Here is a 57671-nt window from a genome sequence, read left to right on the forward strand (position 1 = left end):
CCAGATTATACGTTATTGGCAGCCGCAGGTGTGACAGGCGCAACGGGAGATACAGGAGCGACCGGAGTAACCGGAGCCACGGGTGCAACGGGAGATACAGGAGCGACCGGAGTAACCGGAGCCACAGGTGCAACGGGAGATACGGGAGCAACCGGAGTAGGGTTAGCTGGTATTTTGGCATTTGACCCAGCAACAGCTCCAACCTATCCAGTAGGTCAAGTGGTGACATATGAAGGTGGAACTTATGTCGTAAATACAGCACCACCAACCGGCACACCAGATACGTCTCCAGATTATACGTTATTGGCAGCCGCAGGTGTGACAGGCGCCACGGGAGATACAGGAGCGACCGGAGTAACCGGAGCCACGGGTGCAACGGGAGAGACGGGAGCGACCGGAGTAACCGGAGCCACAGGAGCCACTGGAGTAACCGGAGCTACAGGTGTAACGGGAGAGACGGGAGCGACCGGAGTAACCGGAGCCACAGGTGTAACAGGAGATACGGGTGCAACAGGGGCTACAGGAACAGGTGCCACGGGAGCAACCGGTGCAACAGGGGCTACAGGTGCGACAGGATCAAGTGCGATTATTCCATTTGCATCTGGTACGCCAGCTGTTTTAACCACAATCGCAGGCGGTCTAGTTGGAACATCTAGCTTGGTCGGATTCGGTAACTCGGCGACAGGTGTCAGTATTGTAGGAGGAATCATTGATTTAACCGGAGCAGCAGGAACATTGTTAAACATGGCATTCTCCGTTCCAAGAGCAGGAACCATTACTTCATTTGCCGGCTATTTTAGCACGACAGCAGCCCTTTCTTTAGTTGGCACGAGTATTACTGTAACTGCTAGTCTGTTTGCTTCACCGACACCAAATAACAGCTTCACTCAAGTAGCGAGCGTCACATTGGCTCCAGCGTTAACCGGGATTTTAACGCTAGGGGCTATTACAAACGGCATCGCTACTGCTTTAAATGTACCAGTCACACCAGAAACAAGATTGCTTGTCGTATTCTCGGCAACAGCTACTGGTCTTTCCTTAGTGAATACTGTAGCAGGCTATGCAAGTGCTGGTTTATCCATCACGTAATAGGCACACAGGGATGACTCAATACTGAGTCATCCTTTTTTGTCTGTGTGAATTTTCTCTTAACTTCATGAGAAAAAATGATATGATTTTCTTAGAGTCTATTCGGGTGAATCTACTGAATTAGGGGTTGTGGCGGTGAGGATGGGCAAAAGGAAAGTCACTTTACAAACAAAAATTTTGGGATTAATTATTGGTCTTTTACTTGTTGTTATTGCCTTATTGACCATTTGTTTTGGTTTTTTGCAGACATCAGAAAGGCAGAGCCAAGCTGAACAGCTGGCGGTGCAAACTGCTAGAACGATATCTTATATGCCGCCTATTAAAACATCGGTGGCCACGGGAGATTCGCAAAATGAAGAACAGGCTGTGCTTGAGCAAATGAAAGAGCAAGTAAGAGCGCATGCCATTTTTATCACCAATCAAAAAGGAAAGGTTCTTTTTCATACGAATCATGAGGATGTAGGAAAAACCATCAGTGTGTCGGAAGGAAGAAGTACACTGCTATTTGGAGGAACTTCCATATCAACGGGTGATTCTGATGGTGAAACCGTTGTCAGAGGAAGTGCTCCGATCATGAAAGAAACTGGCAGTTATGAAGAGATTATTGGGACAGTCAGTGTCGAATTTTTAAAAAGAGATATCGATCAAGCGACAGCTCATCAACTCTTCAAATTAAGTTATATTGCCCTTCTTGTTTTGCTGCCTGGGGTTTTTGGAGCGATTTTTTTAACAAGGAGTATTCGAAAAGATATATTAGGGCTTGAACCGCATGAAATTGCTTCATTATATCGAGAAAGAGAAGCGATGCTGCATGCGATTAAAGAGGGAATCATTGCATTTGACCGTAAAGGTGTCATTACGATGATGAATACGTCAGCTGAACAGATGCTGCGCGTCTCTTCAACGCTGCCTCTTCATATTGATCAAGTGTTGCCAAATGCCAATCTTCTTTCCTATCTAAAGGTAGAGATGATTGAACCTAACATAGAATCAGTCGTCAATGATAAAACCTTCGTGCTAAATGTCAAAAAAGTGGTGCAGGACAATCGAGTATTTGGAGGAATTGTGAGCTTCAGGGAGAAAACCGAGCTGACAAAGCTGTTGGATACATTGACAGAGGTCAGTCAATATTCAGAAGACCTTAGAGCACAAACACATGAATTTTCGAATAAGCTGTACGCTATTTTAGGCTTGCTTGAGTTGAAACAAGTGGATGAAGCCATTGAGTTAATTAAAGAAGAGTATACACTTCAAAATCGCCAGCATGACTTACTCATGAAGCAAATTCGCTCTCCGAAGATTCAAGCCATTTTACTTGGGAAGTTAGGAAAGGCATCTGAGAAAAAGGTTCATTTTCACATTGATGAAAATAGTTCATTGGAGCCGCTCCCAGCCCATTTAAGTTTATCTCACTTTATTACCATCATTGGCAATCTCGTAGACAATGCGTTTGAGGCTGTATTGAATAAAGAGAAAAGAGAAGTCAGCTTGTTCATCACAGATATTGGATTTGATATTATCATAGAGGTATCTGATTCAGGGGACGGTGTAGATGAAGGAGCCATTTCACAACTTTTCACAAGAGGACATTCATCAAAGGGAGAAGGGCGAGGTTATGGACTTGCCAATGTCAAAGAAGTGCTAGATGAACTTGGGGGCTGGATTGAAGTTGCGAACCAAAAAGAAGGCGGTGCCATCTTCACTGTTTACATACCGAAAGGCACAAAGGGGGAATAGGTTGTGATAAAGGTACTCATTGCGGAAGATGATTTTCGAATCGCTGCGATTCATGAATCTTATATACAAAAGGTACAAGGCTTTCAAGTGGCCGGCAAGGCAAAGAGTGCAAAGGATCTGTGGGAGGCACTTCAAAAAGAACAAGTGGATCTCATTTTACTTGATGTCTACATGCCTGATGAGCTCGGCACGAACCTTTTGCCGCTGTTAAGAGAGCGCCATCCTGAAGTGGATGTGATCATTATCACGGCTGCAACGGAAACGATGCTGTTAAGAGACGCACTGCATTATGGAGTCGTTCATTATTTAATCAAACCAGTGACCGCACAAAAATTCACGCAGGTTTTAACCGAATATAAAGAGAAGAGAGAGTTAATCAATTCAAAAGATGAAGTCAATCAAACGATGATTGATCTGTTTTTTGGTCAAATACAGGAAGAATCGCAGCAAAAGGATGAGCGAGACTTGCCAACAGGCATTAATTCATTGACTTTGGACAAGGTGAAAACATTCATGGCAGCAGAGATGAACGGAATTACAGCGGAAGAACTCGGAGAAAAAATGGGCGCATCACGCACAACAGCAAGACGATACGTAGAGTATCTTGTGACAACGGGAGAATGCCGGGCAGAGCTGGCGTATGGAATCATTGGTAGACCAGAACGAAAATATTATCCCGCCAAAAAACAAACGGAGTCATAAAAATGAAAAAAGGAATACTCTTACTCATTTTGGTCTGCCTTTGTACAACGCTCACCTTTAATGAAAAAACAGCAAAAGATTCTTTCCTGAAGCACAGCCCATTATATATTGTGGTATCAGGTGTACCTGATGGCGGATTTGACCAAACAGCTCAAGTGATGAAAACCGTACTAGAACAAGAAAAGCTGGTGAAGGAGCCTGTGCATATTCTTTATCAAAGAGGCGGAACGGTTGATAAAGGATGGACCTATATGATGGAGCGAGATGCCAATTATATTAGTTTAAATTCAAGCTTATTATTAAGCCGTAATTTGCTGGGCAGCAGTAACGTGACCATGAATGATGTCACCCCGCTCGCTATTCTTGCGGAAGAGTGGCAGGTAGTCGCAGTGCCAGTTGATTCTCCTTTCTCAGATGGAAAGGAGCTATTACACGCATTAAAAAAGAAACCAGATTCCTTAAAAATTGGGTTTGCCCCGGACTTTGGAAATGATGATCAAATCTCATTCGCACGGGCTGCCGAAATGGCAGGAATTGATCCGTACCGCATTCAGTTTTTAAAATTTGATAGTGCAGATGATTTATTCCAAGCGCTCATTGACCATGAGGTAGATGCGGCAACCACGACCATTACAGAGGTTCGTCATGATTATGAAAAGAAAAGGCTGAAGCTTGTTGCGACCACAACGAATCAGCGTTTAGAAGGATTCAAAGACGTGCCCACTTGGAAAGAACAGGGGATTCCGCTCATTTTCTCTCATTGGCGTGGTGTGATGGGACCAAAGCAAATGAATCAGCACGACATTCGAGCATGGGATCAGCTTCTTCAAAAAATGACGCAAACGAAGTCATGGAAAAATCAGTTAAAACAAAAAGGCTGGACAAGCCGTTATATGAACAATAAAGAAGCAAAGGTCTTTATGGAAGATCAATTAAGGCGATATGAGCAATTTATACAAGGAGAACAAGCGGTCAAATGAGACCGCTTTTTTTCATGGAAGCAACAAAGAACAACAATTGCACAAAATGAACAAAAAGCATTTATCGACCAAAAAAGAATTAAAATTCATAATATTTACTTCAATTCAGGCGTCAGATATCATGACAGAAAGGGTTGGAAATGGGATACCAACATTTAATGAAAGCGTATACAACATAAGGGGTGAACAAAATGTTAGCGATCTTAGGATTTCTTATGATGGTTGTATTTATGGTTTTAATTATGACGAAACGTATGTCTGTTCTAACGGCATTGGTATTAACACCGATTGCATTTGCTCTTATTGCAGGTTTTCATTTTACAGAAATTTCAGACATGATTGTCAAAGGTGTACAGCAAGTTGCACCAACGGCGGTCATGATCATGTTTGCCATTTTGTACTTCGGGATTATGATTGATGCAGGTTTATTTGATCCGATGGTGGCAAAAATTTTAAACATCGTCAAAGGCGATCCATTAAAAATTGTTGTCGGAACAGCTGTCCTGACGATGCTTGTCGCACTTGACGGTGATGGAACCACAACGTACATGATTACAACAACAGCCATGCTTCCGTTATTTACACTGCTTGGCATTCGTCCGATTATTTTAGCGGGTATCGCCGGAGTCGGCATGGGGATTATGAATACGATTCCATGGGGAGGGGCAACACCTAGAGCGGCAAGTGCACTTGGCGTTGATCCATCACTTTTATTTGGCCCGATGATTCCAGTCATTGGCGCAGGGGTTTTGAGCATGATTGTGGTGGCATACTTTCTTGGGAAGTCTGAAAGAAAACGTCTTGGTGTTATTGAGCTCGAACAGCCGATTCATGCCAATGAAATGGCAGCGGCTCTGCAAGATGATATTAAGCGACCGAAACTTTGGTGGTTTAACCTGACACTGACTTTGCTATTGGTTCTCTTGCTTGTGTCAGGAAAAGTAAGCTTAACGGTTCTGTTTGTTCTTGCCTTCTGTGTTGCCATTATCGTGAACTATCCGAATTTAGAGCAGCAGCGTGAGCGGATTGCGGCTCATTCAACAAATGTTTTGGCGATTGCTTCGATGATTTTTGCGGCAGGTGTTTTTACAGGCATCTTAACTGGGACGAAAATGGTTGATGAAATGGCGATTTCGATTGTTTCAGCTATTCCAGAGCAGCTTGGCGGGTTTATTCCAGTCATTGTCGCGCTAACAAGCGGGATCTTCACTTTCTTTATGCCGAATGATGCATACTTTTATGGGGTACTGCCGATCCTATCAGAAACAGCGGCAGCATACGGTGTCGATAAAATTGAGATTGCGAGAGCATCTATCATTGGTCAGCCGATTCACATGTTAAGCCCACTTGTTCCATCGACTCATTTACTTGTTGGACTCGTTGGGGTATCACTAGATCAGCATCAGAAATTTGGCATGAAATGGGCGGTTCTTGCAGTCGTCGCCATGACAGTGATGGCGGTTCTCATTGGGGCCATTTCGATCTGGTAATGAGAAGAGTGTCTGCTGCTCATGCAGGCGCTCTTTTTTAGGTCCTATTGCAGGGCAAGCTCCATTCATTTGCCCTATATAAAGCCATACATGATTCCTCCAAAAGATATATTTTTGAAAAATGCTGACACTTTTGCTGTTTTTTTCTTTATAATGCAAATCAACGAAGGGAGAGGATAGCATGTCCAAACAGAAAAGTACCATTCTTTTTGCTGCTGTATGCCTCATGGCAGGAAGTTTGTCGATGGTGACCCCAGCTTCAGCGAATGCAGAGACCCCTTATTATGGAAAAAGCTATGAGCAGCCAGCCTCGGTTCAAAAACTGTATCCTGAGCCTGACGAAACGTTTGATACCCCTGCTTTTCAGAAAAAAGGAAAAGCATTTACCACACAAGAAGAGCTTCAAGATTTTTTACGTGACATTGTCAGTAAAAGTCCTTACGCCACGCAGAAACAGATTGGAACATCCATTGAAGGCAGGTCCATTCCAGCCCTCTATTTTACAAAGGATCGTCACATCTCTCCACTGTCAAAAAAGCCAACGATCTGGCTTCAAGCACAAATACATGGAAATGAACCAGCCTCCGGTGAATCTGCCCTTGTCATCGCCAAACGACTAGCAGGTGATGAAGGAGAGCGCATACTGAGCCATGTCAACGTCATCATTGTCCCAAGAATCAACCCAGATGGTTCTTATGCATTTGACCGCAGGCTTGCAAACGGAATGGATGGCAACCGTGACCACATGACACTAGAATCTCCAGAGCTGACAGCCCTTCATCAAGAATTTAATCGCTATGCGCCAGAGGTCGTCATTGATGCCCATGAATATGATGTCGGTCAAAAGCAGTTTGAAGATATCGGTGCATCAGGTGCTCTCAAGTATCACGATTTGCTGATATTATCCGGTAAGAATTTGAACATTCCTGAAAGCATTCGTTTCACGTCAAATGAATTGTACGTCAACGGAGTACGTGAAACATTGACGAATAAAGGATTTTCCAACGATTTATATTATACAAACACAAGAGGGAAGGACGGAAAGATCGACCTTTATGAAGGCGGAACCGATGCACGAATTGGCCGAAATGCCCTGGCGCTTTCACCAGCTTTATCATTTCTTGTAGAAAGTAGGGGGATTGGAATTGGTAGAGAGGACTTTACTCGGCGTGTGGCAGCACAAGTCACCACTCATGAAAAAATCATTGAGACAACAGTGAAGCATGCTAAGCAGGTGAAGCAACAAATGGTGACGGAGCGGCTGAAACTTGTGAAAAAAGGTCTTCAATCAAACGATGATGATCAAGTAGTCATTCAAGATGCTTTCAAGGCGCCTGTGAACGATTCACTTGAAATGGTGGATATTGAGAAAGGACAAACCACCAATGTCCCAGTGCGTTTTCATAGTGCAAGTGATGCGGTTCCTGTATTGACAAGAGAACGGCCAACAGCTTATCTCATTCTCCCTGGACATGAAGGGGTAGATCGAAAACTTAGAACTTTAGGACTGAAAAGTGTGACTTTGCCAGTTGGCATGAAAGTGCCAGTTCAAGCCTATCAGGTGACAAAACGAGTGGAAACAAGCAAAACAGATATTCAGCTTGAAACGAGACTCGTTGAAAAGAAACGTCAACTGCCAAAAGGAACAAAGGTATATGTGACTGCACAGCCAGAGACCAATTTGTTGTCACTTGCCCTTGAACCAGAATCAAAAGACAGCTATATGTCATCAGGTTTTATTGCATCAAAAGTAGGCGATGAACTACCAGTTTACCGATTCTTGTTATCTCAAAAGACGTTAGGTATAAATAAAAAGGACTAAAATCAAGTTCATTTTAGTCCTTTGTCAACCACCCTAGAAGCGGCACAGTGCGTGCCGCTTTTTCTATTTTCGTCCAGCTCTGATCTCATCGGTCATGCCTTCATACGGTGCTTCTGCGATAATCGTTTCATCGTTTACCCCAGCATGGTGGATGTACGTAATGTCTGCGAATTCTGGTACGACATACTTCGGATAGGTTTCATATTTTTCACGGGATTCTTTCATGAGGTCGATATAGTCATTTTGATAGCAAACGGTGATATCTGGACGTTCATGCACCCATTTTGGGAAGAAAATGACGCCATGCATGCGTTTTTCCTCAGGCATAAAGTTTAAAGACACGTCTGTCCCAGTCGGTTCCGTCCAGGAAACTTTGTATACCCCTTTTGTCAGTTTCACAATATTCACTTCTTGATCACGAACCCAGCGGCCTCCAACCATTCCGCTATGAATGCGGTAATCAATGGTGTGATCATTTTTAATGTAAATCTCATATTCCCAGCCATTTTCATACGTATAAATCATATGAAGTCCAACGAATTGATCCATGTTTATTCCTTCTTTCAATTAAAATGATGTTGTTTCAAACATGTCATGATTTACATGTTTATTTTAGGGTGTATGGTATACTATTGTCAAATAATATGCGTTGGAGGCATGTCATGAGAGTACTGAAATATGCCATTCTTGGCTTACTAGATCAGCGTGAGCTGACGGGATACGATATGAAGAAAGACTTTGAAGATTCCCTTGGACAGTTTTGGAGTGCGAAGCATAGTCAAATATACCCTGAATTAAAGCGGCTAACAGAAGAGGGTTTTATTGAATTTGATATTCACATACAAGGAAAGAAGCTGGAGAAGAAGGTTTATCAAATCACTGATGCAGGAAAAAGAGAACTGCATGAGTGGTTAAGGAAAAAAGGCCCGATTCCAGACACAACAAAAGATGAATTTATGTTAAAAACGTTCTTTATCTCATCTATGGATCAAAAAGAAGCGGCCGATCTCTTCTCACATCAGCTGCTGGAGCGAACAAAGAAAGTAGAGATGCTTGAACAGAAACTGAACGTTTTAACAGAAGAAGATCCATCTGCCCAATCACTGCATTCAACACAATTCGGGCATTATTTAGTGCTGACAAGAGCAATTGAAAGGGAAAAAGGGTATGTTCGCTGGCTCCAAAAGACCCTTGAAGTCATTGATTCATCCATTGTCTAAGGACAATCGTCGCACGATATGATCAAAAATGGTTTGAAACAAGTGAATTTATCAATAGAAACCGCTACAATGGATATATTCGTATTAAAGTGAGGCGAGTATGTTTGAGTAACCAAGAAGCGTTGTGGAATGAAGCAGAAGCTTTTATTTCTGTATGCTATGAAGAATTAGGCAAGTCAAATGAAGAAAAAGCAGCACGTCTGCATGAAATAAAAAAAGAAATTGAGTCTGACGGTATGTATACTCATACGCAGGAAGAATTAGCTCACGGGGCAAAAATGGCATGGCGCAACAGCAACCGGTGCATTGGGCGCTTGTTTTGGTCAACACTGCATGTGCATGACTGCCGGCACGTGACAACAGAAGATGAGGTGAAAGAGGCACTCTTTCATCATATTGAGTATGCGACAAATGGGGGTAAAATCAAACCGTCCATTACCATCTTCCCACCAGAGAATAAGGGACGGAAGGAAGTCGTTATTTATAATCATCAACTCGTTCGTTATGCGGGATATGAGTCGGAATATGGCATCATTGGGGACGAGGCATCACTTGAATTAACCAAGTTGTGTGAAGCGCATGGCTGGAAAGGCGAAGGCACGCATTTTGACCTTCTGCCACTTATGTTTCAGCTAAAAGATCAGCCGCCGGTTCTGTATGATCTTCCGAAAGAGATCGTTCAAGAGGTAGAGATCACTCATCCTGAATATGATGGGTTCGGTGATTTAGGACTGAAATGGTATGCTGTTCCGATTATTGCTGATATGAAATTAGAAATTGGTGGCATTCATTACAATGCGGCACCGTTTAATGGATGGTATATGGGAACAGAAATTGGCGCACGAAATCTAGCTGACGAAAACCGCTACAATATGCTGAAGAAAGTCGCTTCTATTTTAGGACTGGACACGACAAAGAATGCGTCACTTTGGAAGGACAAAGCCATTGTCGAGTTGAATGTGGCGGTTCTTCATTCTTACCGGGAAGCAGGGGTGACCATTGTGGATCATCATACAGCTGCCCATCAGTTCAAACAATTTGAAAAACAGGAAGAAAAGGCTGACCGTAAGCTGACTGGTGATTGGACATGGCTGATTCCGCCAGTATCACCAGCTGCTACGCATATCTTCCATCGTCACTATGACAATACGATCGTGAAACCGAATTATTTTTATCAGGAAAAACCCTACCACGGGACGGAAAGAGCCTAGCGAAAAGCTAGGTTTTTTTGTATGAAATGAGTCTTTTGAATGTTGTTTGATTTGGAAAATGATGGTTTAATGTCGGTGGAATCAAAAAGGGGGAATATAGATGAAAAAAATGACGTTGCTCATATTTTTGGCTGTATTCGGTTTCAACGGATTTCTACCGCTAGGTGATGAGAGAGCTAAAGCAACTACTGGAACAATGGTTCAGAATGTCATTGATTTAAAGGTGACAACCGATCGTTCAACTTATACTTCGCTTCATCCTCAGGTCAACGTCAACATGACCGCAACAACAAATGAAACACTTTATTATACAGCTGCTATTCGAAAACTTACTTTCCCAGTGACACCAGTCTTTACACACGAAGGGTCTATCTCTGGACAAAACGCTTTCGCAGCACCTACTCGTTTATTATTTCCTAACAGTGGATCAGCCAACTATGATGTTCATGTGAGTCTCTACAAAGATGCTTCACGTACAACCTTGATTGGTTATTATGTTGCAAACCCATTTACTGTTGTGAAATAAAGGACACATATCAACTATCCTCTGATCCGAAAGTCTTGATAATGAGCGAACTCGGCGAGCGGCTCCATGTCCAAATGTTTGACTTTTGAAAAAGGACTGCCTTTACGGACGGTCTCTAAAAAGTCAAAAACCTCCTGCTGCTCTCCTTCTACTTTTAACTCCACGTGACCCTCATCTGTGTTGCGTACCCAGCCTTTTATCCCTCGATTGACGGCCTCTCCTTGAACAAAATATCGAAAACCGACTCCTTGCACTCGTCCTTTTACAATAGCGTGATAATGAACCAATGTCATCTCTCCTTTTTTCTCATCGTACCATAACCTGCCTCGTTCCTTCACGTACCGACTATGATTTGACTGTCAAACCATGTAAAATAAAAGGCAATCAGACAATCAAAGGAGATGGCGAGAGTGGGGCAGACAAGGTACGACATCGAAGGAATTCAAGTAGGACAACCTATCACCACCTATGTGAATGGTAAAGAAATCAAAACAGCCATCAACAAAAAGCGTATTCACGAGCCTGTTTATTTGAGTAAGCTCAATTTTGATGGAGATGGCCAGGGTGATTTGGTCCATCACGGAGGTGATGATAAAGCCATTTGCGTCTTTCCATATGATCACTATACTTATTTTGAGCAATTTTTAGGAGTGTCGTTACAGGAGGCAGCTTTCGGTGAGAACGTGACCGTGCATCAGCTTGTAGAGACAGAAGTCCGTATTGGAGATGTATTTCAGTTTGGGGAAGCGATTGTTGAGGTCAGTCAGCCAAGACAGCCGTGTGTGAAGCTCTCTCTTAAGCATGGAAACATGAAGCTTGTGAAGGAAGTGCAGCAAACGGGATATACCGGTTTTTATTTGCGTGTGCTGAAAGAAGGAATGGTCTCTCCTGATGAAGCTCTTGTGTTAGTCGAAAAAGCGCCCCATCCCATCACTGTCCACGAAGTCAATGAAGTTAAATACCGTCAAGTAGATCAAAACAGGCTGAAAGCAGTTCTTGAAGTAGATGCCTTAGCAGATGTGGTCAGGAAGTCTTTAGAAAAACGTGTTCAGCCCATATAAAAAAGCCGTACATCTGATATGGATGTACGGCTTTTCAACATTTAAGAGCTCGTTTTCTTTTGCTCAAGAAGATTTGCAAGGAAATAAGTTTTAAAGCTTTGAAGCTTTCTTCCTTCATGCTTGGTCACACCAAGCTTCTTTAATTCTTCGACATACCAGCCTTTGCTACCATAATGCATGATAGAAAACTCCTTTCAATGGAAACTGCCTGCATTGTAACATCTCAAAAAAGGACGTGAAAAGTGTGCAGGTGTTTAGAAATGAAAACTGATTCTATCTGCCTATGATCCATGTATATGCTGGAAATAATTATTTATGAATTTGGCGGGTTGAGGGTAACAATGATCATGCCGACTGTCATAATCATGATGACAATACCGAGGTAGGTCATCATGGATTGTTTTTTCTTAATACCTACAACCGTTAAAATAATACTTTCAATAAAGAAGATAACACCGATGATGATGAACCACATATCAAATAAGACCCCTTTCGCATATCTTTGCCTATTTTACCACAGGCATTTTTGTTTAGTCGTGACAGATTCGTGAAACGGGCATGAAAAAATCCCCTCCAGTGAAGGAAGGGACCCGCTTGCTTACAGCTTTGTTAAAATAATCGGTTCGTCTTTTGTGATCACAATCGTATGTTCAATCTGTGCGACCAGGCTCTTATCAGGTGTTTTAAATGTCCAGCCGTCATCCGCTTGATAAATCGATTCAGCATTTGTTGAAATAAAAGGTTCAAAGGCGATGACTGTCCCATTCTTAAACAAAGCATTATCGAATGGATCATAATAGTTCAAAATATGGTTAGGTGCTTCATGCAGGCTTTTCCCAATACCGTGTCCTGTCAAGTTCTTAATGACGGTAAATCCTTGTTCTTTCGCTGTATTGTAGACCGCACGGCCAATTTGATTTTGTCTTTTACCGGCTTTCGCGTGCTTTAATCCTTCAAGGAATGCATCCTCTGCACACTGGCATAAAGCTTCAAGACGAGCATCTCCTGTACCTAAAACGAATGAAATCCCAGTATCGGAATAATATCCATCAAGCTCTGCTGAGATATCAATATTAATGAGGTCGCCCTCTTGTAAAATGGTTTTTTCACTTGGAATGCCATGTGCGACTTCATCATTGACACTGATGCAAGTCGTACCGGGGAAATCATATTCTTTTTCAGGAGCTGAATTGGCTCCATGCTCTTCTAATATTTTTTTCCCAATCAAATCTAATTCTTTTGTAGACATGCCTGGTTTCGCTTGGCTTTTCATTTCTTCTCTTGCCAAAGCGACAATTCGGCCGACTTTTTTTAAGGCTTCTAACTCATGATCATGTTTGACAATCACTGTTCATTCCCGCTTTCTATAACTTCATTCTATTCAATAGCTTACCACATTTTACGCCAAAAGAGTAAAGGCTGAGATTCGGGTGAGATGTGGACAAATTGGTATAGATAACTAGATGTGCATATGATATATTTTTTATGAACATCATGAGAGATTTGTTCATGATGATGACGAAGGGGGGAGAAATAAGATGGTGTTTCAGTTTTTTCAAAAGTTAGGAAAATCATTTATGCTTCCAATCGCTGTGCTTCCTGCAGCGGGTATCATTTTGGCTATTGGGCGAGAAGATGTATTCAACATCCCGTTTATTCATGCAGCAGGAAATGCAATTTTTGCGAATTTGGCTTTAATTTTTGCTATGGGTGTAGCGATTGGTATTTCAAAGGACGGTAACGGGGCAGCGGCGTTATCTGGAGCGATCTCTTATTTTATTTTGTCAGCTGGTACCACGTCGATCAATTCGACCAACAATATGGGGGTATTGGGTGGTATTTTGTGCGGACTTTTGGCAGGTTACGTTTACAATAAATTTAAGGACACGAAACTGCCGGAATACCTAGGTTTCTTTAGTGGAAGACGGCTTGTGCCAATTATGACAGCACTTTTTACCATTCTATTAGCAGCCGTTTTTGGATATGTATGGCCTCCAATTCAAAGTGTGATCAATGATTTGGGAGAGTGGATTTTAAGTCTTGGAGCAACGGGTGCCGGGCTGTTTGGCTTCTTTAACCGCTTGCTCATTCCATTAGGACTTCACCATGTGTTGAATAATCTATTTTGGTTTCAATTCGGTGAATTCAGCGGAGCGACAGGTGATTTAGCACGGTTCTTCAAAGGTGATCCAAGTGCAGGTGTCTTTATGACTGGTTTCTTCCCAGTGATGATGTTCGGGCTGCCAGCGGCATGTCTCGCGATGGTTGTGACCGCAAAGCCTGAAAAACGAAAAGCAACAGCCGGTCTTATGATTGGAATGGCACTGACGTCATTTATTACAGGAATCACAGAACCAATTGAATTCTCATTTATGTTTTTATCTCCACTTTTATATGGTGTTCATGCGATATTAACTGGTCTTTCGCTCTTTATTGTCAACACCTTAGGCATTCATAGCGGTTTCGCTTTTTCAGCGGGTGCGATTGATTACGTTTTAAGTTTTGGAATTGCGCAAAAGCCCATTCTGTTACTTGTGGTTGGGGTCATCTATGGCGTGATTTACTTTGTTGTTTTCTATTTCCTGATTAAATTGTTAAAGCTAAAAACACCAGGCAGGGAAGATGATGACATCGAAGATATCCCAGGGGATGATACACATACTGCCGGAGCAAGTATGCTCGTAGAGGGACTAGGCGGCAAAGACAATATCACCACAATTGACCATTGTGCGACCCGTCTTCGTTTAACAGTAGAAGATACCAATTTATTAAATGAAGGTACATTGAAAAAAGCAGGTGCCAAAGGGGTACTGACGTCAGGAAAAACTTCCGTACAAATCATCATTGGAACAAATGTCGAATTTGTCGCCGATGATCTTCGTAAGGAAGTCGCTCAGGACTAAAAAAAGCGTTCAGCCAGATCAAATGGGCTGAACGTTTTTTTGTTTTCGCTGTTCGATCACCAGTACAATGCTGATGACAACAAGTAAAAACCATGAACTGATTTTACCAAGATGGACGAGAGACCAAGCATGCTGCTGATTTGGATATTGCCATGCTCCTAAAAAGGTCGTGACATTTTCGGCCACCCAAATAAAAAAGCCAATCAGCAAAAACGAGATAACAAGCGGCATACGAAAGGTCGATGAACCGACCTGAAAGGACACGGTTGTTTTTCGAAACACAACCACTAGGAGTAATGTCAGCCACCAGCGTAGATCATAAATCCAGTGATGAGTAAAGAAATTGAGATAAATACATAAACTGATCCCCACTGAAAGAAACGGGTGAGGCCACGCATTTACCTTCACGCGAAGGCGAGTCAGTGCCTGATAAATATAGCTTGCCACGCTCGCATACATAAAACCGCTGTAGAGCGGAACCCCAAAAATTTTCGTATAAGCCTCTTCAGGATAGGACCAAGAACCCATATGTACTTTGTAGATTTCTAAGCCTATTCCAATCACATGAAAGAGACAAATGACCCTCAGTTCTATCAGTGTCTCAAGCCGCAGCATCAGCATGAGGAGCTGTGCGATAAGGCAAAGCAGAAGAATAACATCATATCGAGGAAGAAAAGGAATAGACACGATCTTTGATAGGGCAAGCGCTGTAAAGATCATGACGGGGAATAGACATGAAATAGCCTGTAAATAAGCAAAATGAAATAATGTTTTCATACAAAATGTAACCCCTTTTTACTGTCTGAAATAACTTAGACGGAAATAGCAAGGGAAAAGTTTACCTCGACTAGATATTCATGAACAATTTGTGAATATATATGTGAAAAGGATCACAAATGATATTTACATAGTATAATAAGATCATAAAGAAAATGTGAAATATTTCACATAATTTAAAAGGAGGCATCATCATGTTTACAAAATTCTTACAAACGAATGTATGGGCAGCGGTTATCCTTTTGGCAGCAAGACTTTATATCGGATGGACTTGGCTGACATCTGGTATTGGAAAACTAACAGGTGGATTCGATGCATCAGGATATTTGCAATTTGCCATAGCTGAACCTGTTGTGAAAGATGGACATCTTGTTTATCCGTTCTATGTCTGGTTTTTAGAAAATGTCGCGTTGCCAAATGCCGGACTTTTCAGTGTCATGGTCATGTGGGGAGAAATCTTAGTTGGTCTAGGATTAATTGTTGGATTGTTCACAACAACGGCAGCCTTTTTTGGAAGCGTGATGAATGTCTCTTTCTTACTAGCTGGAACCGTCTCTGTTAACCCGCTTCTTCTTCTGATCGCCGTCTTTATCATAGCAGCGAAAGGAAATGCCGGAAAATTTGGTCTTGATTATGTAGCAGGTCCAGTCCTTAAGCGAAAACTGAAAAGAAAGCCACATTTAGAAGTGGCATCATAATAAAGAAAAGCATCCTGAGCAAAAATTCAGGATGCTTTTTATTTAGGAACCGGCTTTGATGAGGTTAATATGCACCACAGTCAGCTCGTGCTGACTGATATCTGGATCATGTCCGACGATAAATTCGAGCTCATAATCACCGGTCTGATAAACGTATTTCTTCTCTTTTGTTTGCGGGATGGTGCTGACTGAATCTGCTGAACCAAGCTGTTTCTTTAATAGGGAAGGAGTCATTCCTCCGATATTCGTTTCTTTTTCTACATTTGTTCCAAAATAACGGATTTCGTTAATCTTGCCTTTTTTGTCATAGTGAAAAGCAAATCCTGGGTTCCCCATCTCAGCATGATACAAATCAAAGCCGCTTTGACCGGTTTCTGGATAAGGCTGTCCTAGTTTATGCCGAACGTCTTTTTTTGTTTGAACCCCTATTTTGAGTCCTTCTGCATAGTATGGCATTTGTCCTTGATGTGCTAGCAGATAAATGCTGTTTAGCGCTGCTTTCGGCCCTTGAGGAATGGACTGTTCTGTCTCCGTTTTGGTCATGGTGTGCGCTGAAATCGCCGGGCTAAAACCGAATAAGGTGGAAGAAGCGAGTGAAGCGGTCACGACAAAAGCTGCTGTTTTTTTCATGATTAATCAATCCCTCCTTCTTCAACTATACCCGGTGCCATGTGGATCAAACGTAAAAAGCCCCAGCTGATCTTGGATCGGCTGGGGCCTTAAATGAGAAAGTTATTTGGAAGACGAGCTGGATTCATCTTTGGCGGAAGAGGAATCTTTTTCATCCTGTACTTTCTTTGTGTAGTCATAATCATTGCGCTCAATTGGTGTAAAGCCTTTAGGTTTGTAGAAACGGAGTAAATCTTCCGTGACAATCTTATCAGATGTCTCTAACATCTTTTTCACCGTTTCGTTTTCTTGTGATGCCTTTTCAGTCGGTTCGATTTTTTCACCTGTTTTGTTGCTGTAATAGTTGTTGCCTACTTTCGTGTAGTCCTTAGACACGAAGTCTCCATTTCTAAATGGCACAAGCTCTTTAAAGTTCTTCGATAAGATATCAGAACCAGACATTAAATAGTTCTTCGTATCATCTCCGAGCAGGTGGAGAAGGGTAGGCGCAACATCCACTTCACCAGAGTATTTATGAATCTGTCCGCCTTTTACGCCTGGCACATGGATAAAGAGCGGCACACGCATAAGCTGGGCATTTTCATAGTCTCCAATTTTTTCGCCAGTCACTTTTTCCATCGCTTCATTATGGTTTTCTGAAATGCCGTAGTGGTCACCGTACATAATGACGACGGTATTGTCATAGAGACCAGATGTCTTCAAGTCATTAAAGAACTGTTCGATGGCTTCATCTAAATAATGAGCAGATTGGAAGTAGTTATCAACGACGGAGTCTCCAAAGTCGCCAGGTTCAAAATCAGTATCACCTTCATCCATACCAAATGGGAAGTGGTTTGACAGCGTAATGAATTTTGAATAAAACGGCTGTTTCAGATTTTCAAGCATTGGCATGGATTCTTTGAAGAACGGTTTGTCTTTCAATCCATAGTTCTTCGTATCTTGTTCATTCATATCGTAGTACTCAGAATCGTAAAATCTGTCATATCCAAAGGACTTAAACATTTCATTTCGGTTCCAGAACGTTTTCGTATTCCCGTGGAATTCTGCGGACGTGTATTGGTCCTTTTTCAAAATGCCAGGAAGCGCCTGATATGTGTTTTGAGCTTTGTTAATAAACACAGAGCCTTGTGATAATGGGAAAAGCCCCGTATCCATCATAAATTCCGCATCAGATGTCTTTCCTTGTCCTGTTTGATGGAAGAAGTTATCAAAATAAAACGTTTTGTTGTCATGGGCTAATGAATTTAGGAAAGGAGTGACCTCTTTTCCATTCACCTTGTAATCAATGACAAAGTTTTGCAGTGATTCAAGAGAAATCGTAATGACGTTCATGCCTTTCGCTTTCCCGTAATAAGCCGGGTTTGGACCAGCGCTGTTCGCCTTAAGGTAATTCTCTACATCTGTTACGTCATTTGAATTTGCCAGGGCACGCTGGCTGTTTGATTTCACATTTTGAATGGCATCAAACACCGTAAAATTATAAGCACCCAAGTATTTGACTAAATAATTGCGGTCAAACGATCTTGATAAAAGCTCTGGGCGATCAATTTCTGCTGCGATTAAGTTGACAACAAAGATCAGAACAGAGGACACAAGAACGAGTCTAAACGATTTTGTTTTTTGAACAGGTACAGTCGCTGTACTTGTTTGCTGCTGTTTTTTCATGCGGACTGCGAGTACGATCAAGATGATGGTATCGAGAAAGTAAAACATATCAGTCCAACGCATGAGTGAAAATGCACTATCACCTAATTGTCCGCCATTCGTTCCTGCCTGCATCACTGTAGGCAGCGTGATAAAGTCATTGAAGAATCGATAGTACACAATGTTTGCGTAAAGTAAAAAAGACATGAAAAAGTGAATCACAATGATAGCGGCAGGCTGCCATTTTTTCTTGAACAATAAAGCAAAGCCAAGAAAGAACAAGCTGGAGCTAATAGGATTCACAAAAAGCAAAATATGCTGAAGCACATTTGATATACCAAGTTTAAATTCGATTAAATAAGCTGTATACGTCTTGAGCCATAACAAGATGGCTGCAATCACAAAGAAGCCGAGGCCCCTTTTTTGAATAAATGTTTTCATTTAAACACTCCTTTTCTCCGTTAAACGGAAGAGGCGGAACGAAAGAAAACGAACCATTAGAATATACCATGAAATGCACAAATAGAAAAGTCATAACCGGTGAGCACCTAAGGCAGCCTGTCCGAGCTAGAGTTGGGAAGACATCGAAAATATTCGATCTCCGAAAAACTTTTTGTGAAATTCATCCTAATAATTACAGAAAATTCTGTATTTTTCCTGTTGCTATATCAATAAAACAGGTAAAAAGACACAAGTCTAAAGAATTAATTTGATTTCTACAATGGTGCATTTAGGCGGATTTCCAGTGTTTATTAATGTTTATGCAGGTTAAGTAAAAAAAATGAATGAATAAACCGCTGAATTGTCTGGATAATAATTCCTTCATGAAAGTATATTGATATATTTTGTTGTTTCACAAACATAATGGTTTTGATGTGTATTGTAAGGGTTTTATTCTTTTTGTTGGGTGAACAAATTATCTAAATATACTTAAGTGAACAGTTCGACACTATAAACTTTTGAAACGGGGTCGATATAGACAGTGACAGGAAATCTTCCATTGAAAGGATTGATAGTATATGACTGTACGAGCACAGAACCTCGTTCAGAACTGGTTTCCGAGTGAGGACGGAAATGCAGAAGAGCGGAAAGAACTCATTAAATTAATGGAACAGATCATTTCAGGGGTCGATGACCTGAAGGATCCGAACCGTGCTCACCTAAAAGGTGAAAAGAATCGCGAGGAGGACTTTTACAAAAAGCTCACTGAAACAAGTCAAATTCCGATGAACGGACAACAAGCGGAACTTGTGAATGAAGAATTACTGAAGCTTTTACATAATCATCCATACCACACGAAGTATTTCTTCACGAACATTTTGCCAATGGCAAGTACACCAGGAATTCTAGGCATGCTGACGGCTATGCTGGTTAACGGAAACAACCTATGGGATGTGTATGGACCAGCAGGCGCAGAAGCTGAGGTCAGAGTGGTCTCAATGATGTCTAAGCTCATCGGATATGATCCAAATGTGAGCGGGGGCTACACAACATGGGGAGGTCAAGGGGCTATTTTCTCGGGGCTTCGTTTAGCAATTGCGAAAGTTGCACCGGAGTCATTACGAAAAGGTGTCCCGCAAAATCTTTATGCGTTTTGTTCTGATGCAGCACATTACAGCTTATTTAAGTCAATGGAAGCAACAGGGATTGGCACAGACAACTTAATCAGAATTAAGACGAATAAAGATCATTCGATGGATATGGAAGATTTGCGTTGTCAAATGGAACGTGTTGCCCAAAATGGCGGAATTCCCGTTTATATTGTGGCAACAACCGGAACAACAGATGCCATTGCAATTGATGATGTAAAAGGGGTGCGTGAAACAGCAGAAGCCATTGCTGAGAAGTATGGTCTCAAGGTGCCGCATATTCATGCAGATTCGGCGCTTGGTGGATTCTTTGCTTTCTTTAATGAGTATGATGTATCTGAAAACCCGCTGCAATTCTCAGACGGTGTTCTTCGTATGCTAAAAGAAATCAAAGCGAAATTTCAGCATCTTTCTCTTGCTGACACGATGTGTTTTGACTTTCAAAAACTCGGACAAACACCATACACATCTAGTTTATTCTTAGTGAAAAACGCTGCTGACTTAAAGCGCTTGGATCTAGAAGAACAAGAAACACCATACGTTGGACATAGAGGATACGGGGAATACCATACGGGTTATACGCTTGAATGCTCAAGAATGGGAAGCTCCATCAGCATGCTAAGTGTTCTGCTAACGTTTGGAATTGAAGGATACCAGCGCTTGCTCGGTCAATTTTTAGAGGTGAACCTTGCATTTAGAGAAGCACTTCGTCAGGAAATTCCACAAGCAGAAGTCGTCAATGATGACAATGTCGGAATGGCTACATTGTTTAGAATTTACCTAGACGGCTCTCCTCGTTTTAAGGAAGAAATATCTGGAGAAGCAACTGCTATGGAAATTGAGCGCAATAATGATTTGAACAAAATCCTCTTTGAAAAGCTTGGAGAGAAAAGAGACGAAATGTTCTTTGGCGATACAACGAAGTTTTTACAAGTCAATGCCAAAGAAGGTCAAGAATTCTATCTAAGTGTGAGTAAATTTTTTGTGATTTCACCTTATACGTTACCGGAGCATATCCCTCATATCGTATCTTATTTAAAAGATGTGATTGCATCTGTTTGTGGACAATTTGAAAGTGTAGAGGCTTAAATTAAAATTGAGAGTGGAGATGTAGAAAAAAATGGCGAAACAAAGGAAGTTTGGAGGACTTACGATATCCTCCAAAATCATGTCAGTCGTTGTCGTAACATTACTCGCAACCGTTGCATTATTCGTTCTAACATTTTATTTAGTTAGCCAGGATTTATCTTCCCAATTATTAAAGCAATTTGATTATCGATTAACAACAGATATTGATACAGCGAAAAAAGAAATCGATAATATGGATGGAAATGTCCTTAGCATTAGCGGGAAGGATGATCCTATTTATGTGGAGATCAAAAAGAAATTCACAGAACTACAAAAAGATCATACGCTTGAGAACTTATACGTGTTATCAAATAAGGGCGGCAAAGAAAGAATCATCGTACTAACAGGGGAAGACAATGATTTTGATCAAGATTATGTCTTTTCAGATGAAATGAAACAAGCTCTTTCTGAAGATAAAATGGTCAAAAGCGACATTTACGTTGATTCGTATGGGACTCATAAATCCGTCTTTTTACCAATTAAAGATTCAGGCGGTGAACTCACGGGGATTTTAGGAATTGACTTAGATGCGTCTGTTGTTCCAGCAACAACGAAAAAGCTGACAATTTATATTACAGTAGCATCTGCGATTGTGCTCATCGGTGGATTACTCTTCTCATTCTTCATGGGAAGAAGAATTGCAAAACCAGCACGTTCATTAATGGAATCAGCAGATCGAATTGCAGATGGTGATTTAACTGGCATGGTAGAAGTTCAAAGTAAAGATGAGATCGGTCAATTAGCAGCTTCCTTCCAGAAAATGCAGGGACGGATCAAAGAGCTTATTGGAAAGATCTCAAACTCATCAAGTGAAGTGTCGAAAATGTCTTCACAGCTTCGCACAGTGACAACAGAATCTAGTCAAAGTGCACAACAAGTGTCAGAAGCGATGACGAATATGAGTGAAGGAATCAATGATTCAGTCGCAAACATTACAGACTGCACAACATCTGTTGCGGAAATCGATACTCAAATCGAAGGCGTGACAAAAGAAGTGGATGAAATGAAATCTGTTTCATCAGAAGTACAAGAGCAGTCAGAATCTGGTCAAAAATTGGTGCAGCATGTGCTTGAACATCTCAACATGTTACACGACATGATGACAAGCTCAAAGCAGGCGGCAGAAGAATTGCAATCACATTCAACAGAAATTGAAAGTGTCATCTCCATTATTACGGACATTTCAGCGCAAACGAATCTGCTTGCACTGAATGCTTCTATTGAAGCAGCACGTGTAGGAGAAGAAGGAAAAGGATTTGCTGTTGTGGCTGATGAAGTCCGTAAGTTAGCTGAACAGTCAGCTGATGCAGCTAAAACGGTCTCAGACTTAGTCATTGGCACACAGGAAAATAGTCAGCGTGTCCTTGAAAGCGTGGAGGAAAGCAGTAAAGCAGTGGAAGAAGGCCGTGAGCAAATGAAAGGCACCTCGCAGAACTTCGCTGGTATTTATGATGGAGTGTCTCAATTTGCAAGCAGAACGAACAATTTGCTTCAATCTATTAAGCAGGTAGAACGAGCATATCAAACAATTTCTACATCGATTGAACAAATTTCGGTCGTGTCAGAAGAACATGCGGCAAGCTCTCAAGAAGTAGCGGCAGCAACAGAACAGCAAAGTGCTGGCATGCAGCAAATTTCAAGTGCGATTGAACAGCTCTCTGACATGTCAGAGGACTTGGCACAAATGGTATCTACTTTTAAAATCGACAAAAAATAACGAGAAAGCTGGCTCTTGTGAGAGAGTCAGCTTTTTTGCTATGCTTAACCAAAATATCAGACGATCTGAAAGGAGACGTGTCATGGATTTTGCGCAGAGATTGTCAGAAGAACGGATCAAAAAGGCGATGGACCATGGAGCTTTTGAAGGACTTGCAGGCTTTGGGAAACCTCTGCCAAAGGATGATGCTGCTCATGTACCAGAAGAGCTGAGGATGGGCTATCGAATCATGAAAAATGCTGGCTTTGCCGGGGAAGAAACAGCTTTGAAAAAAGAACTAATGACGGTCAAAGAGTTACTGAAAACGAGTATAGATGGAGAAGAAAGAAAAAAACTCTCTATCGTATGTGAGGAAAAACAAAAACGCCTCGATGAACTCACATCCAAGCGCCAAACGTTTGCTCGACCAGCCTCCTCCTTTTATAAGAATAGGGTCTACGAAAAACTAACGGAGCATAAAAAAAGATGATGACACGCTGCCTCTCTGAGCACATTGAGGGAGCTTTTTTTATGAAAGCGCTACATTTTCTTATTGACTACATGTATATACAAATATAAAATATGAGGTGAACATGTATATACAAGTTTTGATTCTTTTTTCTTATAAAAAAACGGTCTCGGAGGGGATAGCATGGCTGATTATCAGACAGCGGCAGATCAGATTGTAAAAGCCATTGGTGGGAAAGAAAACATTGATCAAGCCACACATTGTGTGACAAGACTTCGTTTTGTGCTAAAAGATGAAGGTAAGGTGGATGAGAAAGCACTAGAACAAATTGATGAAGTGAAGGGATCTTTCTCAGCGAATGGCCAATACCAAGTGGTCATTGGTCAAGGAGTGGTGAATCGGGTTTATGCCGAAATGGTCAAACAGACGGGAATCGGCGAAGCGACAAAAGAAGACGTCAAGCGTGCCTCTGATCAGAAATTAAACCCACTGCAGCGTGCGGTGAAAACGCTTGCGGATATCTTCATTCCAATCCTTCCAGCTATCGTGACAGCCGGTTTATTGATGGGGATTAATAATATTTTAACAGCTCCTGATATTTTCTTTGATCAAAAATCCATTGTGGATGTGTATCCGGCATGGGCGGATTTAGCAAATATGATCAACTTGATTGCAGGTACTGCCTTTACCTTTTTGCCAGCATTAATCGGCTGGTCGGCTGTCAAGCGGTTTGGAGGTAATCCACTTTTAGGAATGGTCCTCGGACTGATGCTTGTACATCCAGATCTGTTGAATGCGTGGGGATATGGAGCGGCGGAAAAGACAGGTGACATTCCTGTCTGGAATTTGTTTGGACTTGAAGTACAAAAGGTAGGTTACCAAGGGCAGGTTCTTCCGATACTTGTCGCTTCCTATTTACTCGCAAAGCTCGAATTATTTATTACAAAGCGGACACCTGAAAGTATTCAGTTGTTAGTTGTTGCACCAATTACATTACTACTCATTGGATTTTTATCATTTATCGTCATTGGTCCCGTTACATTTGCGATCGGAAACGTATTAACATCTGGACTCGTCACTGTATTCCAACAATTCGCAGCACTTGGCGGCCTTTTATATGGCGGATTATATGCAGCGTTAGTCATTACAGGGATGCACCATACGTTCCTAGCAGTCGATATTCAGCTGATTAACTCAAAACTACACGGCACGTTCCTGTGGCCAATGCTCGCACTGTCTAATATTGCTCAAGGATCAGCGGCACTTGCGATGATGTTTGTCTTAAAAGATGAAAAGCAAAAAGGGCTCTCCCTGACATCAAGTATTTCTGCTTACTTGGGTATTACTGAACCGGCGATGTTTGGGGTGAACTTGCGCTATAGATTCCCGTTTATTTTTGCCCTGATCAGTTCGGGGATAGCTGGTATGTTTATTGCCTCACAAGGGGTACTGGCAAGTTCAGTCGGCGTTGGAGGCATTCCAGGAATCTTCTCGATCATTCCGAAATATTGGGGGGCATTTGCCATCGGAATGGTGATTGTGCTGATCGTCCCATTCATTGGTACCCTTTTATATGCAAAACTTAAGAAGAAGGATGTATCACAAGAACTTAACTAGTGGTGGTGAAGGAAATTGAATCAACAAACAAACGAACCGTGGTGGAAAAAAGCCGTGGTCTATCAAATCTATCCGAAGAGCTTTTTAGACACAACAGGCTCTGGTACAGGTGATATCAATGGCGTGACGAAAAAGCTCGACTATATCAAAGAGCTAGGGGCGGATTGTATTTGGCTGACTCCTATGTATGAGTCACCACAGCATGACAACGGTTATGATATTAGTGATTATACAAAAATCCATGACATGTACGGCACAATGGCCGATTTTGAGCACATGCTGAAAGAAGCACATGAACGAGGGATTCGTGTCATCATGGATCTAGCCGTGAACCATACGTCGATTTTCCATGAGTGGTTTCAAGCCTCCCGAGAGTCGAAGGAAAACCCGTATCGAGACTATTATATTTGGAAGGAGCCGAAAGCGGACGGCTCTCCTCCGAATGATTGGCAGTCAAAGTTTGGCGGGCCAGCGTGGGAATTAGATGAAGCGACAGGTGACTATTATCTTCATTTATATGATGTTACCCAGGCAGACCTCAATTGGGAACATGATGAAGTGCGCAGGAAAGTATATGACATCATGCACTTTTGGTTTGAAAAAGGGATCGATGGATTCAGACTGGATGTCATCAATAACATTTCAAAGGATCAACGCTTTTTAGATGATGCTGGGCAATCAGTGCAAGGTGACGGGCGTATGTACTATACAGATGGGCCGAGAATTCATGAATTCTTGCATGAAATGAACCAGGAAGTGTTTTCGAAATACGATAGCATGACCGTGGGGGAAATGTCTTCAACGAATATTGCAGACTGCATTCGGTATACAAGACCTGATCGGCAGGAGCTGGATATGACGTTTAATTTTCATCATTTAAAAGTTGACTATCCTAACGGTGAAAAGTGGGCCATTGCGCCATTTGATTTTCTAGAGTTGAAATCAATTCTGTCAGAATGGCAGACGAAAATGCATGAGGGCGGCGGCTGGAACGCACTATTTTGGTGCAACCATGATCAGCCACGCATCGTGTCTAGATACGGTGATGATGGCACGTACCATCAGCAATCAGCGAAGATGCTGGCGACCACCATTCATTTGATGCAAGGCACTCCTTATATTTATCAAGGTGAAGAAATTGGGATGAAGAATCCTCGCTTTGAGGACATTTCGTCATACCGCGATATCGAATCACTCAATATGTACGAAGTCATGCTTGAAAAAGGGAAAACAAAGGAAGAAGCTTTGGCGATTTTACAGGTCAAATCAAGAGATAACGCAAGGACACCTATGCAATGGACTTCGGAAAAAAATGTGGGGTTCTCAAAAGGTACGCCTTGGATTGAACCAGCTCAAAACGGCATTTCAGTAGAAGCTGCCTTAAAAGATGAGACGTCGATTTTTTATCATTATCAAGCCCTTTGTAGGCTTCGTAAGGAACTTGATGTAATCACCTATGGAAGCTTTACTTTACTGCTTTCAGATGATCCAAAGGTGTTTGCATATGTCCGAGAAGGCAAAGATGAGAAGATTCTCGTGATCAACCATTTTTATGCAGGCGAGACGGACTTTACACTTCCAGATGAGCTTGCAAAGGATGTCAATGAAATGGAAGGGCAAGTCTTGCTGTCCAATTATGAGGATGTGCCGGCAGATATCAAGGGATTTACGTTGCTTCCATATGAGTCAATCGTTTATCATTTAACCAAACGCTAGTAAATGGGGCGGAAGGAAAATGAAAGAGAATAAGTTTCGAGTGATTTATGATCAGCTCGCAAGACGAATTGAACAAGGTGAATGGCAGGATAAAGGCATCCTCCCATCAGAACATGAGCTGTCTGTCATGTATGACACATCCCGTGAGACGGTGAGAAAGGCATTAAACATCCTTGTGCAAAATGGCTATATCCAAAAAATTCGTGGGAAAGGCTCAGTATTGCTGAATCGAGAGAAAATGCAGTTCCCAGTTTCGGGTCTTGTCAGCTTTAAAGAGCTTTCCCAAACGCTTGGGCGAAAGACGGTAACAACGGTTCATGAGTTCGGTTTAATCAAGCCAGATCAGTATATTCAGTCTCAGCTGAAAATCAGTGGGCAGGAGGACGTTTGGGAAGTCATTCGCTCTCGCAATATTAGCGGAGAAGAAGTCATTTTAGACAAAGATTACTTCTTGCAAAAACATGTGCCGTTCTTGTCTAAGGACATTTGTGAAGGATCGATCTACGAGTATATTGAAGGAGAACTTGGGGTCTCGATTAGTTATGCTCAAAAGGAATTTGTGGTCGAGCCATGTACTGAAGAAGATGAGAGGTATCTCGATTTGAACGGGTTTGATCATGTGGTGGTGGTGAAGAATTATGTGTTCTTGGAGGATACGAGTCTATTCCAATACACAGAAAGCCGCCACCGGCTAGATCGTTTCAGATTCGTGGATTTTGCTAGAAGAGAGAAGTAGACAGGGCCGAGGCTCTGTCTATTTCAGTTTGTAGGGAAACAAGAGCAACATTCTAGGAGGACAAATGATCAGACTGAATAGACCATTAAAATTAAGAGATGTAGAAATTTTTAGCGTGATGAAAGATCACAGGATTTTATGTTATGTCATCATTGAAGACACGCGAAAACCGTTTACGGAAGAAGATAGAAAATTAGAGCCATTATGTTATATGGATGAAGAAGACATTCAAGCGATTTTGAATGTATTTCATATTTCAATTATCAGTGATGAAACATTAAATGAAGAAGATTTAACCCTTGTGAAATCGTACTTTGCTGAATTTGTGAATAACACGAACTTAACGAATTTCATTACGAGAGAATATGTTCAAAAGGATTTATATGCCGTTGATGATGAAGATGATATCACGTTCTTTAATAGAATGCTGCGTCATATAGGGTCAGATGAAGTGAAAGAATTTGATGACCGTAATTGGATTTATTTATCCCAAGATTAATAGTGAGATGCAAAAAAGGACAGAGCAAATGCTCTGTCCTTTTCTATTAAGATGATACTTTGTTTCGTGTGCGCTTGCGCTGGTAGTAATAAAGGATACCGCCTGAGGCGAGCATGAGCAAGCCAATTAATACCGCTGTATACATCATTGTTGCAGTATTCGGCAGTGTGCCGCCTGGCATGCCGCTTCCATCCTGACTTGGATCCGAACCGCCTGGAGCAGAAGTTCCACCGTCTCCGCCAGTTTGGTCTGGAGCTGTTCCAGCCGCTTCACTTTGATTGAGTACGGTGTATTCACTAAAGTGCTCCGTTTTACCTGAGACAATCCCGTTTTCGAATGAACCGTTACTTGTTTTGGCATAGCGGTTTTTCTCACGATCGACATAATAGACACCTGGTTTTTTCGCTTTTTCAGGCGCATCTAATGTAAAGAACAGTGTGACGGGATCTTTAAAGGTAGACACATTTTTCTGATCTTGTTTGATTTGGAAATCGTATGTGTCGGTTAATGCATTTTTCACCTTATTTGTTTTTGCCATTGATATATCTGCTTGTTGCTCTGACAAATTGGAGAGCGGTAATGCTAGACCGACTTTGTCATGATAGATGGTGACGTTTGGATCTTGCTCTCGTTTCTTCAGTTCAGCTACTTGCCCTTTTGATAGAGACAATTGAACCTTTTTCGCTTCGGTTGCTTTGTCTAAATAGAGCAATGCTTTGTTCGTATGCTGCACATACGTTTGGAATTTCTCATCATCTTGAATGTCATAGACGCCTTTTCCTTTCAAGCGAGGAAGGAATACTTCTTTCACTCGATGGTCGATGACTGGAGAAATATGACCGTCTGCCTGTTCAATTTGCTCTTTGAAAATTTCATAGTCAACATAGCCTAAGTCTTCACCATGAGACGCTTCTGTAAAGACGCTGTAGCCATCACCGCCTGTGCCGACAAATGCGTTAGTCGCCACGCGGTATGTTTTCTGATCATCAATGTCAGTCAGATTGCCCTTTTGATCTTTCAATTTGACATCAATCAGTCTACTGCCAGCCGGTTTACTCAGTGTAAACGTATATTCAATACCGGCTACATGAGGGAATGCGCCTCCGCCTTCTTCAATGCCTGAAAGACCTTGTTCAAGCGCTTTTTTAATTTGACTGCCTTTTAAATCTGCGACATATAGTGTGTTTCCAAAAGGCATCACGGTTAAAATATCCCCTAATGTGATATCTCCTTTTTCAATGCTGCCTCGAATACCGCCGCCGTTTGTAATGGCAAGGTCAGCCCCAGCAGATTCTTGTGCTTTCTTTAACATGCCATCTGCAATAAAGTTTCCAAGGTTCGTTTCCTTTGCACGGACGTGTTCACGCTGTCCATCTAAGAAGACATCTGATGTCCCGACTTTTTCGGTTTTTAAATCTTGGATATCTGCCTTGTACTGATCAAGAATCGCTTTTGCGTCCGCATCTTCTTTCACAGAGTCGTCGATCGTGATGAGGTCAAAAGTAGATTCTTTTGGCTGTACGACGCCTTTTTTGTCAAAGGCCACGTCTACTTTTCCTAAAAATTGTCCGTAGTCTTTTACTTGCGCAACAATCGTTGGTTCTTTTTTATTGATGACCTTTAATTTTTCAACAAGGGTGTGGGTGTGACCACCAATGATGAGATCAATGCCATCTACTTTTTGAGCCAGTTCTAGATCACGGTTATAGCCGATATGTGTGAGCGCAATAATTTTATTAATTTTTTCTTCAGTTTGAATGGTTTTGACTGTTTCTTTTGCTTTTTTGTATGCATCTTGAAATTGAATGTTGGGACCACTGCTGGATGTAATGGCTGTGTCTTCAGTGGTTAGACCGAATACAGCGACCTTTTCACCATTTACATCAAGTAGAATGTAAGGGTAAATGCCAGCTTCTTTTTTCTCACCAGCTTTAAATGTTGCTGGTTTTTTCACTAAGTCGCTTAACTGTTTTTCCTTAGAGACATTCACGTTTGATGACACGATCGGGAAGTTCGGTTTTTCAAACTGATGACGGTTTTTAGCATCTACACTGGATGCGTCACCTGTCAGGAATTGACGAAGGACAGATGGACCTTTGTCAAATTCATGATTCCCAAACGTCATGGCATCGTATTTCATTAAGTTCATCAGTTTCAGATCGGCAAGTCCTTGCCATTTTGTGAAATAGAGATCACCAGAGAAGACATCTCCAGCGTCTAATAAAATATTGTTTTCGCTTTGGGCGCGAACTTCTTTGATCTTGGTTGCGCGTCTTGCTGCATCATCCAGATGGGCATGTGTATCGTTTGTATGCATCACCGTTAAATGCCAATTGTCTGTTGCAGGTGGTTCTGTTGTACCATCATCTTTAAACGCTAGCTTGTACACGCCAAGTCCGTCTGTGCTGGCATTCCGAATAAAGTCGACGCTGCTTGATTTCTCTGCGAACGGTTTTGCTAAAAGAGAAGATTCAAAAGTGACGGTTGCGCCTTTTACTGGTGCAATGGACCAGTTTTGATCTGCGCTTGGGTTAATGGTTTTTTGTTCAATAATATAATCCATCAGCACTTGGCGGTTCTCATCTGCTGAGGCAAGCACGACTTTATCTTGTGTGAGGTGCGGGAAGCCTCCGCCGCCAGATGCACGGTAGTTGTTTGTCACGACTAAAAATTCTTGATTGTCAGAAACGGGTTTTCCGTTGTAAGACAAGTTTTTGATGCGGTTCGCACTAGCGTTAACAAGTGTGCCCGTTGTGCTGTATTTAGCAGGCTGTGTGACATCTACTTGGTACGTCACACCATCAATCACATCAAAATTATATGAGCGGTATTCTTCGTTTAAAATAGGCTGTTCATTTGAAGTGTTTGGTTTGATTTGGTTAAACTGACCAGCAGACATTTCAAGCCAGTCTTTTACTTCACTGCCTTTTAGTTTTACAATCTGTACGGTGTTATCGTAAAGATAGAGATCGCCGATGTTTTTAATCGCTAAATCACCTTTTGCGATATTTGTATAATAGTTCACACCATTGCGTCCGCCGGCTTTAAATGGCGCACCCGCAGAAAGAATCGGCAAGTTTTTGTACGAAGTATCTTTCATTTTTTCTTGTGCATACCATTTCTGGGCATCTGTCACGATTTGAATAGAAGGGTCATCCATCACTTGAGCGAAAAAGCTGTTAATGTCTGCTTCTGTTTTTCCAACTGGCTTTCTGACATAATCTAGGGTGTTTTGGTGAGTTGTTTGAATGGCATTTTTCACTGTACTGTTTTGAGATGTCACCCCGGCAACGGATTCGATTTTGCCTGTTCCGTCTGTGACTTTCCAGTTGCTTCCGTCTGGTTCTAGCGTTAAATCAATGACCCCGAGGTAGCTTCCCCAGTTTTTTGACATGACGACAGGAATGCCATTAATGGTTCCCTTTGCGACATCAAATTTGTCAACGCCGCTATATTCAGCGCTTGGGAATGTGCCATGCTGGTGGCCAGACACAATCGCATCAATGCCTTTTGTTTTCGTGGCAAGGTCAAAGATCATATTTTCTGATCCTTTAGGTGAAGCTGTTTTTTCAATTCCTGTATGAGCAAGAGCGACGATGACATCTGCGCCTTTTGCTTTCATTTCTGGAATGGTTTCATTGGCAGACTCCACAATATCTTGCACTTGAACTTGTCCATCTAAATGTTTCTTATCCCACGTCATAATTTGTGGTGGTACGAATCCTATGTAACCGACTTTCACAGTTTGGGAGGCTCCGTTTGCATCTTTAAAGGTTTTATCCTGAATGACATAAGGAGTAAATCGGTGTTCTCCGTTTAACTTTTTGACGTTCGCATTGACAATCGGGAAGTTGGCGCCCGCAATGGTACCGTCAAGAAAAGATAAACCGTAGTTAAATTCATGATTGCCGAGTGTACCTGCATCATATTTTAATTTGTTGAGTGTATGAATAATGGGGTGAACCTTTGTTTGATTGATGATGCTGTCTTTTTCATTTTTATAAACGTATTCTCCAAGAGGGGTTCCTTGAATCAGGTCTCCGTTATCAACAAGGAGTGTATTGGGATTTTGTGAACGGTGCTTGTCAATCAGCTCGGCTGTTTTTGCCAAACCGAATTCATTTGTTTCTTTGTCGCTGTAATAATCGTAATTCATCATGTTCGCATGAACATCCGTTGTGGCTAAGATACTGACCTTTACGGCGCTGCCGCTTTCTGTTTCTGCATGAGTAGGTACTGCTGGGAGAATGAGACTAATCAACATAATGGAAGTGAGCAGAATAGACAGGTTTTTCCTTCGTTTAGACCTATGTGCTTGCTTCTTCACCTGATCTCCGCCTTTCTAATTTTTTTGACCACAATACCTATTGTAGAAATGTTTCGTTAACTTTTGTAGTTATTTTTTGCAGATTATTGTAAAGATAACATAAATCATACAAATTACCTTGTTAAGGGAATGTGAATGAGTCTAAATGCTTATTTTTCTGAAAGGGGGTTTTCTCATAGGGATAGGATGTTTGATTTCAATTGGCGGGGGTATAGTGTGTAGTGTAAACGATAATCAAGCAGGAGGGTTTCTACATGGGTAAGAAAATTGCAGTTGTCTTAACAGATTACTTTGAGGATGTTGAATTCACCGAGCCTGCAAAAGCCTTTAAAGACGCAGGCCATGAGATCACAGTAATTGAAAACGAAAAAGGAAAAACAGTGAAAGGAAAGCAAGGAGAGGCAGAAGTAAGAGTCGATGCGTCTATCGATAACGTGAAACCAGAAGACTTCGATGCACTTCTGATTCCTGGCGGCTTCTCACCAGACATTCTGCGTGCGGATGATCGCTACGTGCAATTCACAAAAGCCTTTATGGACGAGAAAAAACCAGTATTTGCGATCTGTCATGGACCGCAATTGCTTATTACAGCGAAGACGCTGGAAGGAAGAGGCGCGACCGGCTATACATCCATTCAAGTAGATATGGAAAACGCAGGCGCCAAATTCAAAGATGAAGAAGTCGTCGTTTGTCAGGATCAGCTTGTCACAAGCCGTACACCTGATGACATTCCAGCATTTAACCGTGAATCATTAAAACTGCTCGCAAAATAAGTAGTTTTGACAGGATAAACAAAGCCAGCACCTTGCGAGGTGCTGGCTTTTTCTGTGCATGGATGTAAGAAAGCGGTGTCAACCGCAATTCAGTATCAGGTGCACGATTATTTTCTTAAGCTTTTCAGCTCGCTTGCAATGGCTTGCATTTCACTTGGGCTGAATGAAGATTTTTTCATCACCATTTGGTGAAGAAATTCAATATCTTCATACTTATCTGGACTGAAGTCTTCGGCTTTGATGACTCCAATATTCAGCATATTGAGCTTTTGCGAAATGTCTTCAATCAGCTGATTGACTTCAGCCGCTTTTTGCTGTGACAAGGGCGGCACGTCCTTTCCTGCATGTGTCGAATAATATGTCTATTTTAACAGAAAAGCAAAAGAATAAAAGGGCTATTATGACGACACTGAAATGTTTTTTTCCTTTTTCTCCTCTTTGATCTTATCAATGATTCGTTTGGATTCAAACACCACAACACCTGATAAACCGATGAGGCCAATTAAGTTTGGAATGGCCATCAGTCCATTGAGCATATCTGCTACGCCCCAGACGAAGTCATTCTTAAACACGGCACCGAAAAAGACAGCTATCACAAACACGATACGGTAATACATGACGTACGAATCCTTCGCCAAATATGTAAAGCATTTCTCTCCATAATAGGACCAGCCAATGATGGTTGAATAGGCAAACAGGAGCAGCCCGATTGCCACAATGGTTGAGCCAGCTGGACCGAGGAAGTGAGCAAAGGATAACGAAGTCAGCGCATCACTTTTTTCTGTTAAATACATATCTGCCATGACAATCGTAATGCCAGTGATAGAACAAACAATGATGGTGTCAATAAACACTTGCGTCATAGAGACGAGAGCTTGACGGGCAGGCATATCCGTTTTCGCAGCTGCAGCAGCAATTGGTGCTGATCCAAGACCAGCTTCATTGGAAAAGACTCCTCGTGCGACACCCCAGCGAATGACAGTTCCAATTGCACCTCCTGCCACGGCTTGACCTGTAAAGGCATCTGAGAAAATAAGACTGACTGCGCCAGGAACAAGATCAGCATTCATGACAAGAATGATGAGCCCGCAAATGACGTAAAATAAAGCCATGACTGGTACAAAAATAGATGTCACTCGGCCGATACTTTTAATTCCGCCTAAAATCACGAGTGCCGTAAAGGCAGTAATGATGATACCTGTTACCCATGTTGGAATTTGAAAGGTTGAATTCATGACGCCTGAGATGGAATTAGACTGTACCAGGTTGCCGATCCCAAAGGCAGCACTGGCACCGAAAACAGCAAATAGCACCCCTAGCCATTTCTGTTTTAAGCCATGCTCTAAATAATACATAGGTCCGCCAGACATTTCGCCTTTTTCGTTTTTGACCCTGTATTTTACAGCCAGAACAGCTTCTGCAAACTTGGTGGCCATCCCGAAAAATGCAGCAAACCACATCCAAAATACTGCACCAGGACCACCTGCAATGACAGCTGAGGCAACACCGACGATATTCCCAGTACCGACAGTTGCAGCAAGAGCCGTCATTAATGCTTGGAAATGGGAGATATCTCCCTCTGATGTTTTGTCTTGTTTTGAAAAAGCGAGCTTTAAAGAATAAGGAAGTAATCTAATTTGAATGAAGAGAACGCGAAAGGTGAGGTAGATTCCAGTACCAACAATTAAAATTAATAGGGGAGGCCCCCACAAAAAATTGTTCATCGTCGTGACAAATTGCTCAATGATTCCCATCTAATGTCCCCCTTTGTTTGTGTAATTCTCCTAAAGTTTCTCCTGTTTTTGTGTAATTTGTCAATGCCGATGGGAGTTTTTCTTGCAAAGTTTCCAAAAGAAAAAGGGCTTGATATGATAGAGAAAAGGTTTTCCAAAGGGAATCTTAGGGAAAAGATAGGAGGAGAATGAAGGATGATTCATGTATTATTTGTGTGCCTCGGCAATATTTGCAGGTCACCGATGGCAGAGGCGATGTTTAGAAAACGAGTCGAAGACGAAGGGCTGAGTGAACACTTTGTGATTGATTCAGCAGGCATTGGCGGCTGGCATCAAGGCAGTCCTCCGCATGAAGGAACACGAAAGCTGCTTGATGAAAAGGGCATCAGCTATGCAGGAATGACGGCAAGACAAATCATGGATAAGGATATCACCACATACGACTATATCATTGCGATGGATGCTGAAAATGTAGGCGCCCTCCGCAGTTTAGCCGGCTATGGAAAACATCACTTTATTGGCCGTCTTCTTGACTTTGTAGAAGACGACGATCGAGACGATGTGCCAGATCCTTATTACACTGGGAACTTTGAGGAAGTACATGATTTAATTGAAACAGGAATTGATCGTTTTTTGACGTATGTAAAAAAAGAGAAACACCTTTAACTGAAAGGAGATCAGATGAGATGGAAGAGAACAAACAAATCGTGCTTCGGGGAGCTGTTATAGGCGCAGCCTGCGGCATATTGCTGACATTATTTCATCGTCCAACAAGAACTGTACTGAAAGAAAAATGGAATGACTGCCAGCAAAAGCTGGATGAATACCGCCTGGAACCTGGCAAGATGTCTGCTTGCGTGAAGGAAAAAATGGAAGAAACGAAGCAATTGATGAGAACGGTCTCAGATGATTTGTCTTTTCTGAATGAACAGGTGAATCAGTTAAAGGAAACAACACCAAAGGTATTAGAGATTATTGAAGAAACAAAGGATCACTTTCAAAAGAAACAGAAAGATTGATCATTGGAGATGAGGCGTATGGGTTTTGTTAAAGCGTTAATTGGACGCTTTTTGCTGCATGAAGGACCGGCAAAATCAGCTGAGCTTGCGTATTTCTTTTTGCTTTCATTATTTCCGTTTCTCATCTTCGTGCTGACGCTTGTTGGTTATTTGCCGCTGACATCAAAGGATGTTCTAAGCGTCATTTCTGGTTATGCGCCAGAGGGAGCGCTTTCGATGATTGAATCCATTGCCGAAGAGACGCTGAATAACCGTAACGGCGGATTGTTGTCATTCGGGATTATTGCGGCACTCTGGTCTGCATCCAACGGCATTAATGCGGTGGTCAGAGCATTTAACCACGCTTACGAAGTTGAGGAAAATCGCTCCTTCATTCTCGTACGTTTAACATCGATCATCTTAACCATTGCGATGGTTCTTACGATTATTTTTGCCTTGATGCTGCCTGTCTTTGGAAAAGAGCTTGGCTTATTTGTCGCTAAATTAGTTGGACAGTCAGATGCCTTTCTCACCATTTGGACCGCCATGAGATGGATTATTAGTCCACTGATTTTACTGATTGTTTTTACATCCCTATATTATTTTGCCCCTAATATCAGGCTGAAATTGAAATTTGTGCTGCCGGGTGCCATATTCGCATCTGTTGGCTGGATTCTCGTCAGCATGCTGTTCTCATTTTATGTAGGCGAATTTGCTAACTATAGTGCGATGTACGGAAGCATTGGGGGAATCATTATATTAATGATCTGGTTTTATTTAACCGGCATTATGATCATCCTCGGCGGCGAGCTCAATGCGCTTTTACATAAGCGTAAAATCGTACCAGGCAAGGTGTGAAAAAAACCGGGCATCCTAAAGAAGAACGAACTTGTTCAATCTTAATGGATGGGGGAATAACGAATGTCTAAACAATCGAAAAAAGGCGGAAGCAACACAAAACAAAACAAAGGCCATCAGCCAAAGCACAAAACAAGTGGAAGTGCGAATGGGCAAAATGGGTATCACTAGATGAAAAAACTCCTCTGCATAGGTGCAGGGGAGTTTTTAATGAGAAATGGATTCGTTTCGAGTGTCGACCACTGACTGTGTACGCCCAAATCGAACACAACAAAACACAAATAAAATCACAATGCTGACAAGGTAAAGTAAATTCATGCCCTCGAACGTCTGCACAAAGAATCCGCCAAGAACCGGACCGAGAATACTTCCTGCACTAAACGCCATCCCGCACATCAAATTCCCAGCAGGTAGCAGATGCTTTGGCAATAAGTCCGTCATATAACTGATGCCAAGTGAGAAGGTCGAACCTACAGCCATACCTGCGATAAAGAAACAGATCGCAACAGCCAAAACGGACTGAATGAAAATCCCTGCTAAAAGGAAAAAGAATGAACCGACGAGTGTCACAACTAAAATCATGCGTCGTCTGCCGAAACGGTCACTCAGCATCCCGAGAGGAAGCTGAAAAACAATACTCCCAATCGCAAACGCAGGTAAAATAAACGCAACAGCATCTATCGTCACCCCGCTTCTCAGCGCATACACAGGGAAGTTACTATTGAGCGTCGTTTCTAAAAAGCCATAGCAAAACGGCATCATAAAGGCTACCCAGCCAAATTGGAACGCCTTCTTGAAGCGCTTCAAACTATTTGTCTGCTCTGACGTCTGCATTTCACCTGTATCAGGATATGTATTTTTTAAAACAAACACAAGCAGCCAAATACACAAACTAACTGCACCAGACACAATAAACGGCAAAGATGGATTGATTTCAATGAGTGGTGTTAAAAAAGGGCCAGCGGCAAAACCGAGTCCAAAGGATAACCCATACAATGAAATATTTCGCCCGCGATTTCTAGATGATGAGGCATAGGTTACCCACGTCTGTGTGGAGAAATGAAGCATATGATCACCGATGCCAATCATCAGCCGCAAGAAGAACCAGACGACATAAGATTCAATAAAGACAAAGCTAAACAAACTTAAAAAGACAGCAGCGCCCCCAATGACGATCAATGGTTTAAATCCGAAGCGGCGCAGCGGCGCTTCCATAAAAGGAGACGCAAGCAGCACGCCGATATATAAACCGGTGGCATGCAGTCCGTTTAACGTCGGGGAAGTGCCGGCATGTTCGAAAATAATCGAAATAACTGGCAGTAACGCTCCCTGTGAAAAACCAGATACGGATACAAGTAAAATTAAAATCATAAAATGAATTCTCGACATAAGAAGCTCCTTACAAGTTCATGCTTTCATCGTACAATGGAACCATAGGGGTTTCAATAGAAAGGTGGAAAAGGAATGAAGCTGATATACGAAAATGATCGGTGGGTCGCTAATGCTGATCAAAGGCAGCTACATATTTCAGGAAATGAAGAAGCGGGATACAGGCCGTATCAATTGTTCACCTCGGCTATTGCGGGCTGTTTTGGAGAAATGGTCATTCATGTATGCCGGAAAAAACGAATATCCTATCAAGGGCTGACCATTACACCTGAAACGACAAGAGAAGGACCTGTAAACAAAATCACTCATATTCATTTACATATGATCTTTGAAAGCATTAGCACCTCTGATGAACAGCTGGAAAAAGTAATGAAACTTGCGTTGAAGCATTGCTCCATGGTGCAATCCGTGAAAGGAACGATTGATACCACCCTTTCACACGAACGAATCTAAATGTATATGATGCCGGCACTCACGAAAGAATAACAGTCAGATATGATGTAAAGGAGATTGGCTGTATGAATCGTTTGTTTCTTGTGATTGTCGCAATTGGTGTTCCATTATCTGTAATTGGCAGTTTTCTTCATTTCCCGCAGGCTGTCATGTTCGCCGTCTATTGTATCGCCATCATCGGTCTTGCAAGTTATATGGGAAGAGCGACAGAGAGTCTTGCCATTATAGCGGGACCAAGAATTGGTGGGTTATTAAACGCTACTTTTGGAAATGCAGTGGAATTAATCATTTCATTTTTTGCATTAAAACAAGGACTCACCGCCATTGTCCTTGCTTCACTCACTGGCTCAGTGATCGGCAATTTACTGCTCGTGGCTGGACTGTCTTTTTTCGTTGGCGGATTGAAATTTAAACGACAAGAGTTCAATGTCCACGATGCAAGGCATAACTCTGGGTTGCTTATGTTTGCGATTATTGTGGCATTTGTCATTCCAGAAGTCTTTTCCATGGGGATGGCAGAAGATCGTCAATTTGTTTTAAGTATCGGCATTAGCATTGTGATGATTTTGCTTTATGTTGCAGCACTCTATTTCAAACTGGTCAGCCACAGAGGTGTTTATGTTGCCAAGCAGGAAATTGCTGAAGGGGAAGCAGCGACGGAAGAAGAAACACCAGAATGGTCGGGGAAGTTTGCCACGGCGATTTTACTCCTTGCGACAATTGCTGTGGCGTATATTTCAGAGCGGCTCGTCCATACATTTGACACAGTCGGAGAACAGTTTGGCTGGAGTGAACTATTTATCGGGGTCATCATTGTTGCGATTGTCGGTAATGCAGCAGAACACGCTTCTGCCGTCATCATGGCGTATAAAAACAAAATGGATGTCGCGGTCGAAATTGCTTTCGGTTCTACGCTTCAAGTCGCCATGATGGTCGCACCGATCCTTGTGATCAGCTCTCTGTTTTTTGAAAAGAAAATGCCACTGATCTTCTCATTACCAGAACTCATTGCCATGGCATCCTCTGTTTTACTAACGGTCATCCTCTCAAATGATGGGGATACGAACTGGTTTGAAGGTGCTACATTGCTCGCTGCCTATTTCATTATGGCGATTGGATTTTTCCTTTTATAATCTTTTGTGGATAAGGGACGTCTTTCGGGAAAATACTATGGAAAAATGAATGAGAAAGAGTGATGATATGAAAAAGATGCCCCGCATCATGTTTGTTGTTCTCTTATCCTTAAGTTTTCTATACAGTTTTCCAGCCGAGGCAGCAAAGCCGTTTAAGGTGCCATCGTCTGTCGCCAGTATCTCAAAAGAAAATACGTATCCAAATGCGTCGCAAGATCAACCGCTGCTACAGCCAAGCGAGCTGACGGCCGAATTATTTAAAACAACAAGTGTACCAATTGAAAATACACATTTAATTAAAATGCTGAATGAATCCAGTATCTCAGGTACACCGCTAGCAGTTGGCTACAGGGCAACGATTTTTCTTGGAAGATGGGCACTCAGCTATGATTCAAACGAAACCGTCGCCAATTGGGAATACAAAAAAGTGAACACGAATCACATTGATAATAGAGGCGGAAACAAAACAGCCATCGGCAAATATGTGCAAAAGCAACAAGTAAAAGTAAGTGGAGGGCTCACAGCAAAAGTACCAAACCCAGAAGATGTGAAAACATTGATGATGCAAAAAGCCATCCAAAAAACAAAACTTCCGCTCGCCTTCGACACAGTGATTGGTGCAGGAACAAAACGAGATCAGTCCTACCACGTATCTCCGAAAAAAGCAGCATCTCTTCATGCCTATGCACCAGCGATTAATGAAAAAGGAAAGGTCACATACGGAGAAGTGTACCTTGTGCTCAAAGGAAATAAACGCAAACTCGTCGTGAAAAACGTGACCTCACAAGGAATCGGCGCTTGGATTCCTGTTCAGGATCACCTGACGTTTGGGTTTCAAGGGATGAATTAAAAACAGTCATCTCCTCTTACCAAGGGGAGATGACTGTTTTTTGATTAAGATGTCCTATCTTTTTTCTTTTTCATTTCATGAATGTAAAAATCAAAGGCGTTATATAAAAACCATACAAAGAAAAGAAAGAGAAAGACTTTAGTGAATATCGTCAAATTGTTGAAAATTAAGCATAGGCCAATAAAAGGGAGGATCATAAAGCCATAATACGAGAACCACCATGTTTTAAAAATGAAACTCAGCTCCTTGGTTATTTGTGGAAACGACTCTTTCTTCATATTACATGGTCTTGAGTAGAACGTAAACCTTACCTAGACAATAAAAAAGCCAACGCGGAAGTTGAATGAATCCAACAACTACGATGGCTTAGCTGATTATTCCCCTAAATCCACATTATGATAAACTTGCTGCACGTCTTCAAGCTCTTCTAATACATCGATTAGTTTCTCGAATTGTGCTTTCGATTCATCATCTAATGTCACTTCGTTTTGAGGCAGCATTGTGATTTCAGCGACAGTAAATTCTTCTACGCCTGCCTGTTTGAACGCTTCTTGAACTTGATGGAATTGATCTGGTTCAGCGTAGACGATCACCGTATCATCTTCTTCCATAATGTCACGTACATCAATGTCTGCTTCCATTAAAAGTTCAAGCGTTTCTTCTTCACTTTTCCCCTCGACACCGATCACCGCTGTTTGGTCAAACATGTAAGCAACAGATCCACTGACGCCCATATTTCCGCCGTTTTTCCCAAATGCTGCACGAACATCAGACGCTGTGCGGTTGACGTTATTGGTCAGGGCATCAACGATCACCATAGATCCGTTTGGACCAAATCCTTCGTAACGCAGCTCATCGAAGTTCTCTTCTGCACCGCCTTTTGCTTTTTCAATCGCACGGTCCACAATGTGTTTTGGGACACTATATGTTTTTGCACGTTCTAGGACAAAACGAAGTGCTTGGTTTGATTCTGGGTTTGGCTCACCTTGCTTGGCAGCCACATAGATTTCACGCCCGAATTTTGCGTAAATACGACTTGTATTGGCATCCTTTGATGCCTTCTTTTCTTTAATGTTGTTCCATTTACGACCCATCTTATTCACTCTCTTTCACTTAGTAAATACACAGTATGAGGGTCCCCATGCTGCATGAAATCAATCTGCTTTCTATTATACATGAATCAGTCAAGAGGATAGAAGTAAGAGGGCTGAAAAGAAAAGGATTCCTTAGCTGATATGTCCAAGTTGTTCAAGCGTCTTATTTTTCTCATGCGGTCTAGTCAGCTCATCACACCGAATGATCATGTGAACTACATGCATGATAATTAACTAATTAACAAAAATAACCCCATCACAAATGAGGTTATTTTGCAGGCTGTGGATAGACGAGATCCTCAAGCAATTTCACATCATGCTGGTGAAGTTGTGTGATCATTTCTTTTCGCACAGCGAGGGCGGCTTCGAAGTATTTTTCATCCTCGACCATTCCTTTTACGGTGATCTCAATCCCGCGATTCAATTTATTGAGCCCCATAATGCCATGAACCTGAAAAGGTTCAATGGCGTTTTGGAATTCATCTTTTTTCAGTAAATCATGATGCATTTGATTTAAATGATCACATGCTGTTTCTAGCGCCTTGAAAGCAATGTCAGGATTTTGGTTTGCGCTGATCAAGACTGACTCTGTGATACGCATGTAGTGCATATTGTAGTTTTGGATTTGACGAATGTCTCCGTTTGAAATGGTTAACAGCTTGCCGCTCCATTCTCTAATTTGCAAAGACCGGAGACCAATTTCTTCAATGGTTCCGTTAAAAAGATTATTGACCGTCACATAGTCACCTTTATGAATTTGCCTTTCATAAATGAGGAAAATGCCGGCTAAAATATCACGAATCAAGGTCTGAGCGCCAAAACCAATGACAATTCCAGCGACACCAGCCCCCGCAAGAATCTTCCCAAAGTCATGAAAAAATAGAGAAATCACATATAAGACAAAACATATGGAAGCTGTGTACTTTGAAACCGATTTGACCAAGCTCTCAATCGTTTTTTTCTTTTTATCTTCAATGAATTCAGTTCGTTTAAAGAAAATCTGAAGCGCTTTGTTGATCATAAAGACGGCAAGCCAAAGAATGAGGCCAACAAGGAGAATTTCAATGTATTTGTTCTTGACCACTGTCAGAAATGTTTCGTCCATCTATCGGTTACCCCCTGGCTGTACGAGAAGTAAAATCAACATCTTGATAATAACTGTTTTTCACAAGAACATTCGGACCAAGGCATTGCACACTTGGGCAATGACAATTCAGTTCTTTTGCCAATTTTGTGTTCATCCAGCGTGTATAAGCTGATTGCAACGTATCGTTTTCAATATTTCCTAATGGCGGTGTATCGCCAAAGTCTGTCACAATAATATTCCCATCAAAAATATTCACATTCAATCGTGAACGACCATCAGGGTCATTTCGTACTGTCACATTTTTCGCTTGACGCAATCGAGTCAAGAGGCGCTGGTCTTCTTCATCTGTGCTGCATGAATAAAATGGCAATGTGCCAAACAGCATCCATGTGTTCTCATCACGAACATCGAGCAGCTGATGAATCGCATCCCGCATTTGCGGAAGCGACAATGATTCAAGGGCGCTGGCAAAATCACTTGGATACATCGGATGAACTTCATGGCGCTGGCATTTCATCTCGTCCACGATTTGACGATGGATGTGTTCAATATAAGGAAGCGTACGCTTATTCAGCATCGTTTCAGCAGATACGGTTACACCCGCTTTCACAAGTGCTTGACTATTCTCAATCATGCGGTTAAACAATTTCTCGCGCTGCTCAAAGGTTGGCTTTCGGTCCATCATTGCAAAACCAACCGTAGCAAACTCTTCGACTGTTCCCCAGTTATGTGAAATGTGTAGGACATCCAAGTATGGAATAATCTCTTCATATCGAGCCAAATCAAGTGTTAAATTCGAATTAATTTGGGTACGGACGCCGCGTTCATGGGCATACTTTAATAAAGGAACGACATATTCTCGTACAGATTTCAGAGACAGCATCGGCTCTCCGCCTGTGATGCTAAGGGAACGCAAGAGCGGTACTTCATCTAAACGGCGAAGCAGTAAATCGAGTGGCAGTGCATTCGGATCTTTTGGCTGCAAAGTATAGCCAACCGCACAGTGCTCACATCTCATGTTACACAACGTCGTTGTCGTCAATTCAATATTTGTCAGCTTCATTTCTCCGTAATCCTGCACATCGAGATAGGCTTCCCAAGGGTCGAATGCAGGTGTAATCGGACGAAGTGCTGTTTTTTGGTTCATGGTATCTATCTCCTTTTCATTCGGGCAAACATAGACCCGCCAACAGTTAATTTTAAGCCCCATCACCGTTATACGCAAGAGGGGACACAATTGATTTACAAAGGAAAAAAAGATAAGCTATAAACAAATGCTAAAGGGAGTGTATCTATGGGCAAGGCAGCAGACAGCAAAGAGCAGCAGGTTGATTATTTAAAGAACCGATTAGATATGTTTATGAATGTGATTGATTCATTAGATCCTGAATCCACAGACGTTGAGGATATAGACAGACTCATCCAGATGATCGACGACCTAGAAGCGAAATATGAACGGTTTAAAACCGATTGGAAGGAAGAATAGCTCGCGCTGATGCGAGCTTTTTTCTTTAAATTGGCAGGTCAAAAAGTGTATGAGTACCCGGTATATTCTGCACAATAGAAGAAAAACCGGGAAGTGACGTAAATGAAAAAATGCATACTGATCTGTCTATGTGCGCTTTTTGTATCGATGCCTTTTTCAAACTTAGAAGCCGTGTCTAATCAGCCGATTCATTGGGGATTTGCTAAAAGCAAAGAGCACAAGCCAGCAGATGCCGGCAAGGAACTGACGACACTCTTAAAGAAATATGATGCTTTCTATTTAGGAAATACGAAAAAGAAAGAGATTTATTTTACATTCGACAATGGCTATGAAAATGGGTACACACCCAAAATCTTGGACGTGCTGAAAAAACATCAAGTACCCGGCACCTTTTTTGTGACTGGGCACTTCGTAAAGGACCAGCCTAAGCTCGTCAAACGTATGGCAGAGGAAGGTCATATTATTGGCAACCATTCCTATCACCATCCAGATTTAACAACAAAGAGCACGAAAGAAATCAAAGAAGAGCTAGATCGTGTCAATGAAGCGGTATACAAAATCACAGGAAAACAAGATAACCTCTACCTTCGTCCACCGCGCGGGGTGTTCAGTGAAAGGGTACTAAAGGAAACGAAACAGCTTGGCTACCAAACCGTTTTCTGGTCAGTAGCGTTTGTAGATTGGCACATCCACCATCAAAAAGGAAAACAGTATGCGTACAATCAAATGATGAAACAGGCGCATCCGGGTGCCATTTACTTACTTCATACCGTCTCAAGGGACAATGCCGAGGCACTTGATGATGCCATCACTGCTTTAAAAAAACAAGGATATACCTTTAAAAGCTTAGACGATCTCATGCTTGAAAAAGTATGGCATCTTCCTCAGCTATAGAAAAAAGCTTGCAGACATCTGCAAGCTTCAGCGTGTAGCCAAACCCTCGCATTCGCCCGCAGTCCTCCGTGCTGGTGCTCACGAATGTGAAATTCGCTCCGCGCCAGTACTCGTCCTTCCTAGACTGCAAAGGTTTTCTATCACGCTGAAAAGAAGACAAAGGGCTAAAATCAAGTTCATTTTAGCCCTTTGTCAACAATCTGAGGCTTGCAGACACTGCAAGCTTTTTGACTTATCCTTCTCTTATTTTACGCTGGAACAAAAGGGGACGATGACGAGTAAAGGAGTCAATCAAGCCCTCACCGAAAATCGTGATGCTTTGCTCCCAAGGATGTCCTAGTAAACCCCAAGTCATCTCTTTTGATAAAAAGAAATAGTAATCTCCATTTGGGAGCACAGGAACTCTCCATTCTCCAAATTCATCTTTTTCAAATGAGCCGTATGGTGTGATCCAATAGCAGTCGTGCTGCCAATCAAGTACCTGCATATATTCGTCCGTTCCGGTGATATTCTCCTGAAAAGACAGCAGTGCCTTCTTTTCAAGGTCTTCATCCCCACTTAGGAGAGAAGGGTCCTCGAAATAAGCAGAGATATCATATGTGATGTAAGGAGATGGTGCTTGAAAACCGGGAAAGCGAGAGATGCTTGGGTTAAATTTAAACTTTTGATCAAATGTTTTCCATGCGTACTTTAGTTCTTTGTCTGTCAGTGGAATCCAGTTTTCCATAGTATCTCCCTTTCAAGCACTTCTCTCAAAAAACTATTTAAAAATCCTAAACCATCCTTTATGTTTAAACCACAAAAGCATCCCTGAGACAAGCAAACCCATGAAAATCAGTACACCAAAATAGCCATATTTCCAGTGTAATTCAGGCATGTTATCAAAGTTCATCCCATACACCCCAACAATAAAGGTCAGTGGAATAAAAATCGTCGAGACAATGGTCAGTGTCATCATGATGGCATTCATTCGGTTGGAATTTAGTGTTTGATAGCTGTCTCGTAAATCGGCTGTCATATCACGGTTTGACTCAACGATCTCTGTTAGTTTCAATAAATGATCATAAATATCATTAAAATATGCTTGCCGGTTTGCATCGCTTTTCATCATATTCGTGTTCACAATTCGATATAAGAGGTCCCTCATCGGGATAATGGTTCTGCGCAGTTTGAGCAAATCGGATCGAATACCGAATACTTCGTTCATTAATGTACCATACGTTTTATGTCCTTCTTCATCCTCGATTTCATTGAGCCTGTCCTCAATTTGATAAATAATAGGAAAATAATCATCGACGAGCTGGTCAATCAGCATATAAGCCATATGCTCTGGACCGCTCTCTCGTGCTTTATCAGACCCTTTGAGCTTTCGGATGACTCTATCAATGTAGGGTGCTTCCTTCAAATGAAAAGTAACGATATAGTTTTCTCCAACAAACAGGTCGACTTCTTCAGATCGAAGTGTTTTTTGATTGAGGGCATGAAGGACGAAAAATAAATACCCTTCATAAAAATCAAGCTTTGGCCGCTGTAAATAATGGAAGCAATCTTCAATCGCAAGCGGATGGAACTGAAAAAATTCCTTTAACAGTGCTGCTTCCTTTTCCGTTGGCGCATAAAAATCAATCCAATACCAAGCAATATCGGGGCTTGAAAGCTGCTGCAATGTTGCATGTTCAATCAAGTCGCCGTTTTTTGTCACTGCAAGTTTTTTCAGCATGTGCACCCCTCCAGACTTGCATTATATCATGAAGCACCGGCGGTGAACTTATACGTTTTCACCATAAAAAAGCCGATCTCATCGCTGAGATCGGTCCAATGTGCGTGTATGATTGATGGATAAAGCGAGAATTAAGGACGACGGAAGTTGACGAAACCACCGTTACGGTCGAACCAACCTCTAAATGCCCAGTTGATGTAACCGCCATCACCTTTGTTTGTGAAAGATCCATTTTCAAATACCCAAACTCCGTACGTAATGCTTCCGTATTTAACAGTAGCAAACGTTTTAACACCGTTGAAACGAGTCTCATAGCCTTGGCTTAAGTTAAAGACCATGACATTGTATTTTGCGCCAGCAGCATAGAAAGCAGACTCCATTAATCCTTTGACAAAGCCTTCACGGTTCGTGTTAGCATTTGCAGCATTAATTAATGCATTGGCAATTCCAAGTACGTCAAAGTTAATGTTAACATTTGTCGCATTTGTTGAAGCTTTACCTTCAGCAGCTTTGTTTAACACAGTTTGCTGAATAGTTGTTGAAACTGGAGCAGTTTTTTGCTCAGCAGCGTCAGCGAATACTGGTAGTGTCGAAGAAACAGCAGTGGCAAGGGCAACAGAAAGAATTGTTTTTTTCATTGGTCGGATCTCCTTTGTTTTTAAATTTTGGGTCTTCTTTTAGTAAAACGTGAAACTAGGTGAAGCCGGTTATCAATGAGGTAAATATGTTCCTGCAAGATGAAACAAATGATTGCCTAATCCGCTAATTCCTTTGTTCACCTCCTTGATATGTCATAATTATACAAATATTTTTGAAATAGAAGATATCACCCATAGGTTCTATTTCTAATTTAAGGAAAATGATCCTAAAATGTTGAAGATTACTGTCGAATTTTAGCTGAATTCGACTAAAAATTTTCATCTATCCAAAAGGAGAATGACCATAAATAAGGAAGATATAACTGATAAATTCTTGTACTCTTTATATTTAAAAGTATTCAATATAGAGAATCATTCATGCAAAGTGAAACAATCACATCTGCGTGTGTTGGCAGAAAGGAAGAGGAAAAACATGTGGGAAAAACACCTATTGGTTGAACCGCCCTATCACTTCGATCAAGTGCTGAGACGTTTGTCGAGCGATCCATTAAAGGCGGTCGATCTGGATAAAAGAGAAATCAAAGTACCGATGAGGCTGAATCATAAACCGTACGTTGCAGTCGTTCAAGCGACAGGAACAAAAGAAGCGCCTTCGTTCCGGATACAGGCAAACGGGCCGGAGGAAGCGATCCTTTCTGAGGTGAAGCGGATATTTGGCATGGAGCATCAATTACACGCCGTGCATGACCATTTTGCTCAAACAAATCTTGCGCCCATTTTTGAACGTCATATCGGAACGCCGCTTATGCTGGATTTCCATCTATATCATTGCTTGATGAAATGCATCATTCATCAGCAGCTCAATCTTGCATTTGCTTATGAGCTGACGAAACGGTTTGTTCATACGTATGGTGAGCAAATCGACGGCGTCTGGTTTGACCCTTTACCGGAAACCATTGCATCACTTGAAACCGATGATTTGAGAAAACTGCAATTCAGTCAGCGAAAAGCGGAATATGTGATTGATGTCTCAAAGCGAATAGTGAGCGGCTCTCTGAATTTAGAAGAATTACACGACTTAACGGATATTGAAATTGAAGAACGTCTGCTTCCGATTAGAGGGATTGGACCTTGGACGGTTCAAAATGTCCTCATGAATGGACTTGGAAGACCAAATCTCTTTCCAATGGCAGATATCGGGATTCAAAATGCGATCAAACGTCACTTTGACCTGCCAGAAAAGCCAACAAAAGAAGAGATGGCAGTTTTAAGCAAGGAGTGGGCACCGTATTTAAGCTACGCCTCCCTTTATTTATGGAGAAGTATAGAGACAGATAAATAATTGAAAGGCATTTTCTCTCTTCGTCCAAGTCGTGATATACTATTCAGATGGAATAAAATGAGGACAACCGATAAAGGTTTAAATAGAACGGAGAGAATAAACGTGAAAGAAAAACAGCAAGGAGCCCTTCTGCAAAAGGGGCAGCAGTTCCCGCTTACCATTAAACGCCTTGGCATTAATGGGGAAGGGGTCGGTTATTTTAAAAAGCAAGTGGTCTTTGTCCCAGGTGCACTTCCAGGTGAGGAAGTAGTAGTTGAAGCAACGAATGTCCAAGCGAAATATGCAGAAGGTACGGTGAGGAAAGTCCGCAAGCGCTCAGAACATCGAGTGAAACCGCCGTGCCCAGTATACGAAGAGTGCGGAGGCTGTCAGCTTCAGCATTTGGCATACGAGCAGCAATTAAAGGAAAAACGCGATATTGTCATTCAATCAATGGAGCGTCATACAAAGCTGTCGGTTGAAAAGATCGATATTAGACCAACAATCGGTATGGAAGATCCATGGCACTACCGGAATAAAAGTCAGTTCCAAGTCGGAAGATCACATAGCGGCGACATCATCGCAGGGCTTTATGGGCTGAATTCTCATAAACTTGTTCCGATCAAGGAATGTATCGTCCAGCATCCGAAAACGAACAAAACAACAGGCGTCGTCCGCAAAATTTTAGAGAAATTCGGCGTATCTGTCTACAACGAGCGGACAAGAAAAGGCGACGTGCGCTCGATTGTTGTGCGTGTGGGCTTTGAAACAGGTGAAGTACAAGTCGTCCTTGTCACATCAAAGCCTGAGTTTCCAAAGAAAAAAGAAATCGCCGAAGCCATTCAAAAACGTCTGCCAGAAGTGACGTCTATTATGCACAATATCAATGGCGAAAAAACGTCAGTCATCTTTGGGCATAAAACATCGCTCCTAGCTGGCAACATGGTCATCCAAGAATTTTTAGGAGACGTCTCATTTGAATTGAGTGCACGGGCTTTCTTCCAATTGAATCCGAAGCAGACATTAAAGCTTTACGACGAAGCGAAAAAAGCGACCAAACTGACTGGCAAAGAAAAGGTAGTCGATGCGTATTGCGGCGTTGGAACCATTGGAATGTGGCTCTCAGATGGAGCAAAAGAAGTAAGAGGTATGGATGTCATCAAAGAATCAATTGATGACGCGAAGAAAAATGCCAAAAAACACGGCATGAAAAACGCAACTTATGTGACAGGCACAGCCGAACACTGGCTGCCAAAATGGGTCAAAGAAGGCTTCCGTCCCGATGTTATCGTCGTCGACCCGCCAAGAACAGGCTGCGAACGCACTTTCCTAGACACGGTTAAACAAGTCAAACCAAAACGATTTGTCTACGTCTCTTGCAACCCATCTACACTAGCAAAAGACCTCGAATACATGTCAAAAGACTACAAGATCGAATACATGCAGCCAGTGGATATGTTTCCGCATACGGCGCATGTGGAGTGTGTGGTGTCTTTAGTCCTTAAATAATAGTGGGCAAAGAACCGCGAAAGGCCATTATGATCATTTAACCTTCTAATATGAAGTAATCACCAAATTTTTTTTAAGTGAGCATAAATATCACCAGTCATGTTTTATCAATGGAAGTTTTATATGAATATATGCATGGTGTTATCGCAGATGGTATCTATGGTCCAAAACCAAAGAAAAAGGCGCAGCTCGAAGCCTTCTTGAAGTAAACAAATAGTCCCCTTGAAATTCCAAGGGGACGTTTTTGTTTATTCGATGATTTATCCTCTTTTTAATACTCGCATACTTTATCTTCGCACTCGGGTTTTTCTTTAGCATCTACAGTGAAAGATATGACTTCGTCATTGCCCTTATCATAGATTCCCCATATTTCTTTTTTCTTATTTTCATTGAGATAACCATTAATTTCAATACCGCCCATTGGGTTTATCTCATAATCATCAGTATAATCAATTCGTTTAATATCATTATAGTTTGTTTTAATAAAGTCAGTCATTCTTTTCTTAGCCAAGGAATACAATTCTTCTTTTTTAGCTTCTTGGGCAGCTGTTTTTTTGTCGTGTTGTTCCTTCATAAATATCCCTCCAAGTGTTATAATAACCAAAGTCACAAGGATAATTATGTATTTTTTCATAAAACCATCCTTTCTATCTTAGATTTTACATGAGAGAAGGGGCATTGTACATGAATACAAAGACGGACATACCTAATTTAACAGATAAAGATTATTTTTCTCTGAGCCAAAATACATATAGTGAAAAGAAAATGAGAAAAGCCTATGAGAATAAGACACCACTTGTAAATGATTCAAAAAAAGCTTTTTACGTAGACAAAATCAAAAAAGACCCAGACACAGGGCTAGATGTTTACGTATTTGTCCAAGCCAAGAAAAAAGAAGGTAAATGGGTTAAACCCAAAGAGCCTGAGAATGTTGTCATAGGTTTTCAAGGAACAAATCAAGAACAAATCAAAGCTGACGTGATAAGTGCAGATGGCGGCAACGTGGTAATGGGTCAAGATCCGAAAAAGAAAGTCAAATACATCATGAAAAAAGAGGCACCTGAAAACTCTAAAGCGATTACCAAGTATAACGGTAGTATGGAACAAGCCATGTTGTTGAAAAGTGGAGAATACAAAATTGTCACTAAGACATCTCAATTTGATCAAGGTGATAAGCTCGTCGCCAATGAAGTGAAAAAGTATGCTGGCACTAATACAGTGATTTCAACAACGGGTCACTCACTTGGAGGGGCAGATGCAGAATACGCTGGTGTAAACAATCATGTTTACAGTGTAGCCTTTAACAACCCTTCCATTGTTAAACTGCATGATGAAGAAACTCAGAAGAAAATCAGAAACGGCGAATTTGATTTGTATCATAAAGCCATCATTAATCCTGATGATATGGTGGGGGCAGGTTGGTTGTTGGAATATGACAGGCACAATGGAACGACAATTTATACGAAAGATCCTAGTCAATCACGAAGAGAGCGTATAGATCGGTTTGTGTCTCCGTTTGGTGTTCCTGGGGTTTTAGGAAATTTGATTACTTCCTTCTATGGCCAAGCATTCGCAAAAGATCCGGATACTCATAGTTTAAATGAGTCGAACTTTACTTTTGATAAGAATGGTCATATCAAAAGTGTGGATGGAAGCAAAGGTGTTTATAACCAGAATATCGAATCGTTCTCATCTTATTCAGGTATGAATGGACAAACCATCAAAGTGGATGCCAAATATGCAAAAGAATTAGCTCGTCGATTACAGGCAGCTATCGAAGACTTAAAAACAAAAAAACAAGCAATTGAACAATTCCCTCACGATCACAGCAAAATGATTTATGACGTGAAATCTATTTGCGGAAAGAGGTTAGGAGAATTCAAGGATTTAGATCCAAGTGACGTTGAAAAAGCTATATTGTTTCACGCCCCTTTTGTGAAAGATGGAGCAGCATTTTATGACTCAGAAGAACAGTATCAAACTGAGGCTTCTCTACATTATTTGATTAGAGATTTAGAGGATATTAGTGAGTTTATTGTGAAAATGGCGGAGGATTTAAAAGATAAGGATAATGAATTAGCAAGATGGTTACGGTTGTAAGGAGGATTTCAATTGCCATATGGAGTTAATATGGATGCAGATGAGTTTTACAGACGATTACAACAGAATGAGGAATTAAAAAAAATTGTAGGTTCAAGTTTAAAAACGCATTGTCAGAATCTAAAAGAAGACACAAAACATGCGTCAGACTTTTCTTCAGCACAACAGGTTGTAGCTGAAGTGTATGTTGCTTTACTCTCTTCATTTGAAGGAAAAGCTAAGGATGCATTGATACAAAGACTCAATGAAAATGCGAAGATGCTGACAAATGCCACAGAGAACAGAAGTGCCTTTCTAAGAACTATAAAGACAAAATAGTGAACATAACCTCTTCGCAACGATGTGACAGAGGTGTTTTTTTATTTGGGAATCGTCTTATAAATTCCTTGACGCTTTATTCACAGCTGGTATCAGCTTATTATTTAATATGACACATAAACGTTGACGAGCAAGATGATTAATACCGTGTATGTGAAGACAGTTCTATCGATGGTGCGAGTGTAAAAAGTGAAATGAATAAAAATGGTTCGTGATTTGAATACTGGCTTCTAGTTTGTACGATCATCACGGACTTTTTTATTAACTTATTGAGAGAGATCGATCAAAGAATTTTTAATTCAGAAAGGTGGAGGATGAGATTGAGTCAATTTAACATCTTAATAAACTATATCCCTATGCTTCAAGGCGATGATATTGGTGAATGGGTCATAGATCAAGAAAATGATGGAACAGCGGAACATCCGATTCAGATGCCCTATGTGAATTATTCCGAAACGGTCCGTCGTTTTATCGAGGATGTCTATACCTTTGCAGAACAACATCAAGAAATGGAGCTTACCCGCTACAGTGAGATCCTCAAAGAAAATGGCATTGAGGATGGAACGAACGATATGGAGAATGTGGACATCTCAAATGTAAATGCGCAGTGTGTACTGGCTCTCATCATGGGGGTTCTGAGAGCTGAACGATTTTGCGAGGGTGTCATACTCGATGTCTTTACAAACGGAACTCTTGTCAAGTGGCTTGAAAGATTGGAACATTTGGAGTAATAGAGACTAGATTTCGGGGTGATCAAATGAAAAACAAAACAGATGTAGCCCACATGTTTCCTCCTATGAAAATAGAAGAAATTGATCATATTTTATTATATGATCTTGATGCAATAAAAATGGATAAAGAAGATGAACGTATAAAATTCATTTTACAAGATCCCTATTGTCCTGATAAACATCATATTCACAGTGTGTATGTCATCTATAAAAGGTCTATACTCAATTTACTTGAAGGTAGGATTCGTTCTATTCATAGTCATGAATTCATGACTGCTAAGAAAAAGGATCGAACGATTTCTATAGAAGATATAGAATATGTATTAGAGATCGCTACAGTTGTGGTTCTTGCAAGTGAAAATAATGGAATATTGACGAATTATTTTTATAGTGGAGTCGGACAAAGGTTAGATTGTATTTTTAATCTATGCTTAGGTTATTCAACAGATTTACAACAGAAAGAACATAAAGTAAGTTTGCAACGATTTATGGATGATATAAAGATTGTTGAAGAGATGGGATTGTTAGAAAAAATAGTAGGATAATGAGCAAAACCTAGATTTTAGAGAAATCTAGGTTTTTTCGTGCTTTTGAAAAATTTAATCAACTTCTTGTTGACCTTCCCCTTAACTGAAAGGTTTATACTGTGATCAGATCAACAAATCGGAGGAGATGCAGGATGTTCAAGATCGGCGATTTTTCTATGTTAAGTAAAGTGCCTGTCAAAACCTTAAGGTATTACGACCAAATTGATTTATTAAAGCCTCAGCAGATCGATCAAGATTCGGGATACCGTTATTACTCAGCTGAGCAGTTACTTGAGGTCAATCGAATTTTTCTCTATAAGGAATTAGGCTTTACGTTAAAACAAATGGGGCAGCTTCTTCGTGAAGATATCTCAGTAGAGCAAATTCAGGGCATGTTTCTCTTGAAAGAGAGTGAGATTCAGCAATTGATCGAGAGAGAACAACAGAAATTAGCCCGTATTAAGGAGCGGATGCACCTCATCAAACGAGAGGGGTGTGTTGAAAAAGAACAGGAGGTCATCATTAAATCTGTTGAAAGTAAATGCATCATGTCTTTTCAATCCAACGGAACTGTTGAAGAAATCCCTTCATTCTTTCAAATGTTTCATCATTTATTACATAAACATCAACAAGAATCGATCTCGGGACCACAAGTGGTGCTATGGAGAGAATCACTGGAGAAAGAAAGTGAGTTCGAATTTGAGGTGGGGTATTCCGTCAAATCGTTAAGGTGCTCTCTTCCTCAGGGAATGACAATTCGCACGTTACCTGCAGAAGACACTATGGCAACACTCTTATTTCATTCACATTCTCCATCCGCACAAACTGCTTGTGTTGACCTGGCGACATGGATTGAACATAACGGATATCGCGTGAAAGATGATCAGCCGGGCCGAGAAATCTATTACCCATTGTCAGAAAATGAAGAAGGCAGACTCATTGAAATTCAAATTCCTATTAAAAATGAAATCAAATCGTAAACATGGCCCAAAGGAGAAACGTCACGATGCAAAATAAAACCGTTGTCTATTTACTTGCTTTAGCAGCTTTTTTAATCGGAACGATCGAATACATCATTACTGGCATTATTCAAATGGTCGCACATGATTTACATGTCACAACGTCTACTGCTGGCTTATTGGTCACATCTTTAGCACTTTCGGCCGCAATCGGTGCACCGATTGTCATCGCACTAACCATCAATATGGACCGCAGAAAAATATTAACATGGACGCTGATCATTTTTATTTTAAGTAACTTCATCACAAGTATCAGCCATTCGTTTGAAATGGTCATGATCACAAGAATTTTACAAGGAATCAGTGGGGGAACGGCGATTGTAGTGGCGATGGCGGTTGCAACTCGTCTTGTAGAACGGGAAAAAAGAGGAACAGCCATTGGCATCATTTTAATGGGATTAAGCAGCTCCTTGGTTTTAGGCGTTCCAATCGGGACATTTCTAAGCAGTATGATCGGATGGAAAGCATTATTCGCAGCCATTGGAGTGATCACGCTTATTCCGCTGATTGTGGTGTATAGGCGGATCCCTTCTATGAAAGAACAAGAACCGGTGACGCTTCGTATGCAATTATCGATTTTAAAAGACAAGCGTATATTACTTGCAGTGGCAGTCACGTTATTCTATGTAGGGGGATATTCCACGTTATTTACCTATTTAACGCCCTTCCTGCAAAAATCAGCCAACCTAAGCATCACAGAAATCAGTGGCATTTTGTTACTAGCGGGAATATGCAGCTTTTTAGGATCAAGCCTTGGAGGGATGGCAGCAGATAAAAAAGGACCAATCTTCACGATTTTTTCTGGCATCATCTTGCAAATCATGATGCTCATGCTACTAGCATTTGTCACAGGGAATCTCGTGGTCATGGTGGCTGTTATCATGATATGGATGATCGCAACATGGAGTACATCACCAGCTCAGCAGCTATATCTTGTAACCCTTGTTCCAAAATCTCCTGATATCGCATTAAGTGTTAATACATCATTTATTCAATTCGGATTTGCTTTAGGATCGGGTTTAGGGGGGATTGTGTTAAACGGAACCTCTGTATTGAACCTAAGCTGGCTCAGCGCCGGTACGGTTTTCCTTGCGTTACTCATGACCATTCTCATGGTGGCGTTTGACCGATTTTCTCAACATAAGCGTTTGAAGGTGATCGAGCAAGGAAGGTAACTTAAATTCAATTTTGTATGGAAGGGACTACTTATTTCGGGTAGTTTCTTTTTGATTTGAAGAATGCACCAGTAAAGTTGTTTATTTGATACAATAGGGGGCAATATCCAAAGATTGAAGGCATTCATATATTTCTTTTAAAAACGATGAATATCAAACAAAAGCACCACTAGACGAGGAGAGAAAATAAATGCAAATAAGCGAAGAGATCATCAATCGAAAAGGTGCTCGAAAGGGGACTGATATCCCTCATGACGTCTTGTTCCTTTTGAATCAGGGAAAAATAGAGAGTGTAAATTTAACTGAATGGCTGGCTGTCAATCACATGACGTTATTACGTCATGTTTTGCCATCCGTTGGTTTAGACCATCATTTAGACGGCTTAACATCTAAGATCACTCAACAAAAGGCTGAGTCTGGAATGAAAGCAATTCGTCTCATCGGTCAATTGTTAGATGAATGGCTACAGAAAGAGAATGGGGAAAAACAAGCGGAAGTGCTACAGGCATTTACTCACCATGTATCTGATAGCGTCCGTTGTTGGGCTGCTTATATGAACAAACAACGTTTATCAACTTTGGAAGAGAAATTGGCGTACATTCAGCCATTTGCAGCTGATCATCATTTTGGTGTTCGAGAAATTGCGTGGATGTCAGTGAGAGAAAGCCTAACGGATCAGCTCGATCAAAGTATAGAACATTTAACAGCATGGGCTAAAAGTAAAGATGAAAATATTCGCCGCTTCTCAGTAGAAGCTATTCGCCCAAGAGGTGTTTGGACAAAGCATATTGAGTCATTAAAACAAGAGCCAATGAGGGCACAGCCTATTCTAGACTTGCTCAAATCTGATCCATCAACATATGTTCAAGATTCTGTAGGAAACTGGCTCAATGACGCTAGTAAAACACAACCAAATTGGGTCATAAACCTGTGTGAACAGTGGTTAAAAGATTCTGATACAAAAGCAACCAGCAGAATTGTCAAGAAAGCCAAAAGAACGATTGTGAAGGGGAATTTTTAAACACTAATATGAACTGATTAGACAGTCCATGAAAATGAGTAAGCAGTCAATTCAGCGGTTTGAGAATAGGATTAAACCCATAGAGGCAAGCGAAAAAGTAAAGGGAATTACTCTTTACTTTTTTCGTGTGTGAAAAACCAAATTCACAATAGAAAGGAAAAATATTGAAACATTTTTCCGGTAAAAACGTAGTACAGGTAGAGCTTTTATTAGAACCAATAGAGAAGGAGAGGAGTATTGTATGGAACAAGTAGCACTGAAAAAGATGAGAACAAACCAATTAGTCACATGTAATTTAATAGCTGGCATCATGATCGTGACGTTTTCAATCTTTTTTCAAATCTTACATATTCAATTAACTCATTTGTTTTTTTGTCTAGGAATTGTCATGCTCTTTCAAAGTATTTTAGGATTCTTTAAAAGGAAATCAACAAAATCTTTCATTCCCATTTTTGAGCAGGTAGCTATTTATGAAAAAGAGAAGTTAGGAAAAGAGTGGGAGAAAGAACAGAGAACAGAAAATATTTCGAGAGTAGTATTGAGTGGTCTGATGTTTTTTCAGTCATTTAGCTTCCGAGATGTAACGAACCCATTCTTTGAAATACAACCTGCATTT

Annotated in this window: 57 protein-coding genes (1 of these 57 running past the window's edge); 38 read left to right on the plus strand and 19 right to left on the minus strand. The window is 41.4% G+C overall.

The genetic code is table 11. The annotated features are described in order from the left end of the window. The 6 genes from M2369_RS16160 to M2369_RS16185 all read left to right on the plus strand — a co-directional run. A partial coding sequence (locus tag M2369_RS16160; RefSeq protein ID WP_310504000.1) for an exosporium glycoprotein BclB-related protein occupies window positions 1-1089 on the plus strand: 1089 nt, incomplete at its 5' end. A 141-nt stretch (window positions 1090-1230) separates the two neighbouring features. Then, window positions 1231-2826, plus strand: coding sequence for a sensor histidine kinase (locus tag M2369_RS16165; RefSeq protein ID WP_159145494.1), 1596 nt, complete (start codon window positions 1231-1233; stop codon window positions 2824-2826). A gap of 3 nt (window positions 2827-2829) precedes the next feature. After that, window positions 2830-3528, plus strand: a complete 699-nt coding sequence (locus M2369_RS16170; protein ID WP_041506621.1) for a response regulator — start codon at window positions 2830-2832, stop codon at window positions 3526-3528. A 2-nt stretch (window positions 3529-3530) separates the two neighbouring features. Next, entirely contained in the window at window positions 3531-4508 is a 978-nt protein-coding gene (locus M2369_RS16175; protein WP_259254957.1) for a tripartite tricarboxylate transporter substrate-binding protein, read from the plus strand. A 191-nt stretch (window positions 4509-4699) separates the two neighbouring features. After that, window positions 4700-5998 carry an Mg(2+)/citrate complex secondary transporter CitM gene (gene citM / locus M2369_RS16180; RefSeq protein ID WP_024719341.1) on the plus strand — a complete coding sequence of 433 codons (1299 nt, stop codon included), beginning with the start codon at window positions 4700-4702 and terminating at the stop codon, window positions 5996-5998. Between the two features lie 181 nt (window positions 5999-6179). Beyond that, window positions 6180-7820 (plus strand): M14 family metallopeptidase, encoded by a 1641-nt coding sequence (locus tag M2369_RS16185; RefSeq protein WP_259254961.1) that lies wholly within the window; start codon window positions 6180-6182, stop codon window positions 7818-7820. Window positions 7821-7883: 63 nt separating this feature from the next. On the opposite strand, the gene M2369_RS16190 is transcribed toward M2369_RS16185, so the two are convergent. Next, entirely contained in the window at window positions 7884-8369 is a 486-nt protein-coding gene (locus M2369_RS16190; protein ID WP_008341777.1) for a phenolic acid decarboxylase, read from the minus strand. 113 nt (window positions 8370-8482) lie between these two features. Here M2369_RS16190 and M2369_RS16195 point away from each other — a divergent pair, with 113 nt between their 5' ends. From M2369_RS16195 to M2369_RS16205, 3 genes are all read left to right on the plus strand, one after another. Then, on the plus strand, window positions 8483-9040 hold the full coding sequence (locus M2369_RS16195) for a PadR family transcriptional regulator (protein ID WP_259254968.1): 558 nt from the start codon (window positions 8483-8485) through the stop codon (window positions 9038-9040). 104 nt (window positions 9041-9144) lie between these two features. Beyond that, window positions 9145-10251, plus strand: coding sequence for a nitric oxide synthase oxygenase (locus M2369_RS16200; RefSeq protein ID WP_024719345.1), 1107 nt, complete (start codon window positions 9145-9147; stop codon window positions 10249-10251). A gap of 100 nt (window positions 10252-10351) precedes the next feature. Next, on the plus strand, window positions 10352-10777 hold the full coding sequence (locus M2369_RS16205; protein WP_058336535.1) for a hypothetical protein: 426 nt from the start codon (window positions 10352-10354) through the stop codon (window positions 10775-10777). A 14-nt stretch (window positions 10778-10791) separates the two neighbouring features. On the opposite strand, the gene M2369_RS16210 is transcribed toward M2369_RS16205, so the two are convergent. Beyond that, window positions 10792-11064, minus strand: a complete 273-nt coding sequence (locus M2369_RS16210; protein WP_058336534.1) for an acylphosphatase — start codon at window positions 11062-11064, stop codon at window positions 10792-10794. A 123-nt stretch (window positions 11065-11187) separates the two neighbouring features. Here M2369_RS16210 and M2369_RS16215 point away from each other — a divergent pair, with 123 nt between their 5' ends. After that, window positions 11188-11838, plus strand: coding sequence for an MOSC domain-containing protein (locus M2369_RS16215; protein ID WP_045034466.1), 651 nt, complete (start codon window positions 11188-11190; stop codon window positions 11836-11838). A 41-nt stretch (window positions 11839-11879) separates the two neighbouring features. Here M2369_RS16215 and M2369_RS16220 read toward each other — a convergent pair whose 3' ends face one another. From M2369_RS16220 to map, 3 genes are all read right to left on the minus strand, one after another. After that, window positions 11880-12017, minus strand: coding sequence for a YflJ family protein (locus M2369_RS16220; protein WP_008341771.1), 138 nt, complete (start codon window positions 12015-12017; stop codon window positions 11880-11882). A gap of 134 nt (window positions 12018-12151) precedes the next feature. Then, window positions 12152-12313, minus strand: a complete 162-nt coding sequence (locus M2369_RS16225) for a hypothetical protein (RefSeq protein WP_008341770.1) — start codon at window positions 12311-12313, stop codon at window positions 12152-12154. A 123-nt stretch (window positions 12314-12436) separates the two neighbouring features. Next, the gene (gene map, locus M2369_RS16230) at window positions 12437-13186 is read right to left on the minus strand and encodes a type I methionyl aminopeptidase (protein WP_008341769.1); all 750 of its coding nucleotides are present in this window, start codon (window positions 13184-13186) and stop codon (window positions 12437-12439) included. A 190-nt stretch (window positions 13187-13376) separates the two neighbouring features. Between map and nagE the strand changes: the two genes are divergently transcribed. Then, a complete protein-coding gene (gene nagE, locus M2369_RS16235; protein WP_041506612.1) occupies window positions 13377-14741 on the plus strand; it encodes an N-acetylglucosamine-specific PTS transporter subunit IIBC in 1365 nt (454 codons plus the stop codon). A gap of 18 nt (window positions 14742-14759) precedes the next feature. On the opposite strand, the gene M2369_RS16240 is transcribed toward nagE, so the two are convergent. Next, window positions 14760-15518: a DUF817 domain-containing protein gene (locus M2369_RS16240; protein WP_041506611.1), complete on the minus strand. Its 759-nt coding sequence runs from the start codon at window positions 15516-15518 to the stop codon at window positions 14760-14762. Window positions 15519-15712: 194 nt separating this feature from the next. Here M2369_RS16240 and M2369_RS16245 point away from each other — a divergent pair, with 194 nt between their 5' ends. Continuing rightward, on the plus strand, window positions 15713-16216 hold the full coding sequence (locus tag M2369_RS16245) for a DoxX family protein (protein WP_017366814.1): 504 nt from the start codon (window positions 15713-15715) through the stop codon (window positions 16214-16216). A gap of 42 nt (window positions 16217-16258) precedes the next feature. Here the strand turns inward: M2369_RS16245 and M2369_RS16250 are convergent, their stop codons facing one another. Then, window positions 16259-16846 (minus strand): YjgB family protein, encoded by a 588-nt coding sequence (locus tag M2369_RS16250; RefSeq protein ID WP_041506610.1) that lies wholly within the window; start codon window positions 16844-16846, stop codon window positions 16259-16261. A 102-nt stretch (window positions 16847-16948) separates the two neighbouring features. Then, the gene (gene ltaS / locus M2369_RS16255) at window positions 16949-18931 is read right to left on the minus strand and encodes a lipoteichoic acid synthase (RefSeq protein WP_041506609.1); all 1983 of its coding nucleotides are present in this window, start codon (window positions 18929-18931) and stop codon (window positions 16949-16951) included. A 578-nt stretch (window positions 18932-19509) separates the two neighbouring features. Here ltaS and M2369_RS16260 point away from each other — a divergent pair. The 7 genes from M2369_RS16260 to M2369_RS16290 all read left to right on the plus strand — a co-directional run bounded on the left by M2369_RS16260 (window position 19510) and on the right by M2369_RS16290 (window position 27940). Continuing rightward, a complete protein-coding gene (locus tag M2369_RS16260) occupies window positions 19510-21168 on the plus strand; it encodes a pyridoxal phosphate-dependent decarboxylase family protein (RefSeq protein WP_007496575.1) in 1659 nt (552 codons plus the stop codon). A 31-nt stretch (window positions 21169-21199) separates the two neighbouring features. Beyond that, entirely contained in the window at window positions 21200-22924 is a 1725-nt protein-coding gene (locus M2369_RS16265) for a methyl-accepting chemotaxis protein (RefSeq protein WP_160758124.1), read from the plus strand. Between the two features lie 82 nt (window positions 22925-23006). Next, the gene (locus M2369_RS16270) at window positions 23007-23393 is read left to right on the plus strand and encodes a DnaJ family domain-containing protein (RefSeq protein WP_041506607.1); all 387 of its coding nucleotides are present in this window, start codon (window positions 23007-23009) and stop codon (window positions 23391-23393) included. A gap of 162 nt (window positions 23394-23555) precedes the next feature. Beyond that, the gene (gene treP / locus M2369_RS16275) at window positions 23556-24989 is read left to right on the plus strand and encodes a PTS system trehalose-specific EIIBC component (RefSeq protein WP_008341760.1); all 1434 of its coding nucleotides are present in this window, start codon (window positions 23556-23558) and stop codon (window positions 24987-24989) included. 15 nt (window positions 24990-25004) lie between these two features. Continuing rightward, complete coding sequence (treC, locus tag M2369_RS16280; RefSeq protein WP_259254991.1) at window positions 25005-26705, plus strand: alpha,alpha-phosphotrehalase; 1701 nt, start codon at window positions 25005-25007, stop codon at window positions 26703-26705. 19 nt (window positions 26706-26724) lie between these two features. Continuing rightward, window positions 26725-27441: a trehalose operon repressor gene (gene treR, locus M2369_RS16285; RefSeq protein ID WP_017358787.1), complete on the plus strand. Its 717-nt coding sequence runs from the start codon at window positions 26725-26727 to the stop codon at window positions 27439-27441. A 64-nt stretch (window positions 27442-27505) separates the two neighbouring features. Next, window positions 27506-27940: a terpene synthase gene (locus M2369_RS16290; protein ID WP_159159454.1), complete on the plus strand. Its 435-nt coding sequence runs from the start codon at window positions 27506-27508 to the stop codon at window positions 27938-27940. A gap of 46 nt (window positions 27941-27986) precedes the next feature. Here the strand turns inward: M2369_RS16290 and M2369_RS16295 are convergent, their stop codons facing one another. Beyond that, on the minus strand, window positions 27987-32267 hold the full coding sequence (locus M2369_RS16295) for a multifunctional 2',3'-cyclic-nucleotide 2'-phosphodiesterase/3'-nucleotidase/5'-nucleotidase (RefSeq protein ID WP_259254994.1): 4281 nt from the start codon (window positions 32265-32267) through the stop codon (window positions 27987-27989). Window positions 32268-32521: 254 nt separating this feature from the next. On the opposite strand from M2369_RS16295, the gene M2369_RS16300 reads away from it, so the two are divergent. Beyond that, window positions 32522-33040 carry a type 1 glutamine amidotransferase domain-containing protein gene (locus M2369_RS16300; protein ID WP_007496591.1) on the plus strand — a complete coding sequence of 173 codons (519 nt, stop codon included), beginning with the start codon at window positions 32522-32524 and terminating at the stop codon, window positions 33038-33040. 107 nt (window positions 33041-33147) lie between these two features. Here M2369_RS16300 and M2369_RS16305 read toward each other — a convergent pair whose 3' ends face one another. Further along, window positions 33148-33363, minus strand: a complete 216-nt coding sequence (locus M2369_RS16305) for a DUF1128 domain-containing protein (RefSeq protein ID WP_008341757.1) — start codon at window positions 33361-33363, stop codon at window positions 33148-33150. 75 nt (window positions 33364-33438) lie between these two features. Continuing rightward, window positions 33439-34794 (minus strand): alanine/glycine:cation symporter family protein, encoded by a 1356-nt coding sequence (locus M2369_RS16310; protein WP_007496593.1) that lies wholly within the window; start codon window positions 34792-34794, stop codon window positions 33439-33441. A 174-nt stretch (window positions 34795-34968) separates the two neighbouring features. Between M2369_RS16310 and M2369_RS16315 the strand changes: the two genes are divergently transcribed. From M2369_RS16315 to M2369_RS16325, 3 genes are read left to right on the plus strand one after another with little or no spacing between them, the layout of a single operon-like run. Next, on the plus strand, window positions 34969-35439 hold the full coding sequence (locus M2369_RS16315) for a low molecular weight protein-tyrosine-phosphatase (RefSeq protein WP_019743535.1): 471 nt from the start codon (window positions 34969-34971) through the stop codon (window positions 35437-35439). Between the two features lie 20 nt (window positions 35440-35459). Beyond that, window positions 35460-35792, plus strand: a complete 333-nt coding sequence (locus M2369_RS16320; protein ID WP_259255003.1) for a hypothetical protein — start codon at window positions 35460-35462, stop codon at window positions 35790-35792. Between the two features lie 18 nt (window positions 35793-35810). After that, a complete protein-coding gene (locus M2369_RS16325) occupies window positions 35811-36629 on the plus strand; it encodes a YihY/virulence factor BrkB family protein (RefSeq protein WP_008341753.1) in 819 nt (272 codons plus the stop codon). A 207-nt stretch (window positions 36630-36836) separates the two neighbouring features. On the opposite strand, the gene M2369_RS16330 is transcribed toward M2369_RS16325, so the two are convergent. Continuing rightward, window positions 36837-38018 carry an MFS transporter gene (locus M2369_RS16330; protein ID WP_259255006.1) on the minus strand — a complete coding sequence of 394 codons (1182 nt, stop codon included), beginning with the start codon at window positions 38016-38018 and terminating at the stop codon, window positions 36837-36839. Window positions 38019-38093: 75 nt separating this feature from the next. On the opposite strand from M2369_RS16330, the gene M2369_RS16335 reads away from it, so the two are divergent. From M2369_RS16335 to M2369_RS16345, 3 genes are all read left to right on the plus strand, one after another. Continuing rightward, a complete protein-coding gene (locus M2369_RS16335) occupies window positions 38094-38471 on the plus strand; it encodes an OsmC family protein (RefSeq protein ID WP_259255008.1) in 378 nt (125 codons plus the stop codon). A 65-nt stretch (window positions 38472-38536) separates the two neighbouring features. Beyond that, a complete protein-coding gene (gene cax / locus M2369_RS16340; RefSeq protein WP_259255010.1) occupies window positions 38537-39604 on the plus strand; it encodes a calcium/proton exchanger in 1068 nt (355 codons plus the stop codon). 67 nt (window positions 39605-39671) lie between these two features. Then, window positions 39672-40454, plus strand: coding sequence for a YfkD famly protein (locus M2369_RS16345; protein ID WP_017358796.1), 783 nt, complete (start codon window positions 39672-39674; stop codon window positions 40452-40454). Between the two features lie 374 nt (window positions 40455-40828). Here M2369_RS16345 and M2369_RS16350 read toward each other — a convergent pair whose 3' ends face one another. From M2369_RS16350 to yfkAB, 3 genes are all read right to left on the minus strand, one after another. Next, on the minus strand, window positions 40829-41548 hold the full coding sequence (locus M2369_RS16350) for a YebC/PmpR family DNA-binding transcriptional regulator (protein ID WP_007496614.1): 720 nt from the start codon (window positions 41546-41548) through the stop codon (window positions 40829-40831). Window positions 41549-41816: 268 nt separating this feature from the next. After that, window positions 41817-42653, minus strand: a complete 837-nt coding sequence (locus tag M2369_RS16355; RefSeq protein ID WP_047946517.1) for a mechanosensitive ion channel family protein — start codon at window positions 42651-42653, stop codon at window positions 41817-41819. A 7-nt stretch (window positions 42654-42660) separates the two neighbouring features. Then, entirely contained in the window at window positions 42661-43782 is a 1122-nt protein-coding gene (gene yfkAB / locus M2369_RS16360) for a radical SAM/CxCxxxxC motif protein YfkAB (protein ID WP_259255014.1), read from the minus strand. A 147-nt stretch (window positions 43783-43929) separates the two neighbouring features. Between yfkAB and M2369_RS16365 the strand changes: the two genes are divergently transcribed. Beyond that, window positions 43930-44121, plus strand: coding sequence for an SE1561 family protein (locus M2369_RS16365; RefSeq protein WP_003218031.1), 192 nt, complete (start codon window positions 43930-43932; stop codon window positions 44119-44121). A 102-nt stretch (window positions 44122-44223) separates the two neighbouring features. After that, window positions 44224-45015 carry a delta-lactam-biosynthetic de-N-acetylase gene (gene pdaA / locus M2369_RS16370; protein ID WP_039168013.1) on the plus strand — a complete coding sequence of 264 codons (792 nt, stop codon included), beginning with the start codon at window positions 44224-44226 and terminating at the stop codon, window positions 45013-45015. Between the two features lie 232 nt (window positions 45016-45247). On the opposite strand, the gene M2369_RS16375 is transcribed toward pdaA, so the two are convergent. The 3 genes from M2369_RS16375 to M2369_RS16385 form a co-directional block, all read right to left on the minus strand. Beyond that, window positions 45248-45742: a DUF2716 domain-containing protein gene (locus tag M2369_RS16375; protein WP_135010384.1), complete on the minus strand. Its 495-nt coding sequence runs from the start codon at window positions 45740-45742 to the stop codon at window positions 45248-45250. A 33-nt stretch (window positions 45743-45775) separates the two neighbouring features. Then, window positions 45776-46735: a magnesium/cobalt transporter CorA gene (gene corA / locus M2369_RS16380; RefSeq protein WP_007496624.1), complete on the minus strand. Its 960-nt coding sequence runs from the start codon at window positions 46733-46735 to the stop codon at window positions 45776-45778. A 131-nt stretch (window positions 46736-46866) separates the two neighbouring features. Continuing rightward, window positions 46867-47373, minus strand: a complete 507-nt coding sequence (locus M2369_RS16385; RefSeq protein WP_024720250.1) for a hypothetical protein — start codon at window positions 47371-47373, stop codon at window positions 46867-46869. A gap of 433 nt (window positions 47374-47806) precedes the next feature. Here M2369_RS16385 and M2369_RS16390 point away from each other — a divergent pair, with 433 nt between their 5' ends. Together M2369_RS16390 and rlmD are read left to right on the plus strand one after the other, a co-directional pair. After that, entirely contained in the window at window positions 47807-48676 is an 870-nt protein-coding gene (locus M2369_RS16390; protein WP_110487611.1) for a DNA-3-methyladenine glycosylase family protein, read from the plus strand. Between the two features lie 102 nt (window positions 48677-48778). Continuing rightward, entirely contained in the window at window positions 48779-50164 is a 1386-nt protein-coding gene (rlmD, locus tag M2369_RS16395; protein ID WP_396126120.1) for a 23S rRNA (uracil(1939)-C(5))-methyltransferase RlmD, read from the plus strand. 271 nt (window positions 50165-50435) lie between these two features. Here rlmD and M2369_RS16400 read toward each other — a convergent pair whose 3' ends face one another. After that, window positions 50436-50798 (minus strand): DUF1433 domain-containing protein, encoded by a 363-nt coding sequence (locus M2369_RS16400; protein WP_007496632.1) that lies wholly within the window; start codon window positions 50796-50798, stop codon window positions 50436-50438. A 50-nt stretch (window positions 50799-50848) separates the two neighbouring features. On the opposite strand from M2369_RS16400, the gene M2369_RS16405 reads away from it, so the two are divergent. The 8 genes from M2369_RS16405 to M2369_RS16440 all read left to right on the plus strand — a co-directional run. After that, window positions 50849-52264 carry a lipase gene (locus M2369_RS16405; protein WP_259255026.1) on the plus strand — a complete coding sequence of 472 codons (1416 nt, stop codon included), beginning with the start codon at window positions 50849-50851 and terminating at the stop codon, window positions 52262-52264. A 12-nt stretch (window positions 52265-52276) separates the two neighbouring features. Beyond that, window positions 52277-52582: a hypothetical protein gene (locus tag M2369_RS16410; RefSeq protein WP_045034484.1), complete on the plus strand. Its 306-nt coding sequence runs from the start codon at window positions 52277-52279 to the stop codon at window positions 52580-52582. Between the two features lie 320 nt (window positions 52583-52902). Beyond that, window positions 52903-53313, plus strand: coding sequence for a DUF6508 domain-containing protein (locus M2369_RS16415; RefSeq protein WP_082055579.1), 411 nt, complete (start codon window positions 52903-52905; stop codon window positions 53311-53313). A gap of 26 nt (window positions 53314-53339) precedes the next feature. Then, the gene (locus tag M2369_RS16420) at window positions 53340-53858 is read left to right on the plus strand and encodes a hypothetical protein (RefSeq protein WP_259255031.1); all 519 of its coding nucleotides are present in this window, start codon (window positions 53340-53342) and stop codon (window positions 53856-53858) included. 134 nt (window positions 53859-53992) lie between these two features. Continuing rightward, window positions 53993-54820 carry a MerR family transcriptional regulator gene (locus M2369_RS16425; RefSeq protein ID WP_259255035.1) on the plus strand — a complete coding sequence of 276 codons (828 nt, stop codon included), beginning with the start codon at window positions 53993-53995 and terminating at the stop codon, window positions 54818-54820. Between the two features lie 26 nt (window positions 54821-54846). Continuing rightward, window positions 54847-56034 (plus strand): MFS transporter, encoded by a 1188-nt coding sequence (locus M2369_RS16430; RefSeq protein WP_259255037.1) that lies wholly within the window; start codon window positions 54847-54849, stop codon window positions 56032-56034. A gap of 190 nt (window positions 56035-56224) precedes the next feature. Further along, a complete protein-coding gene (locus M2369_RS16435) occupies window positions 56225-57055 on the plus strand; it encodes a DNA alkylation repair protein (RefSeq protein WP_259255038.1) in 831 nt (276 codons plus the stop codon). Window positions 57056-57296: 241 nt separating this feature from the next. Continuing rightward, on the plus strand, window positions 57297-57671 hold the 5' portion of the coding sequence (locus M2369_RS16440; protein WP_024720260.1) for a hypothetical protein. 195 nt of this gene lie beyond the right edge of the window; the window shows 375 of its 570 coding nt (coding positions 1-375); the start codon lies at window positions 57297-57299; its stop codon lies off the right edge, out of view.

The sequence above is a fragment of the Bacillus sp. JUb11 genome, from assembly GCF_024807925.1.
GTDB lineage: Bacteria > Bacillota > Bacilli > Bacillales > Bacillaceae > Bacillus > Bacillus altitudinis.

What these genes read in the sequence shown, in the direction of transcription:
- M2369_RS16245 (WP_017366814.1), top strand. Translation starts at nt 15,713, where the DNA reads ATGTTTACAAAATTCTTACAAACGAATGTATGGGCAGCGGTTATCCTT.
- M2369_RS16265 (WP_160758124.1), top strand. Translation starts at nt 21,200, where the DNA reads ATGGCGAAACAAAGGAAGTTTGGAGGACTTACGATATCCTCCAAAATC.
- M2369_RS16300 (WP_007496591.1), top strand. Translation starts at nt 32,522, where the DNA reads ATGGGTAAGAAAATTGCAGTTGTCTTAACAGATTACTTTGAGGATGTT.
- M2369_RS16185 (WP_259254961.1), top strand. Translation starts at nt 6,180, where the DNA reads ATGTCCAAACAGAAAAGTACCATTCTTTTTGCTGCTGTATGCCTCATG.
- nagE (WP_041506612.1), top strand. Translation starts at nt 13,377, where the DNA reads ATGGTGTTTCAGTTTTTTCAAAAGTTAGGAAAATCATTTATGCTTCCA.
- treR (WP_017358787.1), top strand. Translation starts at nt 26,725, where the DNA reads ATGAAAGAGAATAAGTTTCGAGTGATTTATGATCAGCTCGCAAGACGA.
- M2369_RS16430 (WP_259255037.1), top strand. Translation starts at nt 54,847, where the DNA reads ATGCAAAATAAAACCGTTGTCTATTTACTTGCTTTAGCAGCTTTTTTA.
- citM (WP_024719341.1), top strand. Translation starts at nt 4,700, where the DNA reads ATGTTAGCGATCTTAGGATTTCTTATGATGGTTGTATTTATGGTTTTA.
- M2369_RS16350 (WP_007496614.1), bottom strand. Translation starts at nt 41,548, where the DNA reads ATGGGTCGTAAATGGAACAACATTAAAGAAAAGAAGGCATCAAAGGAT.
- M2369_RS16250 (WP_041506610.1), bottom strand. Translation starts at nt 16,846, where the DNA reads ATGAAAAAAACAGCAGCTTTTGTCGTGACCGCTTCACTCGCTTCTTCC.
- M2369_RS16435 (WP_259255038.1), top strand. Translation starts at nt 56,225, where the DNA reads ATGCAAATAAGCGAAGAGATCATCAATCGAAAAGGTGCTCGAAAGGGG.
- M2369_RS16385 (WP_024720250.1), bottom strand. Translation starts at nt 47,373, where the DNA reads ATGAAAAAAACAATTCTTTCTGTTGCCCTTGCCACTGCTGTTTCTTCG.
- cax (WP_259255010.1), top strand. Translation starts at nt 38,537, where the DNA reads ATGAATCGTTTGTTTCTTGTGATTGTCGCAATTGGTGTTCCATTATCT.
- corA (WP_007496624.1), bottom strand. Translation starts at nt 46,735, where the DNA reads ATGCTGAAAAAACTTGCAGTGACAAAAAACGGCGACTTGATTGAACAT.
- M2369_RS16175 (WP_259254957.1), top strand. Translation starts at nt 3,531, where the DNA reads ATGAAAAAAGGAATACTCTTACTCATTTTGGTCTGCCTTTGTACAACG.
- M2369_RS16315 (WP_019743535.1), top strand. Translation starts at nt 34,969, where the DNA reads ATGATTCATGTATTATTTGTGTGCCTCGGCAATATTTGCAGGTCACCG.
- M2369_RS16205 (WP_058336535.1), top strand. Translation starts at nt 10,352, where the DNA reads ATGAAAAAAATGACGTTGCTCATATTTTTGGCTGTATTCGGTTTCAAC.
- yfkAB (WP_259255014.1), bottom strand. Translation starts at nt 43,782, where the DNA reads ATGAACCAAAAAACAGCACTTCGTCCGATTACACCTGCATTCGACCCT.
- M2369_RS16355 (WP_047946517.1), bottom strand. Translation starts at nt 42,653, where the DNA reads ATGGACGAAACATTTCTGACAGTGGTCAAGAACAAATACATTGAAATT.
- M2369_RS16240 (WP_041506611.1), bottom strand. Translation starts at nt 15,518, where the DNA reads ATGAAAACATTATTTCATTTTGCTTATTTACAGGCTATTTCATGTCTA.
- M2369_RS16405 (WP_259255026.1), top strand. Translation starts at nt 50,849, where the DNA reads ATGAATACAAAGACGGACATACCTAATTTAACAGATAAAGATTATTTT.
- pdaA (WP_039168013.1), top strand. Translation starts at nt 44,224, where the DNA reads ATGAAAAAATGCATACTGATCTGTCTATGTGCGCTTTTTGTATCGATG.
- M2369_RS16330 (WP_259255006.1), bottom strand. Translation starts at nt 38,018, where the DNA reads ATGTCGAGAATTCATTTTATGATTTTAATTTTACTTGTATCCGTATCT.
- M2369_RS16225 (WP_008341770.1), bottom strand. Translation starts at nt 12,313, where the DNA reads ATGTGGTTCATCATCATCGGTGTTATCTTCTTTATTGAAAGTATTATT.
- M2369_RS16195 (WP_259254968.1), top strand. Translation starts at nt 8,483, where the DNA reads ATGAGAGTACTGAAATATGCCATTCTTGGCTTACTAGATCAGCGTGAG.
- M2369_RS16365 (WP_003218031.1), top strand. Translation starts at nt 43,930, where the DNA reads ATGGGCAAGGCAGCAGACAGCAAAGAGCAGCAGGTTGATTATTTAAAG.
- ltaS (WP_041506609.1), bottom strand. Translation starts at nt 18,931, where the DNA reads ATGAAAACATTTATTCAAAAAAGGGGCCTCGGCTTCTTTGTGATTGCA.
- M2369_RS16270 (WP_041506607.1), top strand. Translation starts at nt 23,007, where the DNA reads ATGGATTTTGCGCAGAGATTGTCAGAAGAACGGATCAAAAAGGCGATG.
- treP (WP_008341760.1), top strand. Translation starts at nt 23,556, where the DNA reads ATGGCTGATTATCAGACAGCGGCAGATCAGATTGTAAAAGCCATTGGT.
- M2369_RS16390 (WP_110487611.1), top strand. Translation starts at nt 47,807, where the DNA reads ATGTGGGAAAAACACCTATTGGTTGAACCGCCCTATCACTTCGATCAA.
- M2369_RS16220 (WP_008341771.1), bottom strand. Translation starts at nt 12,017, where the DNA reads ATGCATTATGGTAGCAAAGGCTGGTATGTCGAAGAATTAAAGAAGCTT.
- M2369_RS16345 (WP_017358796.1), top strand. Translation starts at nt 39,672, where the DNA reads ATGAAAAAGATGCCCCGCATCATGTTTGTTGTTCTCTTATCCTTAAGT.
- M2369_RS16420 (WP_259255031.1), top strand. Translation starts at nt 53,340, where the DNA reads ATGAAAAACAAAACAGATGTAGCCCACATGTTTCCTCCTATGAAAATA.
- M2369_RS16425 (WP_259255035.1), top strand. Translation starts at nt 53,993, where the DNA reads ATGTTCAAGATCGGCGATTTTTCTATGTTAAGTAAAGTGCCTGTCAAA.
- M2369_RS16310 (WP_007496593.1), bottom strand. Translation starts at nt 34,794, where the DNA reads ATGGGAATCATTGAGCAATTTGTCACGACGATGAACAATTTTTTGTGG.
- M2369_RS16290 (WP_159159454.1), top strand. Translation starts at nt 27,506, where the DNA reads ATGATCAGACTGAATAGACCATTAAAATTAAGAGATGTAGAAATTTTT.
- M2369_RS16165 (WP_159145494.1), top strand. Translation starts at nt 1,231, where the DNA reads ATGGGCAAAAGGAAAGTCACTTTACAAACAAAAATTTTGGGATTAATT.
- M2369_RS16190 (WP_008341777.1), bottom strand. Translation starts at nt 8,369, where the DNA reads ATGGATCAATTCGTTGGACTTCATATGATTTATACGTATGAAAATGGC.
- M2369_RS16400 (WP_007496632.1), bottom strand. Translation starts at nt 50,798, where the DNA reads ATGAAAAAATACATAATTATCCTTGTGACTTTGGTTATTATAACACTT.
- M2369_RS16320 (WP_259255003.1), top strand. Translation starts at nt 35,460, where the DNA reads ATGGAAGAGAACAAACAAATCGTGCTTCGGGGAGCTGTTATAGGCGCA.
- M2369_RS16260 (WP_007496575.1), top strand. Translation starts at nt 19,510, where the DNA reads ATGACTGTACGAGCACAGAACCTCGTTCAGAACTGGTTTCCGAGTGAG.
- M2369_RS16335 (WP_259255008.1), top strand. Translation starts at nt 38,094, where the DNA reads ATGAAGCTGATATACGAAAATGATCGGTGGGTCGCTAATGCTGATCAA.
- M2369_RS16325 (WP_008341753.1), top strand. Translation starts at nt 35,811, where the DNA reads ATGGGTTTTGTTAAAGCGTTAATTGGACGCTTTTTGCTGCATGAAGGA.
- M2369_RS16375 (WP_135010384.1), bottom strand. Translation starts at nt 45,742, where the DNA reads ATGGAAAACTGGATTCCACTGACAGACAAAGAACTAAAGTACGCATGG.